Consider the following 54,940-nt stretch of genomic DNA (forward strand, 5'->3'; position numbering starts at 1 on the left):
GTCACCATGGCAGGGCGCCGATGCGCCTTGCGCCCAAGCCGTCATCCACTATGGTTTCGCGTGACGCCGCGTCCCCGCGGCACGCCGGAACCATCTCATGACGCAGCCGACCACAAAGCGCTTCCCGACGCCCGCTCTCGACAAGCTCCCCGAGGACATCCGCACCCGCATCCTGGCGGTGCAGGAGAAGTCCGGCTTCGTGCCGAACGTATTCCTCACGCTGGCCTACCGCCCCGACGAATTTCGCGCGTTCTTTGCCTATCACGACGCGCTGATGGAAAAGGACTCCGGCCTCTCCAAGGCCGAGCGCGAGATGATCGTGGTGGCGACCAGCGCCGCCAACCAATGCCAGTATTGCGTGATCGCCCATGGCGCGATCCTGCGCATCCGCGCCAAGAACCCTGCGATCGCCGACCAGATCGCGATCAACTACCGCAAGGCCGACATCACGCCGCGGCAGCGCGCGATGCTCGATTTCGCGATGAAAGTCAGCCGCGCGGCCGAGGAGGTCTCGGAGACGGATTTCGCCGCGCTCGCGACCCACGGCTTCAGCGACGACGACGTCTGGGATATCGCCGCGGTCGCGGCCTTCTTCGCGCTCTCGAACCGGCTTGCGAACGTCACCGGGATGCGGCCGAACGACGAGTTCTACATGCTCGGCCGGCAGCTGAAATAGAGGACGCCTTGGTGGACTGGAGCGAGATCATCCTGCGTCTCGGCGCGGCCACCCTTGCCGGCAGCGCGATCGGGCTCGACCGCGACCTGCGCGGCAAGCCGATCGGGCTGAAGACGCTGGGTCTCGTCAGCCTCTCGACGGCCACGGTCGTGCTGCTGGCATTGCAGGCCGTCGAGCCCGGCCATTTCACCGATGCGGTGAGCCGCGTGATCCAGGGCGTGCTGACCGGCATCGGCTTTCTCGGCGCCGGCGTGATCGTTCGCCAGGGCGATCGCTTTCAGGTTCGCGGCCTGACCAGCGCCGCTTGCGCGTTCTTCGCCGCCTGCGTCGGCATCGTCTGCGGCGCCGGACATTGGCCCATCGTCATCACCGCGCTCGTGCTGGCATTCCTGCTGCTGACCTTCGGCAAGCGGACCGAGCGGTGGCTGCACCACGCGCTCGGCGGCAAGGAGGACCAGCACAGCCCAGGGGCCGCGCCCGGTCAGTCGTCAGATGCCGGCCCGCACCAGCCGGGCAAATAGACCGCGCTCGGGCTGCGGCCCAGCGCCAGCCCCTTCTCCAGCGCCTTGTCGAAATTGTTCTCCACCGTCTTGCGCGGGATGTGGCGGCGCAGGAAATCGGCCCACAGGAATTCGCTGAATGGCGTCGTGTCCTTGGCGAAGCCACCGGCCCGGCGCATTTCGCCGGCGAGGCTGCGGAACGGATCGTCCTTGAGATCCTTGATCGATTTCGGAATGTCCCTGAAGTGCCGCCGCTCGCCCTTGGAATCGTAGGGATAGACCCAGCGCTTGTTGTCCATCACGCCCCAGAACACGTCACGCTCGACCATCGTGAGATCGCCGATCACCGTGACCAGGATGTCCTTGACGCCCTCCTCGTGCAGCGCCCGCGCCATATGATGGTGATCGACCACGTAATAGCGATCGTCGGGACCATGGACGACCGGGATCATGTGCTTGCCCAGCAGTTCGGCGCGCTTCTTGTCCGACTTGTGCTCGCGCCAGCGCTTCCGCTTCTCCTTCACCTCGTGCATGCCGACCGTCATCTGGGTCGGCCGCAGCGACAGGATCGGGACCGGTTTGACGTAAGGCTCGCGCGTATGGGCCATGGTTTGTACTCCCGTTTGACCGGCACTCCGGAATGGGTTCCATTATGACATGATGACGCAGGCAGGCGGAAGAGCCGGTTCGGCCGAATGGCATTGAGAGCAAGCGAACGCGTGAAGGCCCGCACGATCCGCCTCGGCAACCGCGAGGTCGTGACCGAGGGGTTGGAGCTCAGTTTCTGGGCAGACATCAGCCATCGCTGCATGACGGCATCCTGGCCTGCCTTTATCGGCGGTGCAGCATTGGTGTTCATCAGCTTCAACGCCGTCTTCGCCCTGTTGTATTGGCTCGGCGATCATCCGATCGCCAACGTGCCTGACGGCCAATACGTCGATTACCTCTATTTCAGCATCGAGACACTTTCGACCGCGGGCTATGGCGACATGCACCCGCAGACGCATTACGGGCACTTCATCGCCACCATCGAACTCTTCACCGGCATCTTCTCGATGTCGCTGATGACCGGACTGATCTTTGCCCGCTTCTCGCGGCCGAGCGCGCGTCTGCTGTTCGCCGACCATCCCGTGATCTCGGACCATGAGGGCCAGCTCACGTTGATGATCCGCCTGGCCAACGAGCGGCACAACATCATCGCCAATGCCACCGCGCGGCTGTGGCTGTTCAAGAACGGCGTCAGCAAGGAAGGCATGCCATACCGCCGGTTTTACGAACTGCCGCTCCTGCGCAGCGAGAGCCCGGCGCTGGCGCTGAGCTGGACCCTGTTTCATGTGATCGACCAGGACAGCCCGCTCTACGGCCTCGACGCCGCGGAGCTTAAAGCCGTCAATGCCGGGATCGGCCTCTTCGTGTCGGGCCTTGACGACGTTGCAGCGCAAACTGTGCATGCGCGAAAATCGTACGAACATTCCGACATCCGCTTCGGCCATCGCTATGCCGAGATCCTGCAGGCGACCGACGACGGACGTCTGCGGATCGACTACAGTCGGTTCCACGAGACCCTCGAAGGATAAATACCACCTCTGCGCGCATCAAGATTTTAGGTGTGAAGCGCAGCGAACATGCTAAACATGAGTGGCGACGCGACCGGACTGACAACAGTGAAGACGCAGCGGCCAATTTCCTCGGATGACGAGCACGTGGTGCTGAAATTCCGGCCGCGTACCTCGGCGCAGCCGCCCGGCAAGCGCGAGGACCCGGTCCAATCGACCCGCCCTGCTTCCGTCGCTCCTGTTTCCGTCGCCAACGACCTCTCCCGCTATGAGAAGCCGCGCGAGGAGCCCGACGATTTCCGCCAGCGCATGCTCGCCAACGTCGCCGCCTTCGCCTTCACCGTGGCGCTGACCGCGATCGGTATCTGGCTCGCCATGAGCATCGCCGATTTGCGCAAGACCCAGGATTGCGTGCTGATGGGACGCCGGGATTGCGCGAAGATTACGGTGATGCCACGCACCTAGGCAGGCTGGAACCGTACCTAAAAACCGTCCTTGCCAGCCCGGCCAAGCTCCATTGAACTAACGGCCCTGCTCCGATATACGGGCACACGACTCCGGCAGCAGCAATCAGGCAATCCGGGGCACCGCGCCCGCCTCCTCAGAGCCGACCCGGATTTACCTTCAATATATCAAAGGCTTAATGATGTCCTCCACATTCGAGCAGATCGCCAACATTATCGCGGAGACCTGCGACATCCCGCGCGATACGATCAAGCCGGAGAGCCACGCGATCGACGATCTGGGGATCGACAGCCTCGACTTCCTCGACATCGCCTTTGCCATCGACAAGGCCTTCGGGATCAAGATGCCGCTCGAGAAGTGGACCCAGGAGGTCAACGACGGCAAGGCCACGACGGAGCAGTACTTCGTGTTGCAGAATCTCGCCGACCGCATCGACGAGCTGGTTGCAGCCAAGAACGCGGGCACGGGCTCAGCCTCGTAATCGCCCATCATGCAGCTTGAAACTTTTCAGCTGATCGATCGGATTGTCGACCTCAACCTCGACGCAAAGACCATTGTCGTCGAGGCCGATGTCCCGCCGGACAGCCACTCTGTGTTCGCGGGGCACTTCCCGGGCTACCCGATCATGCCCGGTGTGCTGCTCACCGAAGCAATGGCCCAGAGCTCGGGCTGGCTGATCCTCGGTCTGACCAGGTTCGAGCGCATGCCCTTCCTTGCGATGGTCAAGGAAGCCAAGATGCGTGGCTTCGTCAGCCCCGGCTCGACACTGACGATCGAAGCCAAGATCGAACACGAAGGTTCAGGCTTCACCGTGACATCGGCGAAGGTCCGCGTCGGCAAGGAGCTCAAGTGCAACGCCGAGCTGACCTTCCGTCATATTCCCTTCCCCAGCCCGGACTTGCGTGTGCACATGGACGCGCTCGCCAACAAGATCGGGTTTCCGCTGCAGGCAATTTGTAATGGCTGAGAAGGAAGTCTGGATCACCGGCGTCGGCCTGCTCTCCTCGCTCGGCGAGGGGCTGGATGCGCATTGGGAGGCGCTCGGCGCCAAGCGCGTCAATGCCGACGAGAAGCGTCTCGCACCCTACGTAATCCATCCGATCGCCCCCGTCAGCTTCGACGCCCAGATCCCGAAGAAAGGCGATCAGCGTCAGATGGAGACGTGGCAACGGATCGGCACCTACGCCGCCGGGCTGGCGCTTGATTCCGCCGGCGTCAAAGGCAATCAGGAAATCTTGTCGCGGATGGACATGATCATCGCAGCCGGTGGCGGCGAGCGCGATCTCAATGTCGACCTCGCGATCATGAACGCCGATGCGCAGGGCAAGCTGCCGCCTGCCGTCCTCAACGAAAAGCTGATGAACGAGCTGCGCCCGACGCTGTTCCTGGCGCAGCTCTCCAACCTGCTCGCCGGCAACATCGCAATCGTTCACGGCGTGTGCGGGACGTCGCGCACCTTCATGGGCGAGGAAGCCTCGAGCATCGACGCCGCGCGGATCGCCGTCGCACGCATCGGGGCCGGACAGAGCGACATCGCACTGGTCGGCGCGGCCCATAATGGCGATCGCGGCGACCTCTTGATGCTCTATTCGTTCGGCGACTTCGCCCTCAAGGATCAATACGCGTCGGTCTGGGCCCGCAGGAACAACCCGGGCTTCGCCATCGGCTCAGCCGGCGCCTTCCTAGTGATGGAGTCGCGCGAGCACGCCGAGGCACGCGGCGCCAAGCCGTACGCCAAGCTGACCAAGGTCGTCGCCGATCTTGCCAAGCGCAAGCAGCCCGGCGCAGTGACCAAGTCGCTGCAGACGCTGTGGCCGCAACTCGGGGTCAGCAACGACAACGCCATGCTGATCACGGGCGCGACCGGCGCCGAGCCCGCGACCGCCGAGGAGCGCGAATTCCTCGGGCAGCATCCTGGCCTTGCCGTGCGCGCCACCGGAACGACCTTCGGGCACACCATGGAGGCGCAGTTCCCGCTCGGCCTCGCGCTGGCTGCGCTGTCGATTTCCCGCGGCGCGCTCTATCCGGCCAACGACCCGACCGGGCTGGAGGTTGAAAAGACCGGGGCGCCAACCCAGATTGTCGTGTTGGGGGTCGGCCATTGGCAGGGCGAAGGCATGGCACTGGTCGAGGCCGTCAAGTAATTCGGCGCAAGCACCGACGGGGACACCATGACAGCACCACGCGATAAGTTCGGCCGACCGATCGTCGTCGTGACCGGCATGGGAATCGTGACGTCGCTCGGCGGCGGCAAGACCGACAATTGGAAGCGCCTCAGCGCGGGCGAGTCCGGTATCAAGACCGTGACGCGCTTCCCGCTCGACAGTCTGAAGACGACGATGGCCGGCGCCGTCGATTTCGTCACCGTCGATCCGTTCTCCTCGACCAGCCTGTCGCAGCGCCTGGCGGAGATCGCGACCGAAGAGGCGCTGGAGCAGTCCGGCATCGGCACCAAGGGCGACTTCCCCGGCCCGCTGTTTCTCGCGGTCGCGCCGATCGAGACCGAGTGGCCGCAGCGGCTCGAAGTCGCGCGCGAAGTTCCGACCAAGGACTTCGGCATCATCGACTATCTGGCGACCTGCAGCGGCGGCAAGTTTACGCATTTCCACCGGCGCTTCACCTTCGGTTCGGTCGCGCTCAGCCTCGCCGAGACCTTCGGCACCAAGGGGTCGCCGATTTCGCTCTCGACCGCCTGCGCGTCCGGTGCGACCGCGATCCAGCTCGGCGTCGAGGCGATCCGCCGCGGCGAAACCGATGCCACGCTTTGCATCGCGACCGACGGCTCGGTCAATCCTGAAGCCCTGGTGCGATTCTCGCTGCTCTCGGCTCTCTCCACCCAGAACGATCCGCCCCAGGGAGCCTCGAAGCCGTTCTCGAAGAACCGCGACGGTTTCGTGATGGCCGAGGGCGCCGGCGCGCTGGTGCTGGAGAGCTACGACGCCGCGATGGCGCGCGGCGCGCGTATCCTGGGCGTCGTCGCCGGCTGCGGCGAGCTCACCGACTCCTTCCATCGCACTCGCTCTGCCCCCGACGGCAAGCCGGCGATCGGCTGCGTACGCAAGACGCTTGCTGACGCGGGCATGGAGCCCGAGCAAATCGATCACATCAACGCGCACGGCACCTCGACGCCGGAAAACGACAAGATGGAATATCTTGCGACCGCGGCGGTGTTCGGCGAGCACACCAAGAACATTCCGGTGTCATCGAACAAATCGATGGTCGGCCACACCATCTCGGCCGCCGGTGCGGTCGAGGCGATCTTCTCGCTGCTTACGCTCGAGCATCAGCGGATTCCGCCGACGATCAATTACGAGGTGCCCGATCCCGCGATCCCGTTCGACGTGGTCGGCAACAAGGCGCGCGACGCCAAGGTTACCGCCGTGATGTCGAACTCGTTCGGGTTCGGCGGGCAGAACGCTTCGCTGATCCTGACGCGCGAGCCGGCCTAGCGCCCTCGCCTCATCAGATGAAACGCCTGCTCCTTCGCGCCCGCGCGCATCTGCGTGATGCCGCAAAGCCTGTGACCGATGCGGCGATCGGCGGGCTGACCATCGGCCTGCTGCGCACCACGCGCTATTTCGATCCGGAGAAGACCGCGCGGTTCTTCGGCCGCGCCGCGCATTTCATCGGCCGTCGGCTGCGCGAGGATCGCATCGGCCGCGAGAATCTCACGGCCGCCTTCCCGGAAAAGTCACCGCAGGAGATCGAGGAGATTCTGACGGGCGTCTGGCACAACCTCGGACGCATCGGCGCTGAATTCGCGCACATCGACCGCATCTGGGACCACGATCCCCGGAATCCCGACAAGCCGGGCCGCGTCGAATTCTCGGAGCGCAGCAAGCAGCTGTTCGACCAGTTGCGTGACGACGGCAAGCCGGCCTTGTTCTTTGCCGCACATCTCGGCAACTGGGAGCTCTCTCCGATTGCCGCGGCGGCACATGGGCTCGATGCTACGATTCTGTTCCGGCGGCCGAACATCGAAGCCGCCGACCGTGCCATCGAACGCATCCGCGCTGTCAATCTGGGCACGCTGGTCCCGGCCGGCCGCGACGCGCCGCTCAAGCTGGCGCAGGCGTTGAAGAACGGCCAGCACGTCGCGATGCTGGTCGACCAGTATTTGACCAACGGCGTTCCCGTCACCTTCTTCGGCCGCAAGACCACCGCTAACCCGCTCTTGGCGCGCCTGCGCCGGCAGATCGATTGCCCGATCCACGGCACCCGGATCATCCGCCTGCCCGACGGCCGCTTCCGCGGCGAGGTCACCGAGGAAGTCAAACCGGTGTTCGACGCATCCGGCCAGATCGATATCCAGGGCACGATGCAGACGATCACCGACATCGTCGAGGGCTGGGTCCGCGAATATCCGGATCAGTGGCTCTGGCTGCACCGGCGCTGGCGGTAGGCGGAGACTGTCATTCGTCATTGCGAGCGAAGCGAAGCAATCCATCTCGCCACTTGCGGAACCATGGATTGCTTCGTCGCTGACGCTCCTCGCAATGACGGCACATTACTGCGACGAGAATGTCACCTCCCGGTCTTCACCCGCGTCCACAGCCGGTTGATGATCCGCTGCGTCGCCGGGTCGCGCGCCGTGATCACGAACAGCTTCTTCTGCATCGCCTCGTCGGGATAGATGTTCTTGTCGTTGAAGATCTTCGGATCGATCAGCTTCTGGCTTGCCAGATTACCGTTGGCGTAGGACAGGAAGTTCGAGTTCTTCGCCGCAACCTCGGGCCGGTAGAGATAGTTGATCAGCTCATAGGCTTCAGCGACGTTCTTCGCGTCCGCCGGAATCGCGAGATTGTCGAAGAACATCTGCGCGCCTTCCTTCGGGATCGTGTAGCCGATCTCGACGCCGGTCTTGGCTTCAGCCGCCCCGCTGCGCGCCTGCATGATGTCGCCCGACCATCCGACCACGAAGCAGATCTCACCCGATGCCAGCGCGCTGAGATATTCGGACGAGTGGAATTTGCGCACATAGGGCCGGATCTTGATGACGAGATCGGCGGCCTTCTCGAGGTCAGCCTGCTTGGTCGAGTTCGGGTCGAGGCCGAGATAGCTCAATGCGGCCGGCAGAATGTCATCTGCGGAATCCAGCATGTGGATGCCGCAATCCTTGAACTTCGCCAGGTTCTCCGGCTTGAACACCATGTCCCAGCTGTCGATCCTGGCATCGGGCCCGAGAATCTTCTCCGCCATCTTGACGTTGTAGCCGATGCCCGTGGTGCCCCACATGTAGTTGGCGCCGAAATTGTTGCCGGGATCGTAGGTCGCGAGTTGCTCGGTCACCACCGGCCACGCATTGGCGAGGTTCGGCAGCTTCGACTTGTCGAGCTTCAGGAACACCTTCGCGGTGATCTGCCGCTGCAGGAAATAGCCGGTCGGCACCACGACGTCGTAGCCTGACTTGCCCGCGAGCAGCCGCGTCTCCAGCGTCTCGTTGGCGTCGAACGTGTCGTAGACGACCTTGATGCCGGTTTCCTTGGTGAAGTCCTCGAGGACTCCCGGCGCCATGTAGTTCGACCAGTTGTAGAAGTTGACCGTGCGTTCCTCCGCACGTGCGGAGGCAGCGAACAACAGAACCGTGGCGATCGTACCGACGAGGCCGACGAAACGACGGTTCTCCTTCTGCATTCTGCTCTACCTCTTGCGACGATGTACGGCGTCGGACAACCGCTCCAGCGCGGTGTCGAGCGTCGAGTCCTTCTTGGCGAAGCAGAAACGCACCACCGACGTCACCGCATCCTGCTCGTAAAATGCCGACACCGGAATAGCCGCGACCTTGTAATCCTGCACAATTCGCCAGCAGAACTCCGCGTCGGTCTCATTGAGCCCGAGCGGCGACAGGTCGACCGTGAGGAAATAAGTCCCCTGCGACTTCAGCACCGGAAAGCCGATGCTCTCCAGCCCCTTGGTCAGGCGGTCGCGGCTCCGGGCCATGTCCTTGCGCATGTCGAGGAAGTAGTCGTCCGGCTTGTTGAGGCCGTACGCCACCGCCGCCTGCAGATTGGGCGCCGTCGTGAAGGTGAGGAACTGGTGCACCTTGGCAGCGACGCGCAGCAGCGGCGGCGCGGCGCAGACGAAGCCGATCTTCCATCCGGTTAGCGAGAAGATCTTGCCGGCGCTGCCGACCTTGATGGTGCGGTCGCGCATGCCCGGGATCGTGATCAGCGGGATGTGCTCGCGGCCGTCGAACACGACGTGCTCCCAGACCTCGTCGCAGATCGCGACCACGTCGAACTCCTGGCAGTACCGTGCCAGCAATTCGAGGTCCTCGCGCGGATAGACCACCGCCGCCGGGTTGAGCGGATTGTTGAACAGCACCGCCTTGGTCTTGTGGTTGAAGACGCTGCGCAGCATCTCCTCGTTCAGCCGCCACTCCGGCGGCTCGAGCCGCAACAGCCGCGGAATGCCGCCGGCCTGGCGGATGATCGGCAGATATGAATCATAGACCGGTTGGAAGCAGACCACCTCATCGCCCGGCTCGACCACGGACAGGATCGAGGAAGTCAGTGCTTCAGTGCCGCCGGAGGTGACCATCACCTCGGTCATCGGATCGAGCTTGAGCCCGTGCCAGTGGCCGTAATGCGATGCGATCGCCTGACGGAGTTCCGGAATGCCCATCATCGACGGATACTGGTTGTAACCGTTGATCGATGCGTCCGCGGCGGCGCGGCGGATGTCCTCGGGTCCGGGATCGTCGGGAAAGCCTTGGCCGAGATTGATGGCGTTGTTGTCGCGCGCAGCCTGCGACATCGCCTCGAAGATCGTGACGGGAAGCTCCGCGAAGACCTTGTTCATGGAGGTCATGTCAGGGATCAGCCGCCCGTCTTGGTCGGCAGTCCCGCCGCCTTCCAGCCGATGATGCCGCCCGCCAAATGCTTGTCATAGGGCAGGCCCGCGGCCTGGGCCGCCAGCGAGGCCGTCACCGAGCGCTTGCCGGAGCGGCAGGCGAACACCACCTGCTTGCCCTGCGGATCGGGAATCGCTGATGGATCGAACGTCGATAGCGGCACCACGACGCCGTCGGGATAGGCCTCGACGGTGACCTCATTGGGCTCGCGGACATCGACCAGGAGATAGCGGCCTTCCGCTATGCCCTTCGACACCTCGTCCGGAAACAAATCTTCCACCTTGTGGTCCGCCACGGAAATATCCTCCCGATATCAGCTTGGGCGAGCGTCGCGCGGCTCGCCGGTCCGGGCCGCAAAGTCGCCTCTCGCGCGGAGAAAATCAAGCGCCCGAAACGGGTTAGATGCCGCGCGGAAACGCTGAATCGGGGACCCTAGATCGTGACTTGCGTGCCGACCTCGACCACCCGCCCGGTCGGGATCTGGAAATAATCGGTGGCATCGTTCGAGGAGCGGCTCAGCGCGATGAACAGATGGTCCTGCCAGCTCGGCATGCCCGAATGCGCCGCCGGCTTCAGCGCACGGCGGGACAGGAAGAACGAGGTCGACATGATGTCGAACTGCCAGCCGAGCTTGCGGGCGATCGCCAGCGTCTTCGGCACGTTCGGCTGCTCCATAAAACCGAACTTCAGCGTCACCTTGGCGAAAGTCTCGGTCAGCTGCTCCATCCGCACCCGCTCGGACGGATCGATGCGCGGCGTCGGCGCGGTCTCGATGGTGAGGATGACGTTCTTCTCGTGCAGCACCTTGTAGTGCTTGAGGCTGTGCATCAGCGCGGTCGGCGCGCTGACGGGATCGCTGGTCAGGAACACCGCCGTCCCGGAGACACGCTGCGGCGGCCGCTTCTCCAGCATCGCGACGAGATCGGCGAGCGGGAATTCCAGCTTGCGGGATTTCTCGAACAACAGCCGGCTGCCGCGCCGCCAGGTGTACATCACCACGATCATGGCCCCGCCGAGCGCGAGCGGCACCCAGCCGCCCTCGAACACCTTGAGCAGGTTGGCCGCCAGGAACGTGACGTCCAGGAACAAGAACGGCGCAACCAGCGCCGCGGCGGCGATCGGCGACCAGCGCCAGACCTTCCAGATCACCACGAAGCCCATCATCGCCGTCACCACCATGGTGCCGGTCACGGAGATGCCGTAGGCCGACGCCAGCGCGCTCGACGAGCGGAACATCAGCACCAGCACAATGACCGCGATGAACAGCAACCGGTTGATGCGCGGCATGTAGATCTGGCCGGAATGCGCTTCCGACGTGTGGCGGATCTCGAACCGCGGCATCAGGCCGAGCTGGATCGCTTGCCGCGTCAGCGAATATGCGCCGGTAATGACGGCCTGGCTCGCGATCACGCTCGCCGCGGTGGCAAGCGCGACCATGGGGATCAAGGCCCAGTCCGGGAACATGAGGAAGAACGGATTTTCAACCGCCTTGGGATCGGAGATCAGCAGCGCACCCTGCCCCAGATAGTTGAGCGCCAGCGACGGCAGCACGATGGACATCCAGGCGGCCTGGATCGGGCGTTTACCGAAATGGCCGAGATCGGCATAGAGCGCCTCGGCGCCGGTCACGGCGAGGAAGACCGCGCCCAGGGTGATGAAGCCGATCACGCCGTGATGCAGCATGAACGACACCGCAAGCATCGGGTTAAGCGCGTACAGCACCTCAGGATGCCGCGCGATGTGGGGCAGTGCCGCAAGCGCAATCACGGCGAACCACACGCACATCACGGGTCCGAAGAAAGCAGCGACGCGTGCGGTGCCGCGCGACTGCACCGAGAACAGGAACAGCAGGATGACCACGGTGATCGGGACGACATAGGGATCGAACGTCGCGGTCGCGAGCTTGATGCCCTCGATCGCCGACAGCACCGTAAGCGCGGGGGTGATGACAGCGTCGCCATAGAACAGCGCGCCGCTGATGATGCCGAGCAGCACGATCGCACCGGCGCCCTTGCTGACCGCGCGCTGCGCCAGCGCCATCAGCGCCAGCGTCCCGCCCTCGCCGTTGTTGTCGGCACGCAGCAGGATCACGACATATTTCAGCGTGACGACGACGATCAGCGCCCACAGGATCAGCGAGAGCACGCCGAGCACCGCATGCGCCGTCACGGCGCCCTCGCCGCCGGCAGCCGCGACGACGGCTTCGCGCAGCGCGTACAGCGGGCTCGTGCCGATGTCGCCATAGACGACACCGATGCTGCCGAGCATCAGCGCCTTGAAGGTGGCGGTTGAATGCGCCTCGCCATGGCCGTTTGCCGCGGGCGTTTCCGCCGCGGTGATCGCACTCTCGGATGACATGGGAAGCTGCGCCTCTGTCTTCTGCCGCACTGCACAATGCCGGGTCGCAGGCCTATACTCCCGGCAGGAATGCATAGGTTAGCCCGGATTCAGGCCTCCGCCATGCATATCACGCATAGATCACGGCTTTTCAACTGTAGAATCCGTTGCCGCATCAAATAGTTACCTGAGTACCCACTTCAACCACTCTCCCAGTCGGGATCTGGAAATAGTCGGTGGCATCGTTGGCGGACCTGCTCATGGCGATGAACAGGTGGTCCTGCCACTGCGGCATCCCGGACTGGGCGGAGGGCTTCAGCGACCGCCGCGACACGAAGAACGAGGTCGCCATGATGTCGAACTGCCAGCCGAGCTTGCGCGCGACCGCGAGCGCCTTCGGCACGTTCGGCGATTCCATGTAGCCGAAGCGCAGCCGCACCGCGGTGAACTTGTCGCTGACCTTCTCCATGGTGACGCGCTCCGACAGGTCGACGCGCGGTGTCGGTGCGGTCTCGATGGTCAGGATCACATTGTGCTCGTGCAGCACCTTGTTGTGCTTGAGATTGTGTAAGAGCGCGGTCGGCACGAAGCTGGGGTCGCTGGTCAGGAACACCGCGGTGCCCTTGACGATATGCGGCGGCCGCTTCTCCAGGCTGTGGATAAGGTCGCGCAACGGCACCTCGATGCGGCGGGTCTTGGCGATCAGGATCGCGGCACCGCGACGCCAGGTCCAGATCATCGTCGCCATCACGACGCCGAACAGCAGCGGCACCCACGCGCCCTCGAACAGCTTCAAGAGATTGGCGCTGAAGAAGGTCATGTCGACGATCACGAACGGCAGGATCAATGCGGCGGCCGACGCCACGCGCCAGTTCCACAGCTTCCAGATCACGATGAAGCCCATGATGCCGTCGGCGACCATGGTGGTGGAGACGGCGATGCCGTAGGCCGATGCGAGCCCGCTCGAGGTGCGGAACAGCAGCACCAGCAGCAGCACGCCGATCAGCAGCAGCCGGTTGACCCGCGGCAGATAGATCTGGCCGGCATGGGTCTCGGAGGTGTAGCGGACCTCGAAGCGCGGCAAGAGCCCAAGCTGCACCGCCTGGCTGATCAGCGAATAGGCGCCGGTGATCACGGCCTGGCTCGCGATCACGGTCGCCGCGGTGGCGAGCCCGATCAGCGGCAGCAGCAGCACGTCCGGCACCATGCGATAGAACGAGTTCTCGATCGCGGCGGGATCGGACAGCACCAGCGCGCCCTGCCCGAAATAATTCAGCAGCAGCGACGGCAGCACGAAGAACAGCCACCCCGACTGGATCGGCTTGCGGCCGAAATGGCCGAGGTCGGCATACAGCGCCTCGCCGCCGGTCACCGCGAGGAACACCGCGCCGAGCGTCACAAGGCCGACGGTGCCGTGGGTCAGCAGGAACTGGATTGCGTAGTAGGGATTGATCGCCGCCAGCACCGACGGATCGTCCATGATGTGGACCACCCCCATCACCGCGAGCGAGGCGAACCACACCACCATCACCGGCCCGAAGGCAGCGGCAACGCGCGCGGTGCCGGTGCGCTGCACCGAGAACAGCAGCACGAGGATCAGGATCGTCAGCGGCACCACATAGTGCTCGAGATGCGGCGTGGCGAGCTTGAGGCCTTCGACCGCCGACAGCACCGAGATCGCCGGCGTGATCATGGAATCGCCGATGAACATCGAGGCGCCGACCACGCCGAGTGCGAGCAACGGCCAGCTGCGCCGTCCGATCGCGCGCTGGCCGAGCGCCATCAGCGACAGTGTGCCGCCCTCGCCGTTGTTGTCGGCGCGCAGCAGCAGCAGGACGTATTTGGCGGTAACGACGGTGAACAGCGCCCACAGGATCAGGCTCAGCACGCCGAGCACCATGATCCGGGTCACCGGCTCGCCGTGTGCGGCGCCGCCGACCGCCTCGCGGAATGCGTAGAGCGGCGAGGTTCCGATATCGCCGAACACGACTCCGATGCTGCCCAGTGTCAGGGCCCAGAAGCCGGAGGCGCCTTGGCCTTTGCCCTGACCTGTTCCTTGGCCCGCGCCTTGGGTTTCCTGGGCTTCGGTGGGTGAGACGCTGACAGCCATGGCGAGGTTGGAACGCTCGGTCGGTTGATTTTGATCCGCGCGGCTATCGACGCTTCCGCCCCGCCTGTCAACCGAGCAACCCGGCCGACGGCGGTAGCGGGGTAACCCGGAGCTACGGCTTCAGATCCGGCGGCAACGGCGGATTTTCCCGCATCAACGTGATGGTCACGCGACGGTTCGCCGGCAGCGTCGGATCGTCGGGAAACAGCGGCTGGCCGTCCGCCTTGCCGGAAACCGCGAAGACGTGGGACGACGGCAGGCCCTCCCGCTCCAGGATCTGCCGCACCGCATTGGCGCGGTCGGCGGACAGGTCGAAGGCGTCGTAATCGCTGCGCGCCGGCACGAAGCCTGCGGCTGTATGCCCCACGATCGCGATCCGCAGCGGCGTCGCCTTCAGCGGCGCGGCGAGCTTCTGGATCAGCCGGCGGGTGCGCTCATACGGCTCCCTGGAGCCGTCGGCGAACATCGAGCGGCCGTCCTGGTCGACGATCTCGAGGTTGAGCCCCTCCTTGGTCTCCTCGAACATGATGTTCTTGGAAATTTCGGTCAGCTCGGGCATGTCTTGCAGCGCCTGGCGCAGCGAGGCGGAGGCGAGCGCGAATTCGCGGTCGATTTTCAGCCGCGCGCCGTTGACCTGGCTGCGCTCCTGCTCGTCCGGCGTCGGATTGGCGGAGGATTCCTCCGGCGAGATGTGATCGACATTCTTCAGCTTCGGCCGGGTCGGCAGGCCGTCGGACTCGACGATGCCGGAATAGCGCACATTGGTCTGCACGCCGAAGGCGTCGCGCATCGAGCCTGCGACGATCTTCAACTTGTTGTTGTCCATGGTGGAGAACGCGACGAGCATCACGAAGAAGCTCATCATCAGGCCCATCAGGTCGGCGAAGGTCACGAACCAGCCGTGACCTCCACCATGGGCGTCGCCGCGCTTTTTCTTGGCCATCGCTGCGTTTCCCGAAAGCGCCGGCCGGTCAGGCCGGCACCGGCTCGCCTTCCTCGTGGCGATGCTTTTCCGGCAGATAGGCCAGCAGCATCTCGCGCACCAGCGCCGGGCTCTTGGAATCGCGGATCATCAGGATGCCGTCGATGATCAGCGTGCGGTTGGTCTCTTCGTCGAGCAGCTTGCCGTGCAGCTTGTCGGCGATCGGAAGACAGAACAGGTTGGCGACCAGCGCGCCGTACAACGTCGCGAGTAGCGCTGTCGCCATGAATGGGCCGAGCTTTGAGGGGTCCGTCATGTTGGCGAACATCTGCACCATGCCGATCAGCGTGCCGATCATGCCGAAGGCCGGCGCGCAGTCGCCGATCGCGCGATAGATCTTGCTGCCCTCGTCGAGATGCATCAGGAAGTTGTCGCGGTCGCGCTCCAGGTTGTCGCGGATGAATTCGAGGTCGTAACCGTCGGCGACGTAACGAATGCCCTTGGCGAGGAACGGCTCGTTGGTCTCGACCTTCTCAAGGCCGACCGGGCCCTGCTTGCGGGCGATCTCGGCGATGCGGGCGAGCTCGTCGACGAGGTCGCGGGCCGACAGCCGGCTCATGGTGAAGGCAAACTTGGCGCCGAGCGGAAGCCCGTGCAGCATCACGCCGAGCGGAAAGCGGATCATCGTCGCCGCGATCGAACCGCCGAAGATGATGATCATGGCATGTTCAGAGATGAACATGTGCAGGTCGCCGCCCATGAACATCATCACCGCGATGACGATGATGCCGGCCAATAGCCCGGCGCCTGTCATGATATCCATGAAAAACTCCAACGCGAACGCAACCCGCCTGTCCTGGACGGCGCGCAGCCCAAGGCGAGCCGCGTGGAAAAACCCTAACGTTAATGCCATTAAGGACGCGTTACCGAATTTGGTAGGGATAACAACGGGTAAACGCCCGCCTTTTCGTGATGTCGTTGAAGATGTTGGCTTTCCGCATGGGACGCCGCCGCTGCATGCGCAAAAGGTCTCCCCGTAGAACAACGGACATGGGATAGCTTTGCCGAGAGGAAACGAACCAATGAGCAGAACAGAATGAAGGCGGTCGTCGTCGAGCAATACGCACCCATCGATCGGATCGGGCTGAAGGAGGTCGCCACCCCAACGCCCGCTGCCGGACAAATCCGCGTCCGAGTCCGCGCCGCGAGCATCGGCTTCGTCGATGGGCTGAAGGTCGAGGGCCGCTACCAGACCAAGGATGCCCTGCCCTTTACGCCCGGTGCGGAATTCGCCGGCGTGGTCGACGAGGTCGCGAACGACGTCGCCGGCATCACGCCGGGCATGCGGGTGATGGGCGCGGCGCGCTCGGGCGCGCTGGCCGAGTACATCCTGGTGCCGCCTGCCGCCGTCGAGGTCATGCCCGACGGCCTGTCGATGGAGGCCGCCGCCGCCTTTCGTACCAATTACCTCACCGCGCTGTACGCGCTCGCCGAACGCGGCTCGCTCAAGGCAGGCGAGCAACTGCTCGTGCTCGGTGCCGCCGGTGGCACCGGCATCGCCGCAATCCAGGTCGGCAAGCTGCTCGGCGCGCGCGTCGTTGCCGCAGCCTCGACCGACGAGAAGCGCAGCTTCGCCGCAAGCTTCGGCGCCGACGCCGTCGTCGACTACACCAAGCCCGATTGGCGCGATGCGCTGAAGGACGCAACCGGCGGCCACGGCCCCGACGTGATCTTCGATCCGGTCGGCGGCGAGGTCTCGCTGCAGGCATTCCGCTCGATCGCCTGGAACGGCCGCCATGTCGTGGTCGGCTTCGCGGCAGGCCAGATTCCCGCTCTGCCGTTCAATCTGCCGCTGTTGAAGGGCGGCCTCCTGATCGGCGTCGACGCCGCGCAGATCGCGCGCCGCGAGCCCGAGGCGCAGGCGCGCGTGATGACGCAATTGTCGGCATGGCTGAACGATGGCCGACTGACGCCTGTCGTCGGCAAGGTGTTCGAGCTTGAAGACTTCCGCGCGGCGTTCACGACGATGCAGACCCGCGCGGCGCTCGGCAAGATGGTGGTGCGGATCGGAACGTGAGAGAGGCACCGCCCTCACCTCATCCTCGCTGTCGTCCCTGCGAAACCTACCAGACCCCTCATCCTGAGGAGCGCGTAGCGCGTCTCGAAGGATGCACGGCCACCGTTGAACATCTGAGTTGGGTCCGCCGTCAAGTTAAATTCTGAAAAGCAGAATTATCCAAATCAAGGATCCGGGGCGGCGGCAAACCATCATACGTTATTGTCGCCGGAATCCGCGCCACCTACCGTTTGCCGAAACCGGCGGTGGGGAGAAAAAAATGCAGGACATGCTGACGCATCTGGAGAAGCTTCGCACCGATGCTGCGGAGTGCGCGTTGATCCGCGACCTGGCCACGGACATCCAGAAGCGCGAATTGTTCACCAAGCTCGCCGAACATCTTGCGGCCCTTGCCGCGGAAGTCGAGAAGGCCATTGCCGCGGCCGGCAAGGGCGAAGCCGTCTAGGCGCGCGCTCATAGACCCGGGGGGTGCGCTCGTCCTCATGCAGCGGGACAGAGCGGATATTGCAGGCCCGCCACAAAGGGGCGATCGAGCGAAAACGGCGTCGCTATTCCCGATCGATGTCCGCTCATGTAGCGGAAACGCTTGCCATGATTTTCCGGATGGCAATCGACAAGTCGGAGTGACTGAAGGGCTTTTTCAGAAGAGCTCGCTCGCCCGTGGGCAATTCCGGGATGGCTCGTTGAGCCGTATAGCCGGAGGTGAGCAGCACCGGCAACGCGGGGCGCACCAAACCGATCCGTCGCGCCAGTTCTACACCGCTCATGCCGTCCGGCATAACGACATCGCTGAAGACGAGATCCAGACCGGCATTCGCCTGTATTATCTCAAGCGCGGCGCTACCAGTGGCCGCCGACAGCACCGAGTAGCCGAGGTCCTGCAACATCCCGCTGGTCGTGGCCCGCACGTCGGCGTCGTCTTCGACGACCAGAACGACCCCGGTTCCGGTCTCCAACGTGGCCTCAGCCGGCTTCCGGACGATCGGGACGGAGTCCGTCGACCGCCTCAGGAACACCTCGATCACCGTCCCGCGTCCAGGCGCGCTGGTCACCGCCACGAATCCCCCGGATTGCTTGGCGAATCCGTAGACCTGGCTAAGCCCCAATCCCGTTCCCTTTCCGACGTCCTTTGTCGTGAAGAACGGTTCGAAAACGTGCGCGAGCACCTCCGCCGACATTCCGACCCCTGTATCCCCGACAGAAATCATCGCGTACTCGCCAGCCGAGGCTTCCCATCGGGACGCGAACGCTTCGTCGACGCGCCGGTTGGCCGTCTTGATGACGAGCTCTCCGCCTTGTGGCATCGCGTCGCGCGCGTTGATGGCAAGGTTCACTATGGCGGTTTCGAGTTGATGTGGATCGGTGCGGCATTCCCAGAGATCCGTGCCGCTGACGAATTTCGTCTTGACGGTCTCACCGACCGCCCGGTCGAGAAGATGTTCGAAGGTCGGGATCAGGTCATTGATCTGAACGACTTCGATTTGCAGATTCTGACGGCGAGAGAACGCCAACAGCTGCTGGTTCAGTTTCGACCCGCGAGCCACGGCCTGCCGTGCCGCCTCGAACAGCCGCACAACCCTCTCGTCGCCCGACATGCGGCGGCCCAGCATGTCGAGGCTACCGCCGATGATCATCAAAAGGTTGTTGAAGTCGTGCGCGATGCCGCCCGTCAACTGCCCGACGGCTTCCATTTTCTGGGCCTGCCGCAACTGCTCGTCGACTTCTCGCCGCTGGGTGATGTCCGCGGTCACCCCTGTGATGCGGACGGGCCGTTTGCCGTCATAGAAGGTTCGACCCTTCACGTTGACCCAACGCACCGCGTTGTCGCTGGCCCGACGAATCCGGTGCTCGAACTCGACCGCCCCGCTCGCGCGCGCTGTTTCGAACGCCTCGCGAACCTTGTGTTGATCTTCCGGAACGAAGCGATCCGCCAATGCCGCCAGATCGAAGGGAACGGGACTCGTCGCGTTGCCGAAAATTCGGTCGTGCCGCAGCGAACATCTCATCCGATTGTCGGAAAGATCGAGCTCCCATATTCCCATTTCCGCGGCGTCGAGCGTCAGCTGGAGATTCTCTTCGGTCTTGCGCCGTTCGACGATCTCGTTGGCGAGCCTTTCGTTTGCGGCGCTCAGTTCGCGGGTCCGCATGCGGCTGGACGTCAGGTCCGTCACAATGCCGCAAACCAGTCTCGGCATTGCCTCGTCCACCTTCAGATCGATCAGGGAGATGTTGACGGGCACTTCGTGACCGAGGCAATTCACGATCCCGAACTCTCCGGAAACTCCCGGGCCGGCGCCAGTCGCGATCATGTTCGACAAGACCCTCCCCTCGTCGACACTAACGTATCTGGTGAGTGGTTGGCCTATGATGCTGTCGTGTGGGCTGGCGACGAGCGTCGCGAAACGTTCGTTGCAGTAGAGGATAGTCCCTCTTTCGGAAAGCGTGATGGCTCCTTCCTGCATCTGCTCGACGAGAACCCGATATGGACGATCGGCATTTTCGAGCGTGTAGACCTGCTGCCCTTGCGAGCCGGCGATCACGACGGCATCCACCGCTCCGGTGCGGATGGCCTCCAGGGTCTCCTCCGCTTCCCGGAGGCGCGAGATCAGTTCCTCTCCGGTTAGCGATTCGTACTCCGTGTCGTTGGCGGCGCGTTCCGTCATCGGATAGTCAGCTGCCCGGCTTCACGGGCGTCAGGTTCAATCCCGCAAGGACTTTTTCATTGTCGGAGAGATCCCCGATGATCCGGCGCAGCGGCTCGGGCAAGATCTTTACGAGCGTGGGAGTCGCGATGATCTGCAGTTCGCGGGTCGAGTCGGGGTTCTCGTACACGTCGACGACTTCGAGATCGTACCGGCCGTGAAGGTTCTCCTCGCATATCCTGCGCATGTTGGCGATGGCCCGGGCGGAACGCGGCGTAGAGCCCGTCACGAAAAGGCGCAGCTTGTATCTGCCATCCGGGTGGTTTGCAGAAGTCATGTCCGGCTCTTTCCTATCGGCCGCAGATCCAACCCGACGATCACCTTCTCGGAGTTCGAAAGGTCGCCGATCATGCGCTTGAGCGGCGGCGGAAGCCGGCGGACGAGCGTCGGTATCGCGACGATCTGGTCACCAGCGGCCAGTTGCGGCGACACAACGAGATCGATCACCTCGATCTTGTACCGGCCGGCGAGGTTTTCCTCGCATATCTTCTGGAGGTTCGCGATCGCCGCCAGCGATTTTGGCGTCTGGCCTGCCACGTAGAGCCGCAAATTGAACTCGGCGGTATCGTCGGCGGCGCCGTTCGAATCCATCATCGGTTTCCTCCACGCTTCTGCGCCATCGCAGCCCGATCCGACTCCGCCGATGCGCTCCGGACGTCCTGATGCGCGATGACCCGTGAAACCTCTACCGCTTCGGCCTCAAGCTCCGCCCGCATCTCCGCGATCTGACGCTCCAACGCCTCGCGCTTGCGGGTCAATACGCGCTGGCGTTGCTCGGTCTGTTCGTTGCGTTCGCGCTCGGCCTCGCGCTCGCGGGCCTCCTGCGCCATCCGGGCTGCACCGGTCAGCACGCCCTCCGGACCGAGATAAGGCTTCATCAGGTGGATACCATTGTCGTTGATTTCGTACTCGCGGATCTGCTTCGAGTGGCTCATGCCACGCGATTTAAGCAAGTACAGGGTGCGATTGCGCTCACCGTCCGATTCGACGTCCCGCAGTGATATCCACGTGTCCATGAGCGAAGACACGCTTCGCTCGCTCTCGTTCATCAGATCATCGACGGCCGACAAGCTGGTGAACACGGCCGTGATCCCTTTGGTCTTGCAAATGTCGGCAAGCCGGACCAGCGTCGCATGGATCTCCATCGCGGGCCCGCGAAACGCAGATATCGGATCGACGACTATGGTGGCGGGCTTGAATTTCTCGATGTCGCGGTTCATGCGGGCCAGATGCATCTCGAATCCGAAGAGGCTCGGTCGTGCCGCTTCGAACCGGAGCAGACCGGAATCGAGGTGCTTCTTCAGGTCGATCCCGACCGATCTCATGTTCCTGACGACCTGATCGGGAGATTCCTCGAAGGCGAAATAGAGGCTGCGTTCGCCGCGGCCACATGAGGCATCGGCGAAGGCCGCCCCGAAAGTCGATTTGCCCGTTCCCGCCAATCCGGAGATCAGCACACTCGACCCTTTGTAATAGCCGCCTCTTCCCAGCATGGCGTCCAAATCCTTGACGCCGGTGGGAACGGCCTCATCCGAGATGGAATGACCGAGGCCCGCCGACGTGATCGGCAGGACGCTGATTCCTTCGTCGTCGATCAGGAAAGGATATTCGTTGGTCCCGTGGGCCGAGCCCCGGTATTTGACGACGCGCAGGCGGCGCGTGACCACCTGCTCCTGAACGCGGTTGTCGAGAAGGATGACGCAGTCCGAAACGTACTCTTCGATGCCGAAGCGGGTGAGCTGGCCCTCACCGCGTTCCGCCGTGATGATGGCGGTAACGCCTTTGTCCTTGAGCCAGCCGAACAGGCGCCGAAGCTCCGCGCGAAGGATCGCGGTATCGGCGAGCCCCGAGAAGAGGGCTTCGATCGTGTCGAGAACGACCCGTTTTGCCCCGATCGTATCGATTGCGTGCCCGAGCCGGACGAAAAGGCCCTCCAGATCGTATTCACCGCTCTCCTCAATCTCGGCGCGTTCTATCCGGACGTAGTCGATGACCAGCTTCTTGCTGGAAATCAATTCTTCGACGTCGAAGCCGAGCGAATTCACGTTCGTAGCTAGATCCTGCTCACGCTCTTCGAAACTCATAAACACGCCGGTCTCGTCGAACCGGGTCGCGCCGTTGACGAGAAACGTCATTCCAAAGAGAGTCTTTCCGCATCCAGCCGAGCCGCATAGCAGCGTCGGCCGACCCGTCGGCAGGCCACCGAGTGTCAGATCATCCAAACCGCCGATGCCCGTCCGAGTTTTTGGAAGTTGAACCGATGGTCCCGCGGCGAGGACCGGAGATTTACGATTTGCCATTCAAAGACTTTTTGAACCGGCGCGGCCACTCTTGCGGCTCGCAAATTGATGCTTGGGCAACTGTCGCGTACCGGACGAACCAATGCGCTCCTTCAAGGCTGTCTCAAGAAAATTAGTCAAAGTTCGATTTTCCTGCTTAGCGCACGCACGCGCGATAGCCAGCAAATCAGGATCGATCCGAACGGTGATGGCCTGCTTCATGGCTTCGCGCTTTCGCTGACGAAAAGGTATTGCTCACGTATTTCAGAAGCAATACGGGCGCGCCTGCGATATTTCTCCGGAAATTAGGAACCAATCCGAAGCTGTCCGACGGCGCATCAGCCGAGCGCAGCACCACAGGGATTCCCCTGTCAGCGCATCGATCCGCGATGCGCGCTATACGATGCGATCGAACACCGCCCGCGCGGCCCGCGCACGCGCAAGCTCCACGGCTCGAAAAAACGCGGCATGCTGCTCGCGCAGGAACCAATACTGGAGCAGCGCATTCTTATTTCACCCCTTGGTTGAACGGTAACATCCCGCTATCATCGGCACGTGCCGGTCCCGTGGTGTTGACTGTTCACCGGGAGGTAATTTGGCGGCATATGTTGTATTTCAGGATTCTTCCCTTGGCACATTTTGCATATCGAACATCCAGCACCACGTCCCGATCGCGCGGGCGAAGCATCGTCGCCTGAGACGCGCGATGAAGACGGACAAGGCCACCTGGTACGTCTCGTTCGCCATCAGAACCCCTGACGCCGGACACCACCGCTTCGCGCGCCAGACCCGCACCTTCACGACCGAACAGGATGCCAAGGCGTTTGCGCGCACCCTGTTCGATCAGACCCAGGACGTCAGCGCCGGAACGATCAACCCGCACACCCCGAGACGCGTGATCGCGCCGGCCGCGATCACGGCCTGGGCCGGCGAGAGCTAAAATCCACTTCTACAAAAAGCGTGACGGCGCGAACGGCGCGAGCGGGATCTCCGGCACCTTGCCGCTGAGCAATTGCGCGACCAGCCGGCCGGTGCGGGCCGAGCCGACCAGGCCGACATGGCCGTGGCCGAACGCATAGACCACGTCGCGCGAGGCGCGGCTAAGGCCGATGCAGGGCCGCCCGTCGGGCATGCTCGGGCGATGGCCGAACCAGGTCTTGATCCGTGAGGGTGGAATGTCCCTCGGCAGCTTCGGGAACATGCTCAGCAGATGCTGGCGCAGGATCTCGGCGCGCTTCCAGTTCGGCGCGGCGTCGAGCCCCGCGATCTCCACCGTGCCGGCGGCACGCAGGCCCTTGTCGGTCCAGTTGACCACCATCTTGGCATCCGAGGCCATCATCGAATTGCGCGGCCCGGATTCCGGATTCTCGATCATGACGTGATAGCCGCGCTCGGTCTCGAGCGGCAACGGATCGCCGATCGATGTGGTCAGTTGCTTCGAGCGCGCGCCGGCGGCAACGACCGCCGCATCGCAGGCGATCTCGCCGGTCTCGGTGACCACGGCGACCAGCCTGTCGCCCGCAAGCTTGAGGCCGATCGCCTTGGCGACTATGCGTTCGGCTCCGCTCGCGATCGCGTGCGCGGCGAGCGCCGCGACGTAGGCGCCGGGATCGCGGCAGTGGCCGGCCTCCTCCACCACGACGCCGAACTTGTAGCGCGGATGCAGATCGGGCTCGCGCTGACGCATCTCGTCTTCATCGAGCTCCAGCCATTCGATGCCGACGCGCTTCCGAATGCGCCAGCCGAGGTCGCGGTCGAACTGATCGCGCGAGGGAAACACGTGCATCACCCCGCGCCGCTCGATCAGCTCTGGCACGCCGGCTTCCTCGGCGAGTTGCCGGTGCAGCAGCGGCGCGTCCTTCAAGAGATCGCGCATCGCCCGCGCGGTGGCTTCGACCTGATCCTCGGTGCGGCTCGACAGCAGATACTTGATCAGCCACGGCAAGGCCTTCGGCAGATACGACCAGCGGATCGACAATGGTCCGAGCGGGTCCATCAGATAGCCCGGCACCTTCTTCCAGGTGCCAGGCTCGGCCGGCGGGATCACCGAATGCGACGACAGCCAGCCGGCATTGCCATAGCTCGCGGCCTGGGTGCCGCCGGGCTCGCCCGCATCGATCAGCGTGACACGATGGCCCGCGCGCAGCGCCTCGATGGCGCTGATGACGCCGACCGCGCCGGCGCCGATGATCGCGACGTGACGGCCGGCGGAGTCGGACATTATTGCGCAGCCTGCTCGGGCACAAAATCCTTGCCGACCGACAGCGCGCGCTGATCGACCAGGCAGTGCAGGATTGCCGGCTTGCCGGAGGCCAGCGCCCGCTCGAACGCCGGCGCGAAGTCTTCGGTGCGCTCGACCCGCTCGCCATGGCCGCCGAACGCCTTGGCGTAGAGCGCGAAGTCCGGGTTCTTGAGCTGGGTGCCGACGACACGGCCGGGATAATCGCGCTCCTGATGCATGCGGATGGTGCCGTATTGCGCATTGTCGATGACGACGACGATCAGTGGCGCGTCATACTGCACGGCGGTGGCGAACTCCTGCCCGTTCATCAGGAAGCAGCCGTCGCCGGCGAATGCGACGACGACGCGATCCGGATGCTGCCGCTTGGCCATCACGGCCGCCGGCACGCCATAGCCCATCGAGCCCGAAGTCGGCGCGAGCTGGGCTGCGAACGCGTGGAAGCGGTGGTGGCGATGAATCCAGCCGGCGTAATTGCCGGCGCCGTTGCAGACGATCGCATCCTTCGGCAGCCGATCGCGCAGCCAGGTCACGACCTCGCCGTACTGGAAATGGCCCGGCAGCTCGCGCGGCTTGTCGGTCCAGGTCAGATAATCCGCGTGCGCCTTGGCCGCCTCGCCCTTCCAGGCGGGCGCGGCTGCGGGCTTCATGCTCTCGACCGCGGCGGCGAAGGCCGCAGGCGTCGCCTGGATCGCCAGCGCCGGCTGGTAGACGCGGCCGAGTTCCTCGGAGCCCGGATGCACGTGGATCAGCTTCTGGCTCGGTGTGGGAATATCGAGCAGCGTGTAGGACGAGGACGGCATTTCCGACATGCGGCCGCCGATCAGGAGAATGACGTCGGCGCCGGTGAAGCGATCCCTCAGCTTCGGGCTCGGGCCGATGCCGAGATCGCCGGCATAGTGCGAGTGGTCGGCGTCGAACAGTGAGGCGCGGCGGAACGAGGTCGCGACCGGTAGGTCGAAGCGCTCGGCAAAACGAGCAATGCCCTTGGCCGCCTCTGCGGTCCAGGCCGAGCCGCCGAGCACCACGATCGGCGCCTTGGCGCCGGCGAGCATGCTGCCGAGGCGTTCGAGATCCGACGGCGCCGGCCAGCTCTGCGCAGGCTCGACCTTCGGCGCGTCGGCGACCGCGGCGGTTTCAGTCAGCATGTTCTCCGGCAGCGAGATCACGACCGGACCGGGACGGCCCTGCAGCGCGACGCGGAAGGCGCGCGCGACCAGTTCCGGAATGCGGTCCGGACGATCGATCTCGACCGCCCATTTCGCCATGGTGCCGAACACCGCCTTGTAATCGAGCTCCTGGAACGCCTCGCGCTCGCGCATGCCGGTGTCGACCTGGCCGACGAACAGGATCATCGGGGTGGAATCCTGCATCGCGATGTGCACGCCGTGCGCGGCGTTGGTCGAGCCCGGGCCGCGGGTGACGAAGCAGATGCCGGGACGCCCGGTGAGCTTGCCATAGGCCTCCGCCATCATCGCAGCACCACCCTCGGCGCGGCAGATCACGACGTCGACCGGGCTGTCATGCAGGGCGTCGAGCGCCGCCAGATAGCTCTCGCCCGGCACGCAGGTGACGCGCTCCACCCCTTGCACGACCAGCTGGTCGATCAGGATCTGGCCTCCGGTGCGGGCGTTGCTTTTGGTCATGAGGGCTCCCTGCGGCATTGGCGCGCTTGCGGCTCGCGCGGAATGTGATCCGACGGGGGTATGATAGACGGGATAATGGCGCAAGGCCGAACTCGCCGCGGGATGCAGCGGTGGCATCGAGCCATGCGGCAGGGAAAGGGCAGCCGCGGGACGCCACTTATTTGCGCAGAGCCGGCGGTTGCCCCCGGACCCATCCGCGTCATTGCGAGCGAAGCGACGCAATCCATCGTCCCTCCGAGGAGGGATGGATTGCTTCGTCGCTATCGCTCCTCGCAATGACGGAACTGGAAACCCCGCCTTGCCTACAGCGAGCGCGCAATCAAAACCTTCATGATCTCGTTGGTGCCGCCATAGATCTTCTGGATGCGGGAATCGATGAACATGCGCGAGATCGGGTATTCCTGCATGTAGCCGTAGCCGCCATGCAGCTGCAGGCATTCGTCGGCGGTCTCGACCTGCTTCTGCGAGCACCACCACTTCGCCATCGACGCCGTCACGGTGTCGAGATCGCCGGCGACCAGGCGGTCGACGCACCAATCGACGAACACGCGGGCGATCATCGCCTCGGTCTTGCGCTCGGCGAGCGTGAACGCGGTGTTCTGGAATTCGATCAGCGGCTTGCCGAAGGCTGTGCGCTGCTTGGTGTATTCGGCGGTGATCTTGACCGCGCGCTCCATCGAGGCGACCGCCCCAATCGCAAGCGACAGCCGTTCCTGCGGCAATTGCTGCATCAGCTGGACGAAGCCGCTGCCCTCCTCATTGCCGAGCAGGTTTTCCGGCGGCACCGTGACATTGTCGAAGAACAGTTCCGATGTATCGGACGCGTGCAGGCCGATCTTGTCGAGGTTGCGACCGCGCCGGTATCCCTCCGCGCCGGCGGTCTCCACCACGATCAGAGAAATCCCCTTGGCGCCGGGAGCTCCGGTGCGCGCCACCACGATGACGAGGTCCGCCGCCTGCCCGTTGGTAATAAAGGTCTTCTGGCCGTTGATGACGTAGGAATTGCCCTGCTTCTTCGCCGTGGTCTTGACTGCCTGCAGATCGGAGCCGGTGCCGGGCTCGGTCATCGCGATGGCGCCGACCATCTCGCCCGACGCCATCTTCGGCAGCCAGCGCTTTTTCTGCTCCTCCGAGCCATAATTGACGATGTAGTGAGCGACGATCGCGCTGTGCACGGAAACGCCGGTGGTCAGCTCCGGGACCGTGCTCTCGAGGTCATCGAGCACGGCGGCGTCATAGGCAAAGCTGGCGCCCAGGCCGCCATAGGCCTCCGGCACGCTCGGCAGCAGCGCGCCCATCTCGCCGAGCGCGCGCCAGGCGGAGCGGTCCACCAGCTTCTGCTCGCGCCATTTCTCCGCGTGCGGCGCCAAATCCTTGGCGAGGAATTTGCGGAACTGGTCACGGAAGGTGTCCAGCTCCTCGGTCATCCAGGACGATCGGTAGTGCATCATTCCCTCGCGCTAAATCAAGAGACCGCCGCCGGCGACGATCACCTGACCACTGATGTAGTTCGATTCCGGAGCGCAGAACAGATAGACCGCGTCCGCCGCCTCTTCCGGCGTGCCGCCGCGGCCAAGCGGGATCATCCGGCCCATCGCCTCCAGCATCTGCGGCTGGACGCCGACCTTGATGTCGCGGCCGGCGACGTCGATGGTCTTCTGCTGGCTCTCGATCGGCTGGGTCAGGCGGGTGTTGATCAGGCCGAACGCCACGCAATTGACGTTGACCTTGTAGCGGCCCCACTCCTTGCACATCGTGCGGGTCAGCCCGATCAGCGAGGCTTTTGCGGAAGAATAGCTCGCCTGCCCGGCATTGCCGTAGAGGCCTGCGATCGAGGAGATGTTGACGACCTTGCGGAACACTTCGCGGCCGGCCTCGACCTCCTTCTTCGCCATCACCCGGATCGGCTCCGAGGCTGCGCGCAGAATCCGGAACGGGGCGACCAGATGCACGTCGAGCATCGCCTGGAACTGCTCGTCCGACATCTTCTGGATCGTCGAGTCCCAGGTGTAGCCGGCATTGTTGACGATGATGTCGAGGCCGCCGAATGTTTCGATGGCCGCACCGACGAAGCGATCGGCAAAGCCGGTCTCGACGACGCTGCCATTGACCGCGATCGCCTCGCCGCCCATGGCCTTGATCTCGGCGACGACGGCGTTGCCCGGCTCGGCGTCGAGATCGTTGACCACGACCTTCGAGCCCTCGCGCGCGAGCTTCAGCGCAATCGCGCGCCCGATGCCGCGGCCCGATCCGGAGACGAGCGCGACTTTGCCTTGCAGTTTCGACATGGTTTCTCCCTCGAAGACTTCTCTCGTTGCGTTCAGCTTCACCTCGCCCCGCCTGCGGGGAGAGGTCGGAACACATCGTCAGATGCGTTCCGTGTGAGGGGGTACAGGTCTCGCCGAGAGCAGAGCTCGCGGAAGCAGCCCCTCACCCCCCAACCCTCTCCCCGCAAGAGCGGGGCGAGGGAGCGCAGTTTCTTCGTGGCGACAGTTCGTCACCCCGCTACAGCGCGATAATTGCTTCCCCGGCGAGCTTGATCTCGCCGTTCTGGTCCTTCGTCGTGAGCGCAACCTTCGCCCGCTTCTCACCGCCCTGCTCGATCAGCTCGGTCACCGTGCCCTCGCAGGTCAGCGCGGCGCCAAGCTGGGTGATGGCGGCAAAGCGGCTCGAGAACGAGCGGATGCGCGACGGTGCGACCGCATCCGTCAGCGCCTGGCCGAGATAGCCCATGACCAGCATTCCGTGCGCGAACACGTCCGGAAAGCCGGCCTGCTTGGCGAAGTCGATATCGACATGGATCGGATTGTGATCGCCGGAAGCCCCGCAATACAGCGCGAGGCGATGCCGGGTGATCGGCGGGAATTCCTTGTGGACGATGCGGTCGCCGACCGCCGGAACGCTGCTGCTCATGACGGCCTCGCATTGCGCACCACGATGGTGCGCGAGGTATCGGCGACATGCACGCCGGCCTGGTTGGTGACCGCGGTCTCGACCACGATCAGCGTCATCGCCCCGCCCTTCTTCTCGGTCACGCTGGTGACGCGCGGCCGGAATGTCAGGGTGTCGCCGACCACCACGGGTGCGTGATAGTCGAAGCGCTGCTCACCATGCAGCACACGGGCGAGATCGATGCCGAGCGCGGTGAGGAACTCGAACGCATCAGGCGCATCCATCATCTCCAGACAGAACAGATAGGTCGGCGGCACCGGTGCCGCTGCACCATCACGATAGACCGCATTGGTCTCGCCGAGCGTGTCGAGGAAGAAGCGCAGGCGCCCCGGCTCGACGCGCGCGGTCACCGGCGTAAACGTACGCCCGACAGCGGATTGATCGACCATGGGCTGCCTCAGGCGCGTTCGTAGAGCGTCACGACGCAGGCGCCGCCGAGGCCGAGATTGTGCTGCAGCCCGAGCCGCGCGCCCTCCACTTGCGTCGCCGCTGCCGTGCCGCGCAGCTGCCGCGTCAACTCGTAGCACTGCGCAAGCCCGGTGGCGCCGAGCGGATGGCCCTTCGACAGCAGTCCGCCGGACGGGTTGGTGACGATCCTGCCGCCGTAGGTATTGTCGCCGTCATCGATGAATTTCGCGGCCTCGCCCTCGCCGCACAGGCCGAGCCCTTCATAAGTGATCAGCTCGTTATGGGCGAAGCAGTCGTGCAGCTCGACGACGTCGAGATCATCAGGCCCGATGCCGGCGGCTTCATAGACCTTCTTCGCGGCATCGCGCGCCATGTCATAGCCGACCACCTGCATCATGTCGGAGGCACCGAAGGTCGAGGGCGTATCGGTCGTCATCGCCTGCGCTGCAATGCGGACGCTCTTGTTGAGGCCGTGCTGGTCGGCGAATTTCTCCGAGACCAGGATCGCGGCGGCGCCGCCGCAGGTCGGCGGGCACGCCATCAGCCGCGTCATCACGCCGGGCCAGATCACCTGGTCGTTCATGACGTCGTCGGCGGTGACTTCCTTGCGGAACAGCGCCAGCGGGTTGTTCTTGGCGTGACGGCTCGCCTTGGCGCGCACTTTGGCAAAAGCACTGAGCGGCGTGCCGTATTTCTTCATGTGACTGAGGCCTGCACCGCCGAAATAGCGCAGCGCCAGCGGCACGCCGGGCGCATCGACGAGCTTGTCGGCAGCGGCGTCGAAATCGTCGAACGCGCTGGGGCGATCGGTGAACACGGCGCCCAACGCGCCGGGCTTCATCTGCTCGAAGCCGAGCGCCATCACGCAATCGGCCGCGCCCGACTCGATCGCCTGCCGCGCCAGGAACAACGCGGTCGAGCCGGTCGAGCAGTTGTTGTTGACGTTGACGATCGGGATGCCGGTCATGCCGACCGGATAGAGCGCGCGCTGGCCGCAGGTGGAGTCGCCATAGACATAGCCGACATAGGCCTGCTGCACACGGCCGTAATCGAGGCCGGCGTCAGTGAGCGCAAGCTTCGCCGCCTCGGCGCCCATCACATGATACGGCGCATTGGCGCCGGGCTTGACGAACGGGATCATGCCGACCCCGGCAACATAAGTGCGTGACGTCATCGCGGATCCTCCCGGAAATTACCCACTGGACTATTTATTACCCATGGGTAATATACGGGCACCCTTCCGGAGTCAATGCGACAACAGCCACGCGATGGACGCCCGCTTTCCCCCTTCCAACACCGAGTCGCCCTGGCTGCCATTCGAGAGCCGGCGCCGCGCCCGCGACGAGAAGCGCGAAGCCGTGTTGCGCGCCGCCGTGCAGCTGTTCCTCGAGCAGGGTTATCACCGCGCCACGCTGAACGACGTCGCCAAACGGCTGAACATCACCAAGCCCGCGCTGTACAATTATTTCCGCGGCAAGGACGAGATCCTGTTCGAGTGCTGGTCGATCGGCCACGAACTGGTCGACGAATGCATTGCCGAGACCTCGGCCGGCGCCGGCAGCGGCCTCGACAAGCTGCGCAAGCTCACCGTTCGCTACGCCGAGCTGATGACGACGGACTACGGCAAGAGCCTGGTCCGCTTCGATCTCCGCGATCTCAGCGAGCACAACCGCAAGACCGTGCAGACCGCGAAGCGACGGATCGACCGCGCCTTCCGTGACTATATCGCCTCTGGCATCGCGGACGGTTCGGTGAAACCCTGCGACCCGAAACTCGCGGCCTTCGCCATCGCCGGCTCGCTGAACTGGATCGGACACTGGTTCCAGCCCGGCGGTGAGCTGACCGGACGCGCCGTCGCCGAGGAATTCGCGATCCGCCTCACCGACGGCATCGCCAAAACAACAACGCGAACGACATCAACGCGCAAAGCAGCCGTTCCGGCTGCAGCGAAGGCGGACAAACCGCCTCGCAAGGGAAACGTGGGAAACGCATCAAGGGAGGACGGGAGTGAACATCACACACGGACTGCGGCGGGCGCTGCAGGTCAATCCAAACGGGCTCGCGGTCGTCTGCGGTGAGCGGCGGCGCAACTGGCGCGAGGTCGGTACTCGCGTCGCCCGCCTCGCCGCCGCGATCCGCTCGCTTGGCGCCGATAACGGCGACCGCGTCGCAATCCTTTCGCTGAACTCCGACCGCTATCTCGAACTCTATCTGGCCGTCGGCTGGGCCGGCGGCGTGATCGTGCCGCTCAACATCCGCTGGTCGCCGATCGAGAACGAGGACGCGCTGCGCGATTGCCGCGCCACGATCCTGTTCGTCGACAAGGCGTTTGCGCCGGTCGGCACGACGCTCGCGAGCGCCATCCCCGGCCTGAAGCTGATCTATGCCGATGAGGGCGAGACGCCGGCGGGCATGGAGAACTACGAGACACTGATCGCGCGCAGTGAGCCAATTCCGGACGCGATGCGCACCCGCGACGATCTCGCCGGCATCTTCTACACCGGCGGCACCACCGGCCGCTCCAAGGGCGTGATGCTGAGCCACAGCAATCTGATGGCCAATGCGCTGAACGCACTTGGCGAAGGCCTGTGGCCGGGCACCTCGATCTATCTGCACGCCGCGCCGATGTTCCACCTCGCCAACGGTGCAGCGATGTATTCGGTGCTGCTGTCCGGCGGCTCCAATGTCGTGATCCAGGGCTTTACGCCCGACGGCGTCGCAAGCGCCGTGCAAAAGGAGCGCATCACCGACGTGCTGCTAGTTCCGACCATGATCCAGATGTTCGTCGATCACCCGACGCTCGGCAACTACGACCTGTCGTCCCTGAAGCGGATCTCCTACGGCGCTTCCGTCATCAGCGACGCCGTGATGATGCGCGCCATGAAAGCGCTGCCGCATGTCGAGTTCACCCAGGCCTATGGCATGACCGAGCTGTCGCCGATCGCGACGCTGCTGCACTGGAAGGAGCATATCGGGGACGGCCGCGCCAAGGGCCGGCATCGCGGCGCCGGTCGCGCCACGCTGGGCGCCGAGGTCAAGATCGTCGATGCCGACGACAAGGTCGTGCCTTTGGGCACCGTCGGCGAGATCGCGGTGCGCGGCGATATGGTCATGATGGGCTATTGGGAGCGGCCGGAGGAAACCGCGCGCGCCGTGATCGACGGCTGGATGCACACCGGCGACGGCGGCTACATGGACGAGGACGGCTTCGTCTACGTGGTCGACCGCGTCAAGGATATGATCATCTCCGGCGGCGAGAACGTCTATTCGGCCGAGGTCGAGAATGCGCTGGCCCAGCATCCGGCGGTGGCGCAATGCGCCGTGATCGGCATCCCGAGCGAGCGCTGGGGCGAGCAGGTCCACGCCGTCGTGGTGATGAAGAGCGGCGCCAGCGCCACGCCGGACGAGCTGATGGAGCACTGCAAGGCGCTGATCGCCGGCTACAAATGCCCGCGCAGCGTCGACATCACGGCAACTCCGCTCCCGCTCTCCGGCGCCGGCAAGATCCTGAAGCGCGAGCTGCGCAAGCCGTATTGGGAGAACCGCGAGCGGCGTGTCAGCTGAGGCGCTGCTCAGACTTAGTTCTCGTCATTCCGGGGCATGCGAAGCATGAACCCGGAATCTCGAGATTCCGGGCTCGATGCTCCGCATCGCCCCGGAATGACAGGGTCCTCATGACGCCATTCGGCCGCGAGCGTTGACATCGGAGCACACGACCGATTGGATCAATCTGAGATTCAATCCAGCGAGTTCCGATGTCCGCACCTGATACCAACGCCGACGGCAAACCCCGCCGCCTGATGCACCGCCGCTCCGTCGAATGTCTCGGCTTTCTCCGTGACGACGGGCTGTGGGAGGTCGAGGCGCGGCTGGTCGACACCAAGCCGTATGCGCGGCAGGACAAGCATCGCGGCCTGCAGCAGCCCGAGGATCCCGTGCACGACATCAGGCTGCGGCTCGCGGTCGACGACAGTTTCACGATCCGCGAGACCGGCACCACGATGGCCTCGACGCCCTACCCGTCCTGCATCGACGTCGAAGGCATTCTGCAGCGCCTGGTCGGCGAGCGCATCGGCAAGGGCTGGCGCGATCTGGTCCGCCACAAGATCGGCAAGCTCGAGACCTGCACCCATCTCGCCGAGTTGCTGGGCCCCGCGGTGACGACGCTGTTCCAGACCGCGACCTCCGGCAAGGACCCGCAGGGCCGCGGCGCGCTCGATCACCAGCAGGGCGTCACTGAGCCACCGTTCTTCGTCGGCGGCTGCTATTCGTGGCGGCTGGACGGCCCCGTCGTGGCCGAGACTTTTCCGCAGTTCGCGAAGAAGCCTGTCGAGGTGAAGCAGGGTTCGTGAGTGACGCCCCGGCGCAGCCCACGGATACTCTGAGAACATCAGGGGGTGAACGTGGAGAAATACGGCGCCGGGTCGATTGTCGTCTCGGATTATGATCCCAACTGGCCCGCCTTGTTCGCGCAGGAGCGCACGCGGATCGCGCAGGCTCTCGGCGCGTTCGCATTGGCCATCGAGCATGTCGGCAGCACGGCCGTCCCAGGTCTCCCGTCAAAACCCATCATCGACCTGCTGGTTGGCGTGCGAAGCCTCGAAGAGGCCGAGCAACACTGCATCAAGCCGCTGGAGGCGCTCGGCTATACCTACATGCCTGAATATGCATCGTGGATCCCCGGCGAGTTGTTCTTCCGCAAGGGGCCGCCGGGTCCGTGGACCCACCATCTGCACATAATGGAGCCGCCGTATCCGAATTGGGAAGCACGCCTGGTGTTTCGCAATTATCTGCGCGCTCACGGCGAGTCGGCCCGCGCCTACGCCGACATCAACCGGGCCCTCGCCGCCTCCTCAAAAGACGACATCGAAGCCTATCGGACCGGCAAGGACGCCTTCGTCGAGGAGACCACAGCCAAGGCGCGCGCATGGCGCGCAGCGGCACAAGCCCGATAGCATAAGCGGACCTCGGCAAGCCTGCACGTTCCTTGCCGAACAAGACCCTCGCAATTGGCTGCTGCGCCAACCAGCCCTGCGTCGCGATGGGTTGATCCATCCTGGGAGCTAACGTACTCGTCCGGGCATGAACGAACACAAGGCCGGCGCCAAGCCGGCAGCCCTTCCTGACAAAAAAGCAATTCTGCTCGGGGTCGCATGCGGTCTTGGCGCGGCGCTGTGCTGGGCTCTCGGCTTCGTGGCGACCCGGCACGGCCTGAAGGTCGGGTTCACGCCTGTGGACCTCTTGATGCATCGCTTCCTGTGGTCGGGCATCGTGTTCATCCCGCTCGTTGTGCGCGCCGGCCTGAAGGACCTCTGCGGCATCGGTTGGGGCCGCGGCATGGCGCTGATGATGCTGGGCGGGCCGGTGATGTCGCTGATCAGCTATGCCGGCTTCGTGTTCGTGCCCCTCGGGCACGGCAGCGTGATCCAGCCTTCCTGCGCGACCCTGGGCGGACTGTTTCTCGCGGTCGTCCTGCTGAAGGAACAGATCTCACCCTCTCGGGTCGCCGGGGCCGTCGTCATCGTGATCGGGCTTGCCGTGATCGGCAGCGAGTCGATCGGCCATATGGGATTGAGCGCCGTGATGGGCGATTTGATCTTCGTCACGACCGGATTGATGTTTGCGGGCTTCGCCACGTTGGTGCGCTATTGGCGCGTGTCCGCGTTCTCGGTGGCTACGGTGATCAGCGTGCTGTCGCTCTCGCTGTTTCCGCTGTACGCCGCCTCGGGCGGGCTGGCGCGCGATGCGGCCATCGGCCTGCACGAGAATGCGCTGCAAGCCGTCGCCCAGGGCATCCTGGCCGGGCCCGCAGCCATGTATCTGTTCGCGCTGTCGATCCAGCGCCTCGGCGTGGCCCGCGCCGCCGTATTTCCCGCGACCGTGCCGGTGCTGACCTTGCTGCTGGGATGGCTGCTGATCGGCGAGCCGCCGACGACACTGCAGGCGGCCGGATTGGTCACCGTATTGGCTGGGTTCTACCTCGCGCAACGTCAGAGCTAGTCCGTCGGGTGGCTGACTCACCCTAAGAGATCACGCAGCGGCGGAATGCTCTCGCACGGCCTGCGGCGGGTTGCGGAAGCCGATTGCGATCCGGTTGTAGGTGTTCATCAGGCCGATCGCGATGGTCAGGTCGACCAGTTGCTTCTCGCTGAACACCGCGCGCGCCGCTTCATACACGTCATCCGGGATCGCGGTCTCCGCCACGCGCGTGACGGTTTCGGCCCAGGCCAGCGCCGCACGCTCCTCGGCGTCGAACAGCACCTCCGCCTCGCGCCAGGCCTGCAGCAGCGCCAGCTTCTCGATCGCAACGCCCATTTTCTGCAAGCTGCGCGTATGCATGTCGAGGCAATAAGCGCAGCCGTTGATCTGCGAGATGCGCAGGTAGACGAGCTCGATCAGCGCCGCCGGGAGGCCGCATTGCGTGAGGTAGCCGTAGACGCCGCCAAGCGCCTTGATGCCGGCGGGCGCGACCTTGTTGTAATCGATGCGCATGCTCACGGCTTGTGCCCTTCCTTGTCGAAGACGGTCAGCGCCTTGTCGTTGCTGTCGACGACGAACACCGCGAGGATCTTGGCCGGCTCGGTCGCGCTGGCGTTTCGCCCGAGCACGTGATGGGCGCCGGGCGGCTCGAAGAAGCTGTCCCCGGCCCGATAGATGTGGGCGGCCTCGCCCTCCAGCTGGCTCTCGATCGCGCCCTGCAGAACGTACACGTAAAGAAATGCCGATTTGGCGTGATGGTGCGGCGCCGAGGGCTCGCCCGGCGGGAAGTTGACCTCGACCGCGATCAGCGACTTGCCGGGAATATTGGTGATGGCGTGCTCGAATTTCGGCGTCACCGATTGCGCCACAGCGGGGGTTGCAAGCGCGGCGCAGGCCAGCAGCGTCGTCCATAGGATCTTCATCAGGTGCCTCCATTGCTGTCGTAAAAATGCGGACGCGCGGGCCTGAAAAGAAGCACCAAGAATGGACCGAATTGGTGTACCACGGGCCATGCCCAACCCGCTTCCCATTGCGCTCGACCGCTCGGCAAGGACGCCGCTCTCCGAGCAGATCCGCAAGGCGATTGCGGCGGCGATCGACAATGGCGTGCTGGTGCCGGGCGCCCGGTTGCCGTCATGGCTCGATCTCGCCGCGCAGCTCGGCGTTGCGCGGGGCACCGTGCGCGCGGCCTACGACAAGCTGTCGGATGCCCAGCACATCGTGTCGTCGAAGGCGAACGGCACCACCGTCGCCAGGCGGCCGCGGAAGATTGCAAAACCCGATGCGCCGATCGCTCCCGGATCGGTCGTGGAGATGTTTCATGACCTGAGCGGTCAAGGGCACTTCCGGATGGGCGTCCCCGCACAGGACGCGCTCCCTGCGAAGTTGCTGGCGCGAATCCGCGCCCGCGCCGTTCGGGCGGAATTGAGCGCGGTGACCCGCACCATCGATCCACGCGGCGAGCTCGAACTGCGGCGGGAGATCGCGGCGCACCTCGCGATCGCGCGCGGGCTTGAATGCTCGCCCGCACAGATCGTCATCACGTCGGGCTTCACCGGCGGGCTTGGCCTCGCGCTCCGCGTGCTCGGCCTTGAAGGCCGCCGCGCATGGATGGAAGACCCGGGATTTCCATTGACCCGAAAGGGGCTCGAGCTCGCCCGGCTTGAGCCGGTGCCGATCCCGGTCGACGGCGACGGCCTCGATGTCGACCATGGCCTCAGGCACGCGCCCGACGCGGCGCTCGCGGTGGTGACGCCGGGCCAGCAGGCACCGCTCGGCCCGCCATTGTCACTGAAGCGTCGCACGCAATTGTTGGACTGGGCCGCGCAAACCGGCGCCTGGATCATCGAGGACGACTATCTCGGCGAGCTGCAGCTCGATGGCCGCGCCGCGCCCGCGCTTGCCTCGCTCGACCGCGCCGGCCGGGTGATCCATCTCGGCTCCTTCAGCAAGACCATCTCGCCGACGCTGCGGCTTGGATTCCTGGTTGCGCCCGAACAATTGGCGGCGCAGTTCGCCGATGTCGCGACATGCCTTGCCCCTGCTCCGGGACCAGCCGTGCAGCTTTCCACCGCGGAGTTCATGCGCGACGGCCACTACATCCGCCATCTCCGGCGCACCAAGCGGACCTATGGCGAGCGCCGCGACGCGTTGGCGGCTGCGCTGCGGCCGTGGAGCAACGATGTGCGGGTTGCCGGGCTTGCGGTCATGCTGACATTGCCAGACAGCGCCGACGATGTCGCGATCGCGCGGCAGGTGCTGGCGCATGGGCTGGCGCCCGCCCCGCTCTCGCCGTGGTATCTCTCACCGAAACGCGCGCAGCCGGGCTTGCTGCTCGGCATTGCTACGGTGCCCGATCGCGGGGTTCAGGCCGCCTGCAAGCGCCTGTTCGAAGTGATCCGTGGCCAAGGTCACACCCAGAGCGCGCCTGCGTCGCGCCGCGTCAGGAAATCCGCAGCCCGGTAAGCGCAAGGCTCAACGCCTTTAGCCGTTTGCGCGCCTCGGCGTCATAGGCCTGGGCATGGGCGCGGGCCTCGCGCTTGCCGTCGAAGAACAGCCCGCTCTTGCCCGCGACATCGTCGTCCTGAATTAGACGCAGGATGGCGTCGCCGCCCTGCTCGACGGTCGAGATCGGCGTGGCACCGCTCGCGCGCACCATCGTGGTGTTCATGTAGGTCGCCGGATGCAGCGAATTGACGGTCACCCCGCTGCCTTCGAGCTCGGCGGCGAGGTCGATGGTGAACATGATCTGCGACAGCTTGCTCTGCGCATAGGCGCGGGCGCCACTGTAGTTCTTGGTGATCATCACATCGCCGAAATCGATCGGGTGCTGGCCGAGCGATGCGACATTGACGATGCGCGCCGGCGTGCTCGCCTTCAGCCGCGGCAGCAAGAGATGCGCGAGCAGGAAGCCGGCGAGATAGTTCACCGCGAAGCGCAGCTCGTGGCCGTCCTTGCTGGTTTGCCGTGCCGGCCCTTCGTTCTGCGAGCCGATGCCGGCGTTGCAAACCAGCACATCGAGGCGCTCCTGATCGTCGAGCACCAGCTGGGCGAACTCGCGGACCTCGGCGAGCGAGGACAGATCGGCCTGATAGAACATCGGCTCGCGGCCGGAGACCCGCTTGATCTCGTCGGCGAGGGTCTGCGCCCGCTTGGTATCGCGGCCGTGGATCAGGACCCGGGCGCCGGCAGACGCCAGCTTCAACGCCACGTAGCGGCCGACGCCATCGGTGGAACCTGTGATCAGCACGGTCTTGCCTGCCATATTCATGGACATCGCCCTTCGGTCGTTCTCCCAGCGCTGCCAGCAAAGATAAATGCGCTAGCCGAACATTGCCATGGCATGCCGCGACGCGATCACCCCCAAAACGGCGCCGAAATGGCCCGCTCACAGCCCTCTTCCACGGCCACCAGATGCGCAGTCTGTCGCGCGGCCTGCGGTCGCGCGGCGCCGCGCCGCGCGTCAATGTGAATGCATTCTGATATCGTCGGGATGAACGACAAGGCCAGGATCGGCAAAGGTCGGCAAGAATCGGAATGTCCTCGACCATTCCAGACAGGTTCTCACGGAAAGCTCCCTCGCTGGAGCCGTTCGGCATGCTGCTGTTATTCGCGGTGCTGACCGCGCTGCCGATCATCCTGACCGTTGGTCTGGTTGAGCCCGCACTCGTGCTGCCCGCGCTCAGCCTAGTGTTGTTTGCGGAGGCAGCCATTGCCGCGCTTGCGGCGCGCGTGATCCACATGCGTGCAAGCGTGGCGAACCTCACGCTGTCGGATTTTGCCGGAGCATTCACCTTCATGGGATGTGCGGCGGCGATCCTCGGCGAGCCGGATCAGGCGGCGCTGTTCTTCGAGGAACAGGCTGCGCTGCGTCCGGCATAGAGCATGATCCGGAAAAGTGTGAAGCGGTTCTCCGAAAAGATCATGCTCAAGTAAGAACAAGGCGCGATGACAATCCAATCTGATTTCATCGCGCTTTGACCGTAATCCCAGGCCGGGCCCCTCTGGCAGCCACAAGCTGCGATGTCGGACTGGAACTCAGTTGGAGTGGCCCTGCTTCGACCCGCGACGCGGACACGCGCCGCGGCGGATTCGCCGTCTGCATGACGGCGTCGTCGAAACGGTCCACTCCCCGACCTCAAGGGGAGCATTGCCCATGTCCGAACTGTTTTCACTCGACGCCCTCAGCGCCTTGCTGCAGGTCGTCGTCATCGACCTCGTGCTGGCCGGCGACAACGCTGTCGTGATCGGCCTTGCCGCGGCCGGTTTGCCGGCGAAGCAACGCGGCAAGGCGATCCTGATCGGCATCGCGGCCGCGACGCTGCTGCGCATCCTGTTCGCCCTGCTCACCACGCAACTGATGCAGATCGTCGGCCTGCTGCTGGCCGGCGGCATCCTGCTGCTGTGGGTGTGCTGGAAGATGTGGCGCGAGCTGCGCGCCACCGCGCAGGAGACCGCGGCCGAACATGCCGCCGATGGCGCGGAAGGACAGCGCAAGACGCTGTGGCAGGCCACGACCCAGATCATCATAGCCGACGTCTCGATGTCGCTCGACAACGTGCTCGCGGTCGCCGGCGCGGCGCGCGAGCAGCCGATCGTGCTGGTGTTCGGCCTTGCGCTCTCGATCGCGATGATGGGCGCGGCCGCGACCTTCATCGCGCGGCTGCTGCAAAACCACCGCTGGATCGCCTATGTCGGCCTCGCCGTGATCCTCTATGTCGCCGTCGACATGACCATTCGCGGCGCATCCGAGATCGCGAAGGTCGCGCCGGGCTGACGATCGAAAGCAAAACGGCGGGCCTTTCGGCCCGCCGTTCGGCATATCGAGGACGCGCGTTGCGTCAGTGGATTTCCGCCGAACGCTTCAGCGCGTCCTTCAGCTTCTCGAGGGTAAAGTCCTTGCTGCGCGCGATATCCAGGATCGGGGTCTCGCGGCGGCCGCAAAGCTCGGCGGCCTCGGGCAGCTTTGCCGCGATCTCATAGGGGATCACGATCGCGCCGTGGCTGTCGGCGTGGATCAGGTCGTCGGAGCGCACCGTCATGCCGGCGACACGGACCTCGCCGCCAAAGCTTTCGGCATGCACCCAGGCGTGCGACGGGCCGATCGAGCCGGCCAGCGCCTGGAAGCCCGGCGCCCATTGCGGGATGTCGCGGATCGAGCCATCGGTGATGACGCCGAGACAACCGAGCGCCTTGTGCACCGCGCTCTGCACCTCGCCCCAGAATGCGCCGTAGCCGACGTCGGGACCGTCAATGTCCTGGATCACGGAAATGCGCGGACCGAAGCCGGTGCCGACATATTCATAATATTCGATGCGGCGCTTCGACTGCTCCTCGGCCGAGAGACCGGACTTCAGCACCGAGCGGATCGCGACCGTGCGCGCGTAGCCGACGATCGGCGGCAAGGTCGGGAACGGGCAGACCAGCGGCTTCACGGTGTAGCCGATCAGACGGCGCTCTGGCGCGACGATCTCCATCGCGTTGCAGATCGTCGGCGTGTCGTAGCGCGCCAACGCCTCGAGGACGGAAGCAGGCAGCGGGGCGGAAGCGGATGTCACGGCGTTTCTCTCCTGATTTTTGGCGTTTGCAGGGCCGTCTCAGCCTATAGCCGAGATCGCAGGCGAACCCAACCGAGCCACGCTCATGGCTGATATTTGGGAGAAGACGCACACATCGCCCTATGACCGTCACCCTGAGGTGGCCGCTTCTTCAGAGGCCCTCGAAGGGTCGACGGCCCCAGCTGGTGGCCGTGCATCCTTCGAGGCTCGCTTCGCTCGCACCTCAGGATGACGGATCAGGGAGAAGCACCTCAATGCAAATGCGTCGGACGATCGTCGTTGTCGGCATCCGCGACCGGCGCCGTGTAGGGATTGGCCGCCTGCGTCGCCACCGGCGCGCTCGCACCCTGCGTCTGCGCCGCAAGGGCACGTTCCTGGTCACGATACGACTTCCAGCCCCAAGGCAGGCTGATCAGATAGGCGACCGAGCCCGCCGACAGGATGTGCCAAGGATAGCCGATCAACAGCGCGACGAAGAACACCACCGACACGAACACCGGCAGCACCATTTCTGGCGGCACGCGCATCTTCACGGTCTTGCCGGAGAACACCGGCAGCCGCGACACCATCAGGAAGGCGATCAAGAGCGTGTAGAACGCCGTCAGCGTCGCCGGCGGCATCGGCACGCCCAGGAAGGCGAGATAGATCGGCAGCAGCACGGTGATCGCGCCGGCCGGCGCCGGCACGCCCGTGAAGTAATTGGCCGCGAAGGCCGGCTTGTTCGGATCGTCGATCGAGGCGTTGAAGCGCGCCAGCCGCAGGCCGCCGGAGATCGCAAACACCATCGCGGCGATCCAGCCACCATTGTTCAATTCATGCAGCTGCCAGAAATACAGGATCAGGCCCGGCGCGACGCCGAAATTGACGAAGTCGGCGAGGCTGTCGAGCTCGGCGCCGAATTTCGACTGGCCCTTGATCATGCGCGCGACTCGGCCGTCGATGCCGTCGAGGATCGCGGCGAACACGATGGCGGCGACCGCGAGCTCCATCCGCCCTTCCGTCGACAGCCGGATCGCGGTGAGGCCGGCGCAGATCGCCAGCAGCGTGATCATGTTCGGCACGAGCATCCGCACCGGGATCGGGCGGAACCGACGGCGGCGCAACTCGCTGGAATTGGGATCAAAGGGCATCATGGTTTGCAATATAGCAAGCATGGCCCGACTCCGCCATTGGCGCCGGAACCGGCTGATTGTGCGGGCGAAAGAGAGTTAACCGCCTCATAGGCGTGCCAATTCCCTGCTCGTCATGCGCGGCCTCGTGCCGGGCATCCACGTCTTTGCGCCCATCACACGACAAAGACGTGGATGGCCGGGACAAGCCCGGCCATGACGAAAACTCGGTCCAGAGGATTCCGCGCAATCAATCGGCGCGGTAGGTGCGGCCCGGGTCGGCGTTGCGGAAATCGGCCAGAATGGTCTCGCCGGCAACCGCGGTCTGGCCTTCCGAGACCAGCGCCTTGGTGCCCTCGGGCAGATAGACGTCGAGCCGCGAGCCGAAGCGGATCAGACCGAAGCGCTCGCCGGCGCCGATCGACTGGCCTTCCTTGACGAAGCACACGATACGGCGCGCCACGAGGCCGGCGATCTGGACCACGCCGATGCGGCCATTGGCGCCCGAGATCACCAGCGAGTTGCGCTCATTGTCCTCGCTCGCTTTGTCTAGCTCGGCATTGATGAAGGCGCCGGGCCGGTAGGCGATGCGGTCGATGCGGCCGGCCACCGGGCTGCGGTTCACGTGGCAGTTGAACACGCTCATGAACACCGAGACCCGCGGCAACGGCTTATCGCCGAGGCCGAGTTCGGCCGGCGGCAGCGCCTGCACCACCATGGAGACGCGGCCATCGGCCGGCGACACCACGATGCCGTCGCGCAGCGGCGTCACGCGGACGGGATCGCGGAAGAACAGCGCGCACCAGACCGTGAGCAGCGTCCCGATCCAGCCCAGCGGGGTCCAGATCCAGAACAGGATCAGGCTCGCCAGGGCGAAACCGCCGATGAACGGATAGCCCTCGGGGTGGATCGGCGGGATCTGCGCGCGGATGGAATTGGCGATCGACATCAGAGCTCGCTTGCGTTTCCCCGCCCCGTTTGGCGGGAGAGGCCCTAAATCGACTATTCCGCGGCGGTCGGCAAGGGTTTCTCACCCTCAACGGGGGTGGAATCCTCCGACGAATCGGTGACCACCGGCGGCAGGCGATTCGGCGCGCTGCCGTCGTCATCGACCTGGGCGAGTCGTTCGCGGGCCTCCTCGGCCTCGCGCTGCCGGTTCCACATGCTGGCATAGAGGCCGCCCGAGGCCAAAAGCCGCGCGTGGGTGCCGCGCTCGGCGATCCGGCCCTGGTCCAGCACGATGATCTCGTCGGCGCCGACGATCGTTGAGAGCCGGTGCGCGATCACCAGCGAGGTGCGGTTGCGCGACACCCGCTCCAGCGCGCCCTGGATCTCGTGCTCGGTGTGGCTGTCGAGCGCAGAGGTCGCCTCATCCAGCACCAGGATCGGCGGCGCCTTCAGCACCGTGCGCGCGATCGCGACGCGCTGCTTCTCGCCGCCGGACAGTTTCAGGCCGCGCTCGCCGACCTGGGTCTCGTAGCCCTGCGGCGACATCCGGATGAAGCCGTCGATCTGCGCCAGCCGCGCCGCCTCCTCCACCTCGTCGTCGCCGGCATCCCAGCGGCCATAGCGGATGTTGTAGCGGATGGTGTCGTTGAACAGCACGGTGTCCTGCGGCACCATGCCGATCGCCGACCGCAGCGAGGTCTGCGTCACATTCTTGATGTCCTGGCCGTCGATCAGGATGCGGCCGCTCGAGACATCGTAGAGCCGGAACAAGAGCCGCGAGATCGTCGACTTGCCGGCGCCGGAGGGACCGACGATCGCGACCGTCTTGCCGGCCGGCACCTCGAAGCTCAGACCCTTCAGGATCTGCCGGTCAGGCTCATAGGCGAAGCGGACGTCCTCGAAGCGCACGCTGCCTGTGGACACCAGGAGCGGCTTTGCGCCCGGCATGTCCTTCACCTCGGCATCGCGCGCCAGCACGTCGAACATCTTCTCGATGTCGATGATTGCCTGCTTGATCTCGCGATAGACCATGCCCATGAAGTTCAGCGGCTGGTAGAGCTGGATCATCATCGAGTTGATCAGCACGAAGTCGCCGACGGTGTGGGTGCCGTTGCGGATGCCGAACGCGCACATCAGCATGGTCGCGGTCAAGCCCGCGGTGAAGATGATCGCCTGCCCGGTGTTGAGCACAGCGAGCGAAGTGTAGGTCTTCACGCTGGCCTGCTCGTAGCGCTCCATCGAGCGGTCGTAGCGCCCTGCCTCGCGCTCCTCGGCGCCGAAATACTTCACCGTCTCGTAGTTGAGCAGCGAGTCGATCGCCTTGGTGTTCGCCTCGGTATCGGAATCGTTCATCTTGCGGCGGATCTCGATCCGCCACTCGGTCGCGATGTAGGTGTAGTACATGAACACGACGACCGTGATCAGCACCGCAAGCACATAGCGCCAGTCGAACTGCCAGAGCAGCACCGCCGCCAGCAGGGTGACCTCGACGATGGTCGGGATCAGCTGCAGGATCACCATCCGCACAATGGTCTCGATGCCGGAGCGACCGCGCTCCAGTACGCGGGTCAGGCCGCCGGTCTTGCGCTCGAGATGGAAGCGCAGCGACAGCTCGTGCATGTGCACGAAGGTGATGTAGGCGAGCCGCCGCACCGCGTGCATCGCGACGCGGGCAAAGATGCCATCGCGCCACTGCGTCAGCACCGCCATGATGATGCGCACCGCGCCGTAGCTGATCGTCATCAGCACCGGCGAGGCGATCAGCCAGACCATCCAGTTCGAGGAAGCGACTGGCGCCGAGCCCGTGCCGTTCAGCGCGTCGATCGCCCATTTGAAGGTGAACGGCACCGACAGCGTCGCGAGCTTGGCGAACAGCAGCAGCACCACCGACCAGATGACGCGCATCTTCAAATCGGCGCGATCGCCGGGCCAGATGTAGGGCCAGAGATGAACGAGGGTGCCGAGCAGCGTCCCCTTCTCGGCCGCCGAGGTCGTGGCCGCGGGCTGATCGGCCGCCGTCACAGTCTGTTGCGGCGGCACCATCAGGAGCCCGCTCGCGACGTCATGGCGCGGCGGTCCGCGGCCACATCTTTTCCACGATTTGCCATTGTGCCCGTCATATAGATCGTTTCAACGTGGCGTACAGGCTTATGACGAAAATTGTTCGCGATTCGCGGGAATTTACGGGATTTTTTGGCTCTCAATCCCCATATGCGAGTCTTGACCCTGTTTACGCTGCAGTGCCACAAGGATCGTATGAACCAAATCAAGACTGTCTGTGTTTATTGCGGCTCCGGCCCCGGTAACAATCCCCGCTTCGTTGAAGCTGCCGTCGCGCTCGGCAAGGCCTTTGCCGAAAACAACGTGCGCCTGGTCTATGGCGGCGGCTCGATCGGCTTGATGGGCGCGGTCGCGAAATCCACACTCGATCATGGCGGCTCCGTCACCGGCATCATTCCGGAATTCCTGCGGGCGCGCGAGAATGCGCTGACCTCGGTGCAGGAGATGATCGTCACCCCCGACATGCATGAGCGCAAGCGGCTGATGTTCGAGCGCTCGGACGCGTTCGTCGCGCTGCCCGGCGGCATCGGCACGCTGGAGGAGTTGGTCGAGCAATTGACCTGGCAGCAGCTCGGCCGTCATCACAAGCCGATCCTGCTCGCCAACATCGACAATTTCTGGGAGCCCCTGCTCTCGCTGCTCAGCCACATGCGCACGACCGAGTTCATCCGCCCGACGCTGCCGATCAACGTGCTGATGGCCGACCGCGTCGACGACATCCTGCCGCGGCTGCGTTCCGCGGTGGCCGGCAAGCCGGCGGCCGCGAAGGAGCTCGCGCCCGAGGTGGCGCGGCGGCTGTAAGCGATCGAGCGCACGAAACCATCCCCGTCATCCTGAGGTGCGAGCGGAGCGAGCCTCGAAGGATGAACGGCCCGGCCGGTGGCCGTGCATCCTTCGAGACGCGCTACGCGCTCCTCCAGCGACAAAGGCGAAGCCTTTGCGCGGGCATGACGGATTGAGAGAGGCACTCGTCCCCGTCCAAATCACTCGCTGGGAAACGTCACGGCCTCGATGCGGTTGCCGTCGGGATCGAGGACGAAAGCGGCGTAGTAGCGCACGCGGTCGTGCGGGCGCAGGCCCGGGGGACCATCGGAGAGGCCGCCTGACGCCAGCGCGGCAGCGTGGAAAGCATCGACCTCGGCAGTGGTTTTCGCGCGCAGGCAGATGTGGCTGCCGCTCTCATGCGCGACCTGCGCCATCGTGGCGCGCAGATTGATCCAGAATTCGGGATAGGCCTTGCCGAAGCCGATCGTCGCCGGTCGCGTAACGAGGCGGCTCAGGCCAAGCGCGGCCAGCGTCGGCTCATAGAACCGCGCGGCGCGCTCGAGATCGCGGACGCCGACGGAGACGTGGTCGATCATGAAAACCTCTCCCGCTGTCATTCCGGGATGTCCGCAGGACCAGCCCCGGAATCTCGAGATTCCGGGTTCGATGCTTCGCATCGCCCGGGAACGACGGATCAATCACTCACGCCTGCGCGCCCGACCTCACCAGCTTATAGAACACCGAATCCATCAGCGCCTGGAACGAGGCGTCGATGATGTTGGGCGAGACGCCGACCGTGGTCCAGCTCTCGCCGGTTTCGTCCTCGCTTTCGATCAGCACGCGCGTAACGGCCTCGGTGCCACCATTGAGGATACGCACGCGGTAGTCGATCAGCTTCAGGCCATCGATATATTTCTGGTACTTGCCGAGGTCCTTGCGCAGCGCCACGTCGAGTGCGTTGACCGGACCGTTGCCCTCGGCGGCCGAGATCAGCCGCTCGCCGTCGACGTCGACCTTCACCACCGCAAGCGCCACGGTGACGCGCTGGCCGTTGGCGTTGTAGCGCTGCTCGACATTGACGTCGAACTGCTCGACCTTGAAATATTCCGGGACCTTGCCGAGGGTGCGGCGCGCCAGGAGGTCGAACGAGGCGTTCGCCGATTCATAGGCAAAGCCCGCGGCCTCGCGTTCCTTCAGCTCTTCGACCAGGCGCGTCAGCCGCGGATCGCCCTTGTCATAGATGATGCCGGCGCGGTCGAGCTCGGCCATCACGTTGGAGCGGCCGGCTTGATCGGAGACCAGCACCTTGCGGTGGTTGCCGACGGAATCCGGCAGCACGTGCTCATAGGTCTGCGGATCCTTCATGACCGCGGAGGCATGGATGCCGGTCTTGGTGACGAAGGCGCTCTCGCCGACGTAAGCTGCGTGGCGGTTGGGCGCGCGGTTCAGCATGTCGTCGAGCGTGCGCGACACCTTCATCAGCGTCGCCATCTTCTCGGTGGTGACGCCGATCTCGAACTTGTCGGCAAACTCCTGCTTCAGCTTCAGGGTCGGAATCAGCGAGCAGAGATTGGCGTTGCCGCAGCGCTCGCCGAGGCCGTTGAGCGTGCCCTGGATCTGCCGCGCGCCGGCGCGCACTGCGGCGAGCGAATTGGCCACCGCCTGCTCGGTGTCGTTGTGGGCATGAATGCCGACATGGGTGCCGGGCACCTGCTTGACGACATTTGCGACGATGGTCTCGATCTCGTGCGGCATGGTGCCGCCATTGGTGTCGCACAGCACCACCCAGCGCGCGCCGGCTTGATAGGCCGCCGTGGCGCAGGCAAGCGCATAGTCGCGGTCCTCCTTGTAGCCGTCGAAGAAATGCTCGCAGTCGACCATCACTTCCCGGCCGAGCGCCTTCGCAGCCGCGACGCTGTCGCGGATCGAGGCGAGATTCTCCTCGTTGGTCGTCTCCAGCGCGACCCGGACCTGGTAGACGGAGGATTTGGCGACGAAGCAGATCGCGTCCGCCTTGGCCTCGAGGATGCCGGCGAGCCCCGGATCGTTCGAGGCCGAGCGGCCCGGCCGCCGCGTCATGCCGAACGCCGTGAAGCGCGCGTGGTCGAACGCAGGCTTCTTGCTGAAGAACTCGGTGTCGGTCGGATTGGCGCCGGGATAACCGCCCTCGACATAGTCGATGCCGAGCGCGTCGAGCATGCCGGCGATCACCTGCTTGTCCTGCAGCGTGAAATCGACCCCGTTGGTCTGCGCACCGTCACGCAGCGTGGTATCGAACAGATAGAGGCGCTCGCGGCTCATGCGTGGCCTCCGGGCACGGCAACGCCGTCGAGCGTCTTCTGCATCGTGGTGTTGGCGAGCCATTCGTCGCCGATGGTGACCGTATTGCGCTGCTGCGCGACGTAGCCGCGCTTGCGGAAGAATTCGAGCGCGGTGTCGCTGGCATCGACCTTCAGGGCCTTGGTGCCGCGGGCGCTCGCGATCTTCTCCAGCGCGTCGCACAGCGCGCTGCCTGCACCCTGCCCCACGGCGCTCGGATGCACATAGAGCATGTCGATGTGGTCGGCCCCCTTCAGCGAGGCGAATCCGACCGGCGCGCCCTGCAATGTCGCGATCAGCGTCAGCTGACCGGCGAGCCTCTTGCCGAAGGCCTCCTCGTCGTCGGCGGCCATCGCCCAGGCTTCCTGCTGCGCCTCGCTATAATCGTCGCCGGTCAGGTCCATGATCGACGCCGCGAAGATCGACGCCAGCAGCGGCGCATCGTCGGGCAGATACGGGCGCAACGCGGGTGCGAATCGGCTCATCGCGCGACCTCCCAGGTCGTGATCGGCTTTCCTTCGGCATCCTTGCCGTCCTTGATCGCCACGCCCATCGCCGCGAGCTGATCGCGGATCCGGTCGGATTCCTTGAAGTCCTTCCGCGCACGCGCCGCGGTGCGCTCGGCGATCAGCGCCTCGACCGCGGCGGCATCGACGCCGCTAGCCTGCTCCTTGCGGCCCTTCCACGCCGCCGCGCTCTCGGAGAGGAAGCCGAGCAGCCGCAGCGAACCGGCAAATTCCTTGCGGCTCGCTTCACTGCTCGCGGCAGCATTGCGCAAGCTGTGCAGCACGGCCATGGCCTGCGCCGTGTTGAGGTCGTCGTAGAGCGCCTCGACCATCGCCGGCGACGGCGCTCCGGGCTCGGCGTCGGCCGCGACCGCATACCAGTCATCAAGCGTCCTTGCGGCTTCCTCCGCACTCTTCAGCGTCCAGTCCAGCGGCGAACGGTAGTGCGTTCTCAGCATGCTGAGCCGCAGCACCTCGCCCGGCCAATCCGCCAAGAGATCGCGGATCGTGAAGAAGTTGCCGAGCGACTTCGACATCTTCTCGCTTTCGATCTGCAGGAAGCCGTTGTGCATCCAGACATTGGCCATGCGGTCGGTGTGGAACGCGCAGCAAGTCTGCGCGAGCTCGTTCTCATGGTGCGGAAACACCAGGTCGATGCCGCCGCCATGGATGTCGAACTTTTCGCCGAGATGCTTCCAGGCCATCGCCGAGCACTCGATGTGCCAGCCGGGCCGGCCTTCCATCGCAATGCCTGCCGGCGACGGCCAGGACGGCTCGCCGGGCTTCGACGGCTTCCACAGCACGAAGTCGGTGTTGTCGCGCTTGTAGGGCGCGACATCGACGCGGGCGCCCGCGATCATCTCGTCGAGCGAGCGCTTCGACAGCGCGCCGTAGCGCGGCAGCGTGGAGTTAGCCGCGTTCATCGCCTGCGGCGAGAACAGCACATGATCCTCGGCGACATAGGCAAAGCCGCCGGCGACCAGCTTCTCGATGATCGCGCGCATCTCCGGGATGTGCTCGGTCGCGCGCGGCTGCACGGTCGGCGGCAAGCAGCCGAGCGCGGCGACGTCGTCCTGGTACTGCTGATAGGTCAGCTCGGTGACCTTGCGGATCGCCTCGTTCAGGGGCACGCCGGGATAGTCCCGCGCGGCGCGAACGTTGATCTTGTCGTCGACGTCGGTGATGTTGCGGACATAGGTGACGTGATCGGCGCCGTAGCGATGGCGCAGCGCGCGGAACAGCACGTCGAAGACAACAGCGGCGCGGCCGTTGCCGATATGGGCGAAGTCGTAGACCGTCGGTCCGCAGGCATACATGCGGACGTTATCGGCATCGAGCGGCACGAACGGCCGCTTCTCCCGGGTCAGCGTATCGTAGAGGCGCAAATCCATGGGTACCCATCCCTTGCGGCCGGGCGTCCAGTGATTCTCAGGTGATTGAGAAAAGACGGCCTCAGCCAGCGAATCGCTAGCTCATAATCTCGCGGCAAATGCTGCAGATGGCGAGGTGGCCGTTCATGGTTCCATCGTGTCTCACGGCCCCCTGATCGCGTCAAGAGGCTGTTTTGGGGCGTTATGCAGCCCTCGTCGCACCGAAATCACGCCAACGCCCTCTTGGTTAATCATTATTAAGGAATTGGGCGTACGGGAGGGCCAGCGGATTCCCCGCCATTTTCACTGGTGCACCATGCGGCCCATTTCAGCATTGATTGCCTCCACGTTCCTCCTTGTCTCCTCGGCCGCTTTGGCCGACAGCCGCGTTTTCATCATCGCCAACCAGGCCGACGGATACGGCATCGACCAGTGCCTCGCCCACGGCGACCGCTGCGGTGCGTCCGCCGCCCGCGCCTACTGCCGGTCACGCGATTTTGCGCAGGCCACCAGTTACCGCCGCGTCGATCCCGACGAGATCACGGGCGCGGTTCCGCATGCCGCGAACGAGACATGCACCGGCAATAGCTGCGGCGAATACGTCGCCATCACCTGCCAACGCTGAGCCAAGCCGCTGGACAAACGGGGTTATTGCCACACCGGCGCCCCGGAAACGACGTGACGCTGCCCCGAGAAACGGCTATTGCAGCGGCCTTGCCTGCGCGCATTGGCGTTGATCGCCGCGCGGCGTCGTTTTAATGGCCGGATATGCCCAATAGCTCCCGTTCTCGCTTCTCCCGCTGGTTTCTGACTTGCGCCGTGCTGGCGGGCATCGCCCTGCCTGCCGCGGATGCCCTGGCGCAGGTGCCTCCGGGCCCGCCCGGCCCGGCGCCCCAGGGCGCGCAAGCCAATCCGATGTGCGGCCGGCTCGAAGGCCAGCTGGCGGCAATCGATCGTGGCGGCGGCGATCCGGCCAAGGACGAGCAGATCCGCCGCTATCAGGACGCGGCAACCCGGCAGCAGGGCGAACTGGATCGCGTGACGGCGCAGGCCCGGCGCATGGGCTGCGACAGCTCCGGATTCTTGTCGCTCTTCAACAACAACTCGGCGCAGTGCGGACCGGTCAACAACCAGATCCAGCAGATGCGCGCCAATCTTGACCAGATGACCGGAAATCTCGAGCGGCTGCGCACCGGCGGGCTCGGCGGCGCCGATCGCGAGAACCAGCGCCGCTCGGTCTTGACCGCGCTGGCGCAGAATAATTGCGGCCCGCAATACGCGGCGGCCGCGCGCGGCCCCGGCAATTTCATCGAGAACCTGTTCGGCGGCGGCGGTGGCGGCAATGCCAATCCGCTGCCCCCGCCCGACGCGCAATATGGTGGGCAGTCCGGCACCTTCCGCACCGTCTGCGTCCGCACCTGCGACGGCGCCTATTTCCCGATCTCGTTCGCGACCAGTCAGGCGCGCTTTGCCGCCGATGAGCAAATCTGCAAGGCGCAGTGCCCGGCCGCGGAAGCCAGCCTGTTCGCCTACCGCAATCCCGGCGAAGACATCAACCAGGCGGTCTCGATCAACGGCCAGTCCTACTCGTCGCTGCCGAACGCCTTCAAGTACCGCACCGAGTTCAATCCGTCCTGCTCCTGCAAGGCGGCCGGCCAGAGCTGGGCGGAGGCGCTGAAGGCGGTCGACGACCAGGCGTCCGCCGCGCAGCAGGGCGACATCATCGTCACCGAGGAGAGTGCGCGGAAGATGCAGCAGCGCGCGCAGACCAAGGCTGCCGCAGGCAAGAAGGGCGCGCCCGCAGCCGCGGCGGCTCAACCGCAGCAGCCCGCCGCCGCTGATGCAACGGCAGCACCTGCCGCGCCCGCAAGCGATGGCCAGATCCGCACGGTCGGCCCGACCTTCATCCCGAAGAAGCAGTAAGGCTCATTACATTTTGAGCGTGATCTCCGCGCAAACGCTTACGCGTTTGTCGCGTGGGAAAACCGGTCTCCACTTTTCCGGATCACGCTCTACCCCTCGAACGCTTCTGCCGACGCGCGCGAGCCGCGCGTCACCAGCGTCTCGTCCGGCTCCGGCAGCACCTTGCCGAAATCGCGGAAGCGGTTGGTGATGGGATAGCGGCGGTCGCGGCCGAAATTCTTCCGCGTTACCTTCACGCCGGGCGCCGCCTGCCGCCGCTTGTATTCGGCGATGTTGAGCAGGCGATCGATTCGCGTCACCACATCGCGGTCGAAGCCGGCTTCGATGATGGTCGCAAGCGGCTCCTCGCGCTCCACCAGCCGCTCGAGGATCGCATCCAGCACCTCATAGGGCGGCAGCGAATCCTGGTCGGTCTGGTTCTCGCGCAACTCCGCGGTCGGCGGCCGGATGATGATGTTGACTGGGATCACCTCGCCCGACGGCCCGAGTGCGCCGTCCGGCTTCCATTCATTGCGCAGGCTCGAGAGGCGGAACACCTCGGTCTTGTAGATGTCCTTGATCGGATTGAAGCCGCCGTTCATGTCGCCGTACAGCGTGGCGTAGCCGACCGACATTTCCGACTTGTTGCCGGTCGTCACCACCATGGCGCCGGTCTTGTTGGAGATCGCCATCAGAAGCGTACCGCGGGCGCGCGCCTGCAAGTTTTCCTCGGTGATGTCGCGCGCCAGCCCTTTGAACACCGGCGCCAGGATTGTCTCGAAGCCGTTGACGGCGTCGGCAATCGGCAGGATCTCGTAGCGGATGCCGAGCGCGGCGGCGAGCTTGGCGGCATCGTCGAGCGAGACCTGCGCGGTGTAGCGGAACGGCAGCATGACGCCACGCACCTTGTCGGCGCCGAGCGCATCGACCGCGATCGCGGCGCACAGCGCCGAGTCGATGCCGCCGGAGACGCCGAGCAGCACGCCGGGAAAACCGTTCTTGCGGACATAGTCGCGCAGGCCGAGCACGCAGGCCGCGTAATCCGCCTTGTCACCTTCGAGCTGCGGCGTGATCGGCCCATTGCAGCGCCAGCCGTCCGCGGTCTTGCGCCAGGTCAGCGTCGTGATGTTCTCCTCGAACGCCGGAAGCTGCGCCGCCACGGAGAGATCGGCATTCAGCGCAAACGAAGCGCCGTCGAAGATCAACTCGTCCTGGCCGCCCATCTCGTTGAGATAGATCAGCGGCAGCCCGCTCTCGGTGACGCGTGCCACCACGATCGAGAGCCGGAGATCGGCCTTGTCGCGCGCATAGGGTGAGCCGTTCGGCACGATCAGGATCTCGGCGCCGGTCTCGGCCAGGCACTCGACGACGTTTTCGTAGTCCTCGGATTCCTCCAACCAGATGTCCTCGCAGATCGGCACGCCGATGCGCACGCCGCGCACTGTCACCGGGCCCGATGCCGGGCCGCGCGCGAACAGCCGCTTCTCGTCGAACACGCCGTAGTTCGGCAGATTGGCCTTGAAGCGCAGCGCGGCAATGCGTCCGCCGTCGAGCAGCGCGCAGGCATTATAGAGCTTGCCGTCCTCGACCCAGGGCGTGCCGATCAGCATCGCCGGGCCGCCATCAGCGGTCTCGCGCGCCAGTTCCTCGATCGCGGCACGGCAGGCCGACTGGAACGCCGGCTTGAGCACCAGATCCTCCGGCGGATAGCCGGCGACGAACAGCTCCGACAGCACCACGAGGTCGGCGCCGTCGGCCTTGGCTTTCTCGCGCGCCGCACGCGCTTTCGCGGCGTTGCCGGTGACGTCACCGACCGTCGGATTGAGTTGCGCCAGGGTGATCTTGATCTGTTGTTCGCTCATAGCTTTATGTTGTCCCGCACAACGGCAAACTGCAATGGTCGTCCGATCATGGTGCGATTGCAGAAATCGCACTGGGATCTTAGGCGCCAATCAGGGGGCAAGCTCTGCCCTCACCTCGCCGAGCAGCGCCATGCCACCCAGCCGACCCAATTCGTCCGAACATTTCGCGCTCTTGCCATAGCAGCCGAATGCGACCGTGACCCGCTCGGAAAACGGTCCGATGCTGGGCAAGCCGGTGTCGCCGAAGGTGGTCATACAAGGCACGACGCGGCGTTCCTCGAATTTGAGGTCGCGAATGCGGTCAAGGATCTGGCTTTGCAGCCGATCGGCGACGTCAACCGATCCGCCCGACCGGAACCAGTCCTTGATCTCAGCTTCGCTCTCGAGCGCACGATCGACCGGATCGCCGCCGAGCTTCAGCCAGCTCTGGCCGTCCGGATAAGGGATCGGCGGCAGGATATAGGGATTGTCGCCCTTCGGCCCGAGACATCGCATCGACGGCATACCGGCCAGGCGTTGCACCTCCGCCGCACCGAGCCGGAACAGCGCCGCGGTGCGCGCATAGACCGTAAAGCCCAGCGATCGGCCGAGCAGCGATTGGGTGTGCCCGCCGGCCGCAACCAGCACGCGCTCGGTCTCGACATTGCCCGATCGCGTCCGGATCGTCACACCGGAGCCGCTCTCGGAAATCCCGAGCGCCGGCTCGTCGATGATCCGGGCGCCTGCGCGCTCCGCCGCGATGGTCTGCGCCCGGACCAGACGGCGCGGTGAGATGTAACCGGCATTGCGCGGCTCGAAATAGCCGAGCATTCCCACTGTCGATTTCAGGAACGGAAACC

At 64.8% G+C, this 54,940-nt stretch carries 56 protein-coding genes (1 of these 56 running past the window's edge); 23 read left to right on the forward strand and 33 right to left on the reverse strand.

Annotated elements, in window-relative coordinates; all coding sequences use genetic code 11:
• Nucleotides 1–97 precede the first annotated feature (97 nt).
• The gene (locus BraRD5C2_RS25950) at nt 98–676 is read left to right on the forward strand and encodes a peroxidase-related enzyme (RefSeq protein ID WP_223973187.1); all 579 of its coding nucleotides are present in this window, start codon (nt 98–100) and stop codon (nt 674–676) included.
• 8 nt (nt 677–684) lie between these two features.
• Entirely contained in the window at nt 685–1,197 is a 513-nt protein-coding gene (locus BraRD5C2_RS25955) for an MgtC/SapB family protein (RefSeq protein WP_223973189.1), read from the forward strand.
• Here BraRD5C2_RS25955 and BraRD5C2_RS25960 read toward each other — a convergent pair.
• Nucleotides 1,158–1,784, reverse strand: a complete 627-nt coding sequence (locus BraRD5C2_RS25960) for a ParB-like protein (protein ID WP_223973191.1) — start codon at nt 1,782–1,784, stop codon at nt 1,158–1,160. The two genes, BraRD5C2_RS25955 and BraRD5C2_RS25960, sit on opposite strands and share 40 nt — an antisense overlap.
• Nucleotides 1,785–1,871: 87 nt before the next feature.
• Between BraRD5C2_RS25960 and BraRD5C2_RS25965 the strand changes: the two genes are divergently transcribed.
• The 7 genes from BraRD5C2_RS25965 to BraRD5C2_RS25995 all read left to right on the forward strand — a co-directional run bounded on the left by BraRD5C2_RS25965 (nt 1,872) and on the right by BraRD5C2_RS25995 (nt 7,599).
• Nucleotides 1,872–2,753 carry an ion channel gene (locus BraRD5C2_RS25965; RefSeq protein ID WP_223973200.1) on the forward strand — a complete coding sequence of 294 codons (882 nt, stop codon included), beginning with the start codon at nt 1,872–1,874 and terminating at the stop codon, nt 2,751–2,753.
• An 87-nt stretch (nt 2,754–2,840) separates the two neighbouring features.
• The gene (locus BraRD5C2_RS25970; RefSeq protein ID WP_223974000.1) at nt 2,841–3,197 is read left to right on the forward strand and encodes a hypothetical protein; all 357 of its coding nucleotides are present in this window, start codon (nt 2,841–2,843) and stop codon (nt 3,195–3,197) included.
• Between the two features lie 181 nt (nt 3,198–3,378).
• Nucleotides 3,379–3,678: an acyl carrier protein gene (locus BraRD5C2_RS25975; RefSeq protein ID WP_021081038.1), complete on the forward strand. Its 300-nt coding sequence runs from the start codon at nt 3,379–3,381 to the stop codon at nt 3,676–3,678.
• A gap of 9 nt (nt 3,679–3,687) precedes the next feature.
• A complete protein-coding gene (locus BraRD5C2_RS25980; RefSeq protein ID WP_223973202.1) occupies nt 3,688–4,164 on the forward strand; it encodes a 3-hydroxyacyl-ACP dehydratase FabZ family protein in 477 nt (158 codons plus the stop codon).
• Nucleotides 4,157–5,341 (forward strand): beta-ketoacyl-ACP synthase, encoded by a 1,185-nt coding sequence (locus tag BraRD5C2_RS25985; RefSeq protein WP_223973204.1) that lies wholly within the window; start codon nt 4,157–4,159, stop codon nt 5,339–5,341. The genes BraRD5C2_RS25980 and BraRD5C2_RS25985 overlap by 8 nt, the downstream gene beginning before the upstream one ends.
• Nucleotides 5,342–5,368: 27 nt before the next feature.
• A complete protein-coding gene (locus BraRD5C2_RS25990; protein WP_223973206.1) occupies nt 5,369–6,646 on the forward strand; it encodes a beta-ketoacyl-ACP synthase in 1,278 nt (425 codons plus the stop codon).
• A gap of 17 nt (nt 6,647–6,663) precedes the next feature.
• A complete protein-coding gene (locus BraRD5C2_RS25995; RefSeq protein WP_223973208.1) occupies nt 6,664–7,599 on the forward strand; it encodes a lipid A biosynthesis lauroyl acyltransferase in 936 nt (311 codons plus the stop codon).
• A gap of 122 nt (nt 7,600–7,721) precedes the next feature.
• On the opposite strand, the gene BraRD5C2_RS26000 is transcribed toward BraRD5C2_RS25995, so the two are convergent.
• The 7 genes from BraRD5C2_RS26000 to BraRD5C2_RS26030 form a co-directional block, all read right to left on the reverse strand.
• Nucleotides 7,722–8,831 (reverse strand): polyamine ABC transporter substrate-binding protein, encoded by a 1,110-nt coding sequence (locus BraRD5C2_RS26000; RefSeq protein ID WP_223973210.1) that lies wholly within the window; start codon nt 8,829–8,831, stop codon nt 7,722–7,724.
• Nucleotides 8,832–8,837: 6 nt separating this feature from the next.
• Nucleotides 8,838–10,007 carry an aminotransferase gene (locus tag BraRD5C2_RS26005; protein ID WP_223973218.1) on the reverse strand — a complete coding sequence of 390 codons (1,170 nt, stop codon included), beginning with the start codon at nt 10,005–10,007 and terminating at the stop codon, nt 8,838–8,840.
• A gap of 8 nt (nt 10,008–10,015) precedes the next feature.
• Nucleotides 10,016–10,345, reverse strand: coding sequence for a rhodanese-like domain-containing protein (locus BraRD5C2_RS26010; RefSeq protein WP_223973220.1), 330 nt, complete (start codon nt 10,343–10,345; stop codon nt 10,016–10,018).
• Between the two features lie 137 nt (nt 10,346–10,482).
• Nucleotides 10,483–12,408 (reverse strand): potassium transporter Kup, encoded by a 1,926-nt coding sequence (locus tag BraRD5C2_RS26015; RefSeq protein WP_223973222.1) that lies wholly within the window; start codon nt 12,406–12,408, stop codon nt 10,483–10,485.
• A gap of 154 nt (nt 12,409–12,562) precedes the next feature.
• Nucleotides 12,563–14,497 (reverse strand): potassium transporter Kup, encoded by a 1,935-nt coding sequence (locus tag BraRD5C2_RS26020; protein ID WP_223973224.1) that lies wholly within the window; start codon nt 14,495–14,497, stop codon nt 12,563–12,565.
• A gap of 112 nt (nt 14,498–14,609) precedes the next feature.
• The gene (locus tag BraRD5C2_RS26025; RefSeq protein ID WP_223973226.1) at nt 14,610–15,440 is read right to left on the reverse strand and encodes an OmpA/MotB family protein; all 831 of its coding nucleotides are present in this window, start codon (nt 15,438–15,440) and stop codon (nt 14,610–14,612) included.
• A 28-nt stretch (nt 15,441–15,468) separates the two neighbouring features.
• Nucleotides 15,469–16,242, reverse strand: coding sequence for a motility protein A (locus BraRD5C2_RS26030; protein WP_223973228.1), 774 nt, complete (start codon nt 16,240–16,242; stop codon nt 15,469–15,471).
• Between the two features lie 273 nt (nt 16,243–16,515).
• Here BraRD5C2_RS26030 and BraRD5C2_RS26035 point away from each other — a divergent pair, with 273 nt between their 5' ends.
• Together BraRD5C2_RS26035 and BraRD5C2_RS26040 are read left to right on the forward strand one after the other, a co-directional pair.
• Nucleotides 16,516–17,496, forward strand: a complete 981-nt coding sequence (locus BraRD5C2_RS26035) for an NADPH:quinone oxidoreductase family protein (RefSeq protein WP_223973230.1) — start codon at nt 16,516–16,518, stop codon at nt 17,494–17,496.
• Nucleotides 17,497–17,755: 259 nt separating this feature from the next.
• The gene (locus tag BraRD5C2_RS26040) at nt 17,756–17,941 is read left to right on the forward strand and encodes a hypothetical protein (protein ID WP_223973238.1); all 186 of its coding nucleotides are present in this window, start codon (nt 17,756–17,758) and stop codon (nt 17,939–17,941) included.
• Nucleotides 17,942–18,065: 124 nt separating this feature from the next.
• Here the strand turns inward: BraRD5C2_RS26040 and BraRD5C2_RS26045 are convergent, their stop codons facing one another.
• The 5 genes from BraRD5C2_RS26045 to BraRD5C2_RS26065 are packed head-to-tail and all read right to left on the reverse strand — an operon-like array spanning nt 18,066 to nt 22,699.
• The gene (locus BraRD5C2_RS26045; protein ID WP_223973246.1) at nt 18,066–20,159 is read right to left on the reverse strand and encodes a hybrid sensor histidine kinase/response regulator; all 2,094 of its coding nucleotides are present in this window, start codon (nt 20,157–20,159) and stop codon (nt 18,066–18,068) included.
• A 7-nt stretch (nt 20,160–20,166) separates the two neighbouring features.
• Nucleotides 20,167–20,475 carry a circadian clock KaiB family protein gene (locus BraRD5C2_RS26050; RefSeq protein ID WP_223973248.1) on the reverse strand — a complete coding sequence of 103 codons (309 nt, stop codon included), beginning with the start codon at nt 20,473–20,475 and terminating at the stop codon, nt 20,167–20,169.
• On the reverse strand, nt 20,472–20,792 hold the full coding sequence (locus BraRD5C2_RS26055) for a circadian clock KaiB family protein (protein WP_223973250.1): 321 nt from the start codon (nt 20,790–20,792) through the stop codon (nt 20,472–20,474). Before BraRD5C2_RS26055 ends, BraRD5C2_RS26050 begins: the two co-directional genes overlap by 4 nt.
• Nucleotides 20,789–22,498 (reverse strand): circadian clock protein KaiC, encoded by a 1,710-nt coding sequence (kaiC, locus tag BraRD5C2_RS26060; RefSeq protein ID WP_223973252.1) that lies wholly within the window; start codon nt 22,496–22,498, stop codon nt 20,789–20,791. The genes BraRD5C2_RS26055 and kaiC overlap by 4 nt, the downstream gene beginning before the upstream one ends.
• The gene (locus tag BraRD5C2_RS26065; protein ID WP_223973254.1) at nt 22,499–22,699 is read right to left on the reverse strand and encodes a hypothetical protein; all 201 of its coding nucleotides are present in this window, start codon (nt 22,697–22,699) and stop codon (nt 22,499–22,501) included.
• Nucleotides 22,700–23,183: 484 nt separating this feature from the next.
• On the opposite strand from BraRD5C2_RS26065, the gene BraRD5C2_RS26070 reads away from it, so the two are divergent.
• Nucleotides 23,184–23,417, forward strand: a complete 234-nt coding sequence (locus BraRD5C2_RS26070; protein ID WP_223973256.1) for a hypothetical protein — start codon at nt 23,184–23,186, stop codon at nt 23,415–23,417.
• A gap of 9 nt (nt 23,418–23,426) precedes the next feature.
• Here BraRD5C2_RS26070 and BraRD5C2_RS26075 read toward each other — a convergent pair whose 3' ends face one another.
• The 7 genes from BraRD5C2_RS26075 to BraRD5C2_RS26105 form a co-directional block, all read right to left on the reverse strand.
• Nucleotides 23,427–24,698, reverse strand: coding sequence for an NAD(P)/FAD-dependent oxidoreductase (locus BraRD5C2_RS26075; RefSeq protein WP_223973258.1), 1,272 nt, complete (start codon nt 24,696–24,698; stop codon nt 23,427–23,429).
• Nucleotides 24,698–26,362 carry a thiamine pyrophosphate-binding protein gene (locus BraRD5C2_RS26080; protein ID WP_223973260.1) on the reverse strand — a complete coding sequence of 555 codons (1,665 nt, stop codon included), beginning with the start codon at nt 26,360–26,362 and terminating at the stop codon, nt 24,698–24,700. Before BraRD5C2_RS26080 ends, BraRD5C2_RS26075 begins: the two co-directional genes overlap by 1 nt.
• Nucleotides 26,363–26,664: 302 nt before the next feature.
• Nucleotides 26,665–27,810: an acyl-CoA dehydrogenase family protein gene (locus BraRD5C2_RS26085; protein ID WP_223973263.1), complete on the reverse strand. Its 1,146-nt coding sequence runs from the start codon at nt 27,808–27,810 to the stop codon at nt 26,665–26,667.
• A 12-nt stretch (nt 27,811–27,822) separates the two neighbouring features.
• Nucleotides 27,823–28,650 (reverse strand): SDR family NAD(P)-dependent oxidoreductase, encoded by an 828-nt coding sequence (locus tag BraRD5C2_RS26090; RefSeq protein WP_223973265.1) that lies wholly within the window; start codon nt 28,648–28,650, stop codon nt 27,823–27,825.
• 217 nt (nt 28,651–28,867) lie between these two features.
• Nucleotides 28,868–29,275 (reverse strand): MaoC family dehydratase, encoded by a 408-nt coding sequence (locus BraRD5C2_RS26095; protein WP_223973267.1) that lies wholly within the window; start codon nt 29,273–29,275, stop codon nt 28,868–28,870.
• Nucleotides 29,272–29,703, reverse strand: a complete 432-nt coding sequence (locus BraRD5C2_RS26100; protein ID WP_223973275.1) for a MaoC family dehydratase N-terminal domain-containing protein — start codon at nt 29,701–29,703, stop codon at nt 29,272–29,274. The genes BraRD5C2_RS26095 and BraRD5C2_RS26100 overlap by 4 nt, the downstream gene beginning before the upstream one ends.
• Nucleotides 29,704–29,711: 8 nt before the next feature.
• On the reverse strand, nt 29,712–30,896 hold the full coding sequence (locus BraRD5C2_RS26105) for a lipid-transfer protein (RefSeq protein ID WP_223973277.1): 1,185 nt from the start codon (nt 30,894–30,896) through the stop codon (nt 29,712–29,714).
• On the opposite strand from BraRD5C2_RS26105, the gene BraRD5C2_RS26110 reads away from it, so the two are divergent.
• The 5 genes from BraRD5C2_RS26110 (at nt 30,883) to BraRD5C2_RS26130 (ending at nt 35,722) form a co-directional block, all read left to right on the forward strand.
• Nucleotides 30,883–31,800: a TetR/AcrR family transcriptional regulator gene (locus tag BraRD5C2_RS26110; RefSeq protein ID WP_374708047.1), complete on the forward strand. Its 918-nt coding sequence runs from the start codon at nt 30,883–30,885 to the stop codon at nt 31,798–31,800. The genes BraRD5C2_RS26105 and BraRD5C2_RS26110 overlap by 14 nt on opposite strands.
• The gene (locus tag BraRD5C2_RS26115; RefSeq protein ID WP_223973280.1) at nt 31,730–33,286 is read left to right on the forward strand and encodes an acyl-CoA synthetase; all 1,557 of its coding nucleotides are present in this window, start codon (nt 31,730–31,732) and stop codon (nt 33,284–33,286) included. The genes BraRD5C2_RS26110 and BraRD5C2_RS26115 overlap by 71 nt, the downstream gene beginning before the upstream one ends.
• A gap of 191 nt (nt 33,287–33,477) precedes the next feature.
• Nucleotides 33,478–34,074, forward strand: a complete 597-nt coding sequence (locus tag BraRD5C2_RS26120) for a DUF2889 domain-containing protein (protein ID WP_223973288.1) — start codon at nt 33,478–33,480, stop codon at nt 34,072–34,074.
• 51 nt (nt 34,075–34,125) lie between these two features.
• On the forward strand, nt 34,126–34,677 hold the full coding sequence (locus BraRD5C2_RS26125) for a GrpB family protein (protein WP_223973297.1): 552 nt from the start codon (nt 34,126–34,128) through the stop codon (nt 34,675–34,677).
• 127 nt (nt 34,678–34,804) lie between these two features.
• A complete protein-coding gene (locus tag BraRD5C2_RS26130; protein WP_223973299.1) occupies nt 34,805–35,722 on the forward strand; it encodes a DMT family transporter in 918 nt (305 codons plus the stop codon).
• A gap of 30 nt (nt 35,723–35,752) precedes the next feature.
• On the opposite strand, the gene BraRD5C2_RS26135 is transcribed toward BraRD5C2_RS26130, so the two are convergent.
• Nucleotides 35,753–36,220, reverse strand: coding sequence for a carboxymuconolactone decarboxylase family protein (locus BraRD5C2_RS26135; RefSeq protein ID WP_223973301.1), 468 nt, complete (start codon nt 36,218–36,220; stop codon nt 35,753–35,755).
• Nucleotides 36,217–36,624, reverse strand: a complete 408-nt coding sequence (locus BraRD5C2_RS26140; RefSeq protein ID WP_223973303.1) for a cupin domain-containing protein — start codon at nt 36,622–36,624, stop codon at nt 36,217–36,219. Before BraRD5C2_RS26140 ends, BraRD5C2_RS26135 begins: the two co-directional genes overlap by 4 nt.
• Before the next feature lie 88 nt (nt 36,625–36,712).
• On the opposite strand from BraRD5C2_RS26140, the gene pdxR reads away from it, so the two are divergent.
• Complete coding sequence (pdxR, locus tag BraRD5C2_RS26145) at nt 36,713–38,167, forward strand: MocR-like pyridoxine biosynthesis transcription factor PdxR (protein WP_223973304.1); 1,455 nt, start codon at nt 36,713–36,715, stop codon at nt 38,165–38,167.
• On the opposite strand, the gene BraRD5C2_RS26150 is transcribed toward pdxR, so the two are convergent.
• Complete coding sequence (locus tag BraRD5C2_RS26150) at nt 38,145–38,972, reverse strand: SDR family NAD(P)-dependent oxidoreductase (protein WP_223973313.1); 828 nt, start codon at nt 38,970–38,972, stop codon at nt 38,145–38,147. The two genes, pdxR and BraRD5C2_RS26150, sit on opposite strands and share 23 nt — an antisense overlap.
• A gap of 326 nt (nt 38,973–39,298) precedes the next feature.
• Here BraRD5C2_RS26150 and BraRD5C2_RS26155 point away from each other — a divergent pair, with 326 nt between their 5' ends.
• The gene (locus BraRD5C2_RS26155; protein ID WP_223973316.1) at nt 39,299–39,583 is read left to right on the forward strand and encodes a hypothetical protein; all 285 of its coding nucleotides are present in this window, start codon (nt 39,299–39,301) and stop codon (nt 39,581–39,583) included.
• A 274-nt stretch (nt 39,584–39,857) separates the two neighbouring features.
• Nucleotides 39,858–40,478, forward strand: coding sequence for a TerC family protein (locus BraRD5C2_RS26160; RefSeq protein WP_223973317.1), 621 nt, complete (start codon nt 39,858–39,860; stop codon nt 40,476–40,478).
• 64 nt (nt 40,479–40,542) lie between these two features.
• Here BraRD5C2_RS26160 and BraRD5C2_RS26165 read toward each other — a convergent pair whose 3' ends face one another.
• The 4 genes from BraRD5C2_RS26165 to BraRD5C2_RS26180 form a co-directional block, all read right to left on the reverse strand.
• A complete protein-coding gene (locus BraRD5C2_RS26165) occupies nt 40,543–41,259 on the reverse strand; it encodes an RraA family protein (protein WP_223973319.1) in 717 nt (238 codons plus the stop codon).
• 251 nt (nt 41,260–41,510) lie between these two features.
• Nucleotides 41,511–42,389, reverse strand: coding sequence for a CDP-diacylglycerol--serine O-phosphatidyltransferase (pssA, locus tag BraRD5C2_RS26170; protein ID WP_223974004.1), 879 nt, complete (start codon nt 42,387–42,389; stop codon nt 41,511–41,513).
• Between the two features lie 229 nt (nt 42,390–42,618).
• Complete coding sequence (locus BraRD5C2_RS26175; protein ID WP_092127222.1) at nt 42,619–43,317, reverse strand: phosphatidylserine decarboxylase; 699 nt, start codon at nt 43,315–43,317, stop codon at nt 42,619–42,621.
• 53 nt (nt 43,318–43,370) lie between these two features.
• Nucleotides 43,371–45,359, reverse strand: a complete 1,989-nt coding sequence (locus tag BraRD5C2_RS26180; protein ID WP_223973321.1) for an ABCB family ABC transporter ATP-binding protein/permease — start codon at nt 45,357–45,359, stop codon at nt 43,371–43,373.
• Between the two features lie 213 nt (nt 45,360–45,572).
• On the opposite strand from BraRD5C2_RS26180, the gene BraRD5C2_RS26185 reads away from it, so the two are divergent.
• Nucleotides 45,573–46,178: an LOG family protein gene (locus tag BraRD5C2_RS26185; protein ID WP_223973323.1), complete on the forward strand. Its 606-nt coding sequence runs from the start codon at nt 45,573–45,575 to the stop codon at nt 46,176–46,178.
• Nucleotides 46,179–46,360: 182 nt separating this feature from the next.
• Here the strand turns inward: BraRD5C2_RS26185 and BraRD5C2_RS26190 are convergent, their stop codons facing one another.
• The 4 genes from BraRD5C2_RS26190 to cysS form a co-directional block, all read right to left on the reverse strand.
• Nucleotides 46,361–46,738 carry a VOC family protein gene (locus BraRD5C2_RS26190; protein WP_223973325.1) on the reverse strand — a complete coding sequence of 126 codons (378 nt, stop codon included), beginning with the start codon at nt 46,736–46,738 and terminating at the stop codon, nt 46,361–46,363.
• Between the two features lie 106 nt (nt 46,739–46,844).
• Entirely contained in the window at nt 46,845–48,443 is a 1,599-nt protein-coding gene (cimA, locus tag BraRD5C2_RS26195) for a citramalate synthase (protein WP_223973327.1), read from the reverse strand.
• Complete coding sequence (locus tag BraRD5C2_RS26200) at nt 48,440–48,946, reverse strand: GNAT family N-acetyltransferase (protein WP_223973342.1); 507 nt, start codon at nt 48,944–48,946, stop codon at nt 48,440–48,442. Before BraRD5C2_RS26200 ends, cimA begins: the two co-directional genes overlap by 4 nt.
• Nucleotides 48,943–50,358 (reverse strand): cysteine--tRNA ligase, encoded by a 1,416-nt coding sequence (cysS, locus tag BraRD5C2_RS26205; protein WP_223973344.1) that lies wholly within the window; start codon nt 50,356–50,358, stop codon nt 48,943–48,945. Before cysS ends, BraRD5C2_RS26200 begins: the two co-directional genes overlap by 4 nt.
• A 295-nt stretch (nt 50,359–50,653) precedes the next feature.
• On the opposite strand from cysS, the gene BraRD5C2_RS26210 reads away from it, so the two are divergent.
• Nucleotides 50,654–50,962, forward strand: a complete 309-nt coding sequence (locus tag BraRD5C2_RS26210; RefSeq protein ID WP_223973352.1) for a hypothetical protein — start codon at nt 50,654–50,656, stop codon at nt 50,960–50,962.
• A gap of 143 nt (nt 50,963–51,105) precedes the next feature.
• Entirely contained in the window at nt 51,106–52,260 is a 1,155-nt protein-coding gene (locus tag BraRD5C2_RS26215; RefSeq protein WP_374708048.1) for a DUF2865 domain-containing protein, read from the forward strand.
• An 89-nt stretch (nt 52,261–52,349) separates the two neighbouring features.
• On the opposite strand, the gene BraRD5C2_RS26220 is transcribed toward BraRD5C2_RS26215, so the two are convergent.
• Nucleotides 52,350–54,101 carry an NAD+ synthase gene (locus BraRD5C2_RS26220; RefSeq protein ID WP_223973356.1) on the reverse strand — a complete coding sequence of 584 codons (1,752 nt, stop codon included), beginning with the start codon at nt 54,099–54,101 and terminating at the stop codon, nt 52,350–52,352.
• Between the two features lie 90 nt (nt 54,102–54,191).
• Nucleotides 54,192–54,940, reverse strand: partial view of an NAD(P)/FAD-dependent oxidoreductase gene (locus tag BraRD5C2_RS26225; protein WP_223973358.1) — the 3' portion only. 397 nt of this gene lie beyond the right edge of the window; the window shows 749 of its 1,146 coding nt (coding positions 398–1,146); the start codon falls outside the window, past its right edge; the stop codon is at nt 54,192–54,194.

The sequence above is a fragment of the Bradyrhizobium sp. RD5-C2 genome, from assembly GCF_019972155.1.
Classification (GTDB): Bacteria; Pseudomonadota; Alphaproteobacteria; order Rhizobiales; family Xanthobacteraceae; genus Bradyrhizobium.

What these genes read in the sequence shown, in the direction of transcription:
- cysS (WP_223973344.1), bottom strand. Translation starts at nt 50,358, where the DNA reads ATGGATTTGCGCCTCTACGATACGCTGACCCGGGAGAAGCGGCCGTTC.
- BraRD5C2_RS26055 (WP_223973250.1), bottom strand. Translation starts at nt 20,792, where the DNA reads ATGATGGATTCGAACGGCGCCGCCGACGATACCGCCGAGTTCAATTTG.
- BraRD5C2_RS26190 (WP_223973325.1), bottom strand. Translation starts at nt 46,738, where the DNA reads ATGATCGACCACGTCTCCGTCGGCGTCCGCGATCTCGAGCGCGCCGCG.
- BraRD5C2_RS26000 (WP_223973210.1), bottom strand. Translation starts at nt 8,831, where the DNA reads ATGCAGAAGGAGAACCGTCGTTTCGTCGGCCTCGTCGGTACGATCGCC.
- BraRD5C2_RS26085 (WP_223973263.1), bottom strand. Translation starts at nt 27,810, where the DNA reads ATGCACTACCGATCGTCCTGGATGACCGAGGAGCTGGACACCTTCCGT.
- BraRD5C2_RS25975 (WP_021081038.1), top strand. Translation starts at nt 3,379, where the DNA reads ATGTCCTCCACATTCGAGCAGATCGCCAACATTATCGCGGAGACCTGC.
- BraRD5C2_RS26075 (WP_223973258.1), bottom strand. Translation starts at nt 24,698, where the DNA reads ATGTCCGACTCCGCCGGCCGTCACGTCGCGATCATCGGCGCCGGCGCG.
- pssA (WP_223974004.1), bottom strand. Translation starts at nt 42,389, where the DNA reads ATGCCCTTTGATCCCAATTCCAGCGAGTTGCGCCGCCGTCGGTTCCGC.
- pdxR (WP_223973304.1), top strand. Translation starts at nt 36,713, where the DNA reads ATGCCCAACCCGCTTCCCATTGCGCTCGACCGCTCGGCAAGGACGCCG.
- BraRD5C2_RS26140 (WP_223973303.1), bottom strand. Translation starts at nt 36,624, where the DNA reads ATGAAGATCCTATGGACGACGCTGCTGGCCTGCGCCGCGCTTGCAACC.
- BraRD5C2_RS26175 (WP_092127222.1), bottom strand. Translation starts at nt 43,317, where the DNA reads ATGTCGATCGCCAATTCCATCCGCGCGCAGATCCCGCCGATCCACCCC.
- kaiC (WP_223973252.1), bottom strand. Translation starts at nt 22,498, where the DNA reads ATGGCAAATCGTAAATCTCCGGTCCTCGCCGCGGGACCATCGGTTCAA.
- BraRD5C2_RS26030 (WP_223973228.1), bottom strand. Translation starts at nt 16,242, where the DNA reads ATGGATATCATGACAGGCGCCGGGCTATTGGCCGGCATCATCGTCATC.
- BraRD5C2_RS26045 (WP_223973246.1), bottom strand. Translation starts at nt 20,159, where the DNA reads ATGACGGAACGCGCCGCCAACGACACGGAGTACGAATCGCTAACCGGA.
- BraRD5C2_RS25985 (WP_223973204.1), top strand. Translation starts at nt 4,157, where the DNA reads ATGGCTGAGAAGGAAGTCTGGATCACCGGCGTCGGCCTGCTCTCCTCG.
- BraRD5C2_RS25960 (WP_223973191.1), bottom strand. Translation starts at nt 1,784, where the DNA reads ATGGCCCATACGCGCGAGCCTTACGTCAAACCGGTCCCGATCCTGTCG.
- BraRD5C2_RS26035 (WP_223973230.1), top strand. Translation starts at nt 16,516, where the DNA reads ATGAAGGCGGTCGTCGTCGAGCAATACGCACCCATCGATCGGATCGGG.
- BraRD5C2_RS25990 (WP_223973206.1), top strand. Translation starts at nt 5,369, where the DNA reads ATGACAGCACCACGCGATAAGTTCGGCCGACCGATCGTCGTCGTGACC.
- BraRD5C2_RS26065 (WP_223973254.1), bottom strand. Translation starts at nt 22,699, where the DNA reads ATGAAGCAGGCCATCACCGTTCGGATCGATCCTGATTTGCTGGCTATC.
- BraRD5C2_RS26130 (WP_223973299.1), top strand. Translation starts at nt 34,805, where the DNA reads ATGAACGAACACAAGGCCGGCGCCAAGCCGGCAGCCCTTCCTGACAAA.
- BraRD5C2_RS26070 (WP_223973256.1), top strand. Translation starts at nt 23,184, where the DNA reads ATGAAGACGGACAAGGCCACCTGGTACGTCTCGTTCGCCATCAGAACC.
- BraRD5C2_RS26005 (WP_223973218.1), bottom strand. Translation starts at nt 10,007, where the DNA reads ATGACCTCCATGAACAAGGTCTTCGCGGAGCTTCCCGTCACGATCTTC.
- BraRD5C2_RS26100 (WP_223973275.1), bottom strand. Translation starts at nt 29,703, where the DNA reads ATGGTCGATCAATCCGCTGTCGGGCGTACGTTTACGCCGGTGACCGCG.
- cimA (WP_223973327.1), bottom strand. Translation starts at nt 48,443, where the DNA reads ATGAGCCGCGAGCGCCTCTATCTGTTCGATACCACGCTGCGTGACGGT.
- BraRD5C2_RS26020 (WP_223973224.1), bottom strand. Translation starts at nt 14,497, where the DNA reads ATGGCTGTCAGCGTCTCACCCACCGAAGCCCAGGAAACCCAAGGCGCG.
- BraRD5C2_RS26220 (WP_223973356.1), bottom strand. Translation starts at nt 54,101, where the DNA reads ATGAGCGAACAACAGATCAAGATCACCCTGGCGCAACTCAATCCGACG.
- BraRD5C2_RS25950 (WP_223973187.1), top strand. Translation starts at nt 98, where the DNA reads ATGACGCAGCCGACCACAAAGCGCTTCCCGACGCCCGCTCTCGACAAG.
- BraRD5C2_RS26120 (WP_223973288.1), top strand. Translation starts at nt 33,478, where the DNA reads ATGTCCGCACCTGATACCAACGCCGACGGCAAACCCCGCCGCCTGATG.
- BraRD5C2_RS26040 (WP_223973238.1), top strand. Translation starts at nt 17,756, where the DNA reads ATGCAGGACATGCTGACGCATCTGGAGAAGCTTCGCACCGATGCTGCG.
- BraRD5C2_RS26095 (WP_223973267.1), bottom strand. Translation starts at nt 29,275, where the DNA reads ATGAGCAGCAGCGTTCCGGCGGTCGGCGACCGCATCGTCCACAAGGAA.
- BraRD5C2_RS26150 (WP_223973313.1), bottom strand. Translation starts at nt 38,972, where the DNA reads ATGAATATGGCAGGCAAGACCGTGCTGATCACAGGTTCCACCGATGGC.
- BraRD5C2_RS26180 (WP_223973321.1), bottom strand. Translation starts at nt 45,359, where the DNA reads ATGGTGCCGCCGCAACAGACTGTGACGGCGGCCGATCAGCCCGCGGCC.
- BraRD5C2_RS25980 (WP_223973202.1), top strand. Translation starts at nt 3,688, where the DNA reads ATGCAGCTTGAAACTTTTCAGCTGATCGATCGGATTGTCGACCTCAAC.
- BraRD5C2_RS26050 (WP_223973248.1), bottom strand. Translation starts at nt 20,475, where the DNA reads ATGACTTCTGCAAACCACCCGGATGGCAGATACAAGCTGCGCCTTTTC.
- BraRD5C2_RS26160 (WP_223973317.1), top strand. Translation starts at nt 39,858, where the DNA reads ATGTCCGAACTGTTTTCACTCGACGCCCTCAGCGCCTTGCTGCAGGTC.
- BraRD5C2_RS25965 (WP_223973200.1), top strand. Translation starts at nt 1,872, where the DNA reads ATGGCATTGAGAGCAAGCGAACGCGTGAAGGCCCGCACGATCCGCCTC.
- BraRD5C2_RS25995 (WP_223973208.1), top strand. Translation starts at nt 6,664, where the DNA reads ATGAAACGCCTGCTCCTTCGCGCCCGCGCGCATCTGCGTGATGCCGCA.
- BraRD5C2_RS26025 (WP_223973226.1), bottom strand. Translation starts at nt 15,440, where the DNA reads ATGGCCAAGAAAAAGCGCGGCGACGCCCATGGTGGAGGTCACGGCTGG.
- BraRD5C2_RS26015 (WP_223973222.1), bottom strand. Translation starts at nt 12,408, where the DNA reads ATGTCATCCGAGAGTGCGATCACCGCGGCGGAAACGCCCGCGGCAAAC.
- BraRD5C2_RS26105 (WP_223973277.1), bottom strand. Translation starts at nt 30,896, where the DNA reads ATGACGTCACGCACTTATGTTGCCGGGGTCGGCATGATCCCGTTCGTC.
- BraRD5C2_RS26090 (WP_223973265.1), bottom strand. Translation starts at nt 28,650, where the DNA reads ATGTCGAAACTGCAAGGCAAAGTCGCGCTCGTCTCCGGATCGGGCCGC.
- BraRD5C2_RS26215 (WP_374708048.1), top strand. Translation starts at nt 51,106, where the DNA reads ATGCCCAATAGCTCCCGTTCTCGCTTCTCCCGCTGGTTTCTGACTTGC.
- BraRD5C2_RS26080 (WP_223973260.1), bottom strand. Translation starts at nt 26,362, where the DNA reads ATGACCAAAAGCAACGCCCGCACCGGAGGCCAGATCCTGATCGACCAG.
- BraRD5C2_RS26200 (WP_223973342.1), bottom strand. Translation starts at nt 48,946, where the DNA reads ATGAGCCGATTCGCACCCGCGTTGCGCCCGTATCTGCCCGACGATGCG.
- BraRD5C2_RS26185 (WP_223973323.1), top strand. Translation starts at nt 45,573, where the DNA reads ATGAACCAAATCAAGACTGTCTGTGTTTATTGCGGCTCCGGCCCCGGT.
- BraRD5C2_RS26210 (WP_223973352.1), top strand. Translation starts at nt 50,654, where the DNA reads ATGCGGCCCATTTCAGCATTGATTGCCTCCACGTTCCTCCTTGTCTCC.
- BraRD5C2_RS26155 (WP_223973316.1), top strand. Translation starts at nt 39,299, where the DNA reads ATGCTGCTGTTATTCGCGGTGCTGACCGCGCTGCCGATCATCCTGACC.